This is a genomic window from Neptunomonas japonica JAMM 1380, assembly GCF_016592555.1.
Lineage (GTDB): Bacteria > Pseudomonadota > Gammaproteobacteria > Pseudomonadales > Balneatricaceae > Neptunomonas > Neptunomonas japonica_A.
In genome coordinates, this window is sequence record NZ_AP014546.1 from 345,103 (window position 1) to 402,499 (window position 57,397).

Consider the following 57,397-nt stretch of genomic DNA (forward strand, 5'->3'; position numbering starts at 1 on the left):
GCATAAAACTGATCATTACGCAGTGCGCCGCCATATTCGTGAAACACTTGCGCAGCTTGGCCATACGGCGCAGCAAGCCGGGCAGGTTATCACCCTGCCTGTCTATTACAGTGCTGAATCAGGCCCTGATCTTGAGGCGTTGGCGGAGAATGCAAAGCTGACGGTCGCCGAAGTAATCAGAATCCATAGTGAGATGGAATACCGCGTGTATGCTATCGGCTTTGCGCCAGGCTTTGCTTATTTAGGTGAGGTTGATCCTCGTATTGCTGCTGCTCGTTTAAGTACGCCTCGCCTTAAGGTGCCTCGTGGTGCTGTGGCTATTGCTGACCGCCAGACGGCGGTATACCCCGCCGTATCTCCGGGCGGCTGGAACCTTATTGGATTGTGCCCAACGCGCATGTTTAATCCTGAAGCGGATCCTACCATGCCTGTTCAGGTCGGAGATCGAGTACGCTTTTCGCCGATTGAGCGCGCTGAGTTTTTAGCATTGGGAGGTGAGCTATGAGTGGTTTTTTAGTTAAGCAACCTGGTTTACTAACCCTTATCCAAGATGCCGGACGTTATGGCCAGCATCGCATCGGCTTGACGACCGGCGGGCCGCTGGATGGTGAAGCATTTAATTGGGCTAACCGTTTGTGCGGTAATGAACTAGATGCATCAGGTTTAGAAGTTAGTATTGGTGGGCTTGTGCTAGAGGCACAAGTTGATACTGCTTTGGCTGTTACTGGCGCAGATATGCCTTTCAAGATTAATGGTCAAGATGTGGCCCGTTGGTGTACTCACAAGGTAAAAGCAGGCGACAAAATAGAATTGGGGTTTGCTACTTCGGGCTCGCGTGCTTATTTGACGGTAGCAGGTGGCTTTAATGTTGACCAGAGCTTTTCCAGTACGGCAACTGTTACACGTGAAGCGGTCGGTGGATTGAGTGGCGATAAGCTAAAACAGGGCGATCTACTGCCTTGTCAGGCGCATTCACCTACTGAGCTTTGGGCACTGCCTGAATCTGAGCAACCTGATTATAACGCTGATGTCACTTTGCGAGTGATTCTAGGCTATCAGCATCAAACATTTGACAGTGTGCAGCAGCGTTTATTCTTTTCCAGTGAGTATGCGTTATCTAGCCGCGCTGACCGCATGGGTTTTCGTTTAGAGGGGCAGCCGGTAAAGTCTCAGCTTAACGGTATTCTTTCTGAAGGGATTTGCCATGGTGCTATTCAAATTCCTGCAGATGGGCAGCCTATTGTCCTCTTAAATGATCGCCAGACGATTGGCGGTTACCCAAAAATTGGTTCCGTTATTTCGCGTGATACTGCTCATCTATCACAAAGAATGCCGGGAGCGAAGATCCGTTTTGAAGAGATTAGCCTGGAGAAGGCTCATAACATCAATTGCTTGGCTCAACGACGGTTTATCAACATGTCGTTACAACAAATAGCCTGAGCTTGACCCTAATTCCGGAGAATAATAAATGACTAATCAATGTAGATTAAATGAAGCGGCTTTGAGCTTGCAAATTGAAGATGCGCTAGTAGCAAGAAACTTACGTGGCATGAAAACGGTACAACCTGCTTTGCAGACGGGGTATTACTTGCGTGCTGCGCGTATCCTTAATAAATGCAAAGGGCATGTGTTGATTGGTACTGGCTTTCCGGTGATTGATACCTTTGAAACCGATGGCCCTGTGGGTGCAATTGCCCTTTACAATGCGTTAGAAACGTTGGGAGCAACCCCTGTTATTGTGTGTGGCCCTCCTGTCTCTCAGGCATTGATGAAAAATTATCGCGTCCATGAAATCCGTGTCGGTGAGCACCAAGAGCGCATGTTAGAAGCGTTTAAAGCCTTGTACCACTTTCAGCCCGATGCTGTGCTGTCTATTGAGCGACCTGGGCAAGCAGCAGATGGCGGCTATTACAACATGCGTGGCGAAAGCATCAGTGAACGTACGGCGTGCTTTGATACATTTATCAACAATGCGAAGTGTCCAACAATTGGCATTGGTGATGGCGGTAATGAAATTGGTATGGGGAATATTACCGATGCATTGAAAGATTTAGATATTGTCTCGGCTACGACGCAAGTTGATGAGTTGTTGATTGCAGACGTCTCTAACTGGGGAGCCTATGGCATTATGGCTATGTTAAGTGTGATGAATAACATCGACTTGTTAGCAGCAGTTAAACCACGTGACATTTTAGAATATCTTTCTAGCCTTGGCAGTGTCGATGGTGTGACACGGCAAAACGAATTAACGGAAGACGGGTTAGACCCATGTGAAGGTGAAGCGGTGTTACAGCAGCTTCGCCAGATCATTGGTATGCAGTAATACTGTTTGTTATAGCTCTGCTTATTTCCCCGCGCTAAGGTTTCTCGCTTGCGCTGGGAACTGCATAATAGCCCGGCTGCTATCTGCTAGTAAGCTGGGTAATGTGCGGTCATCATCTAGTCGCCAGCTGTAGCAAAAAGCTAATTCTGGTGGATCTGTTTCGGTACTTAATGCGATAAGCTCTTTGTTTTGTATTGATTGCTCCACTAAAGGTCTTGGCAGCAGAGCGATACCTACACCTTGGCGGATAAGGTTGAGCATATTAGCAACGGAGCTACAGGTGTGGATGACGGGTTGCTCATCTAATGTGTTAAACAACTCTTGTAAGTAATGCCAAGGGCGGCTGTCTCGGGGAAAACTCAATATTGGCGATGTTGCTAGAGCTTGCGTCGTACAACTTTCTTTATCAGTGAGAGGGCTTTCGGGTGTGGCGACCCAGCATTGTGGATAACTACAAAGTGGGTCGATGACTAGGTTGGGCGGGATGCTTTGTTCGGCAACCATCAATGCGAAATCAATCTGATGATTTTGTAACTGGCGAATCAGCGTAGGGGTCACGTCACTGGTCAGTTCGAATGAGATCAGAGGGTGTAATTCTTGCCAATGTTTTAGTAATGCTGATAACCACAAGTGCGCTAGCGTATCAGCAATACCAATGCGTAATGTGCCTTTTTGTGGTTTATCGTGGCTGACTTGAGCTTTCATCTCTTGGCTAATAGCGATAAGTTTTTCTGCATAAGGTAAAAGCTGGCTCCCCCATGCCGTAATTTTTGTGCCGCTTTTATCACGAATAAACAGCTGGACACCTAGCTCTTCTTCCAGTGCAATGATGCGTGCGGAAATAGCGGGCTGGCTGGCATGCAGCTGCTGTGAAGCGGCATGAAAACTTCCAAGACGAGCTACTTTAATAAATGTAGAAAGGTTGCGTAGGCGCATAGAGTTTTTAAACACTGCAAGAAGATGAGTGCTGTAGAGTATATTGCTACAACAAGCGGTTTAATAGTGCTGAGGCTTATGGAATGTTTGTCAAGGTTTTCAATTCAGCTCTCTTTCACTTACTAGGATATTCTTGTTAGGATGGAGAATATTCTCTAATGATAATGAGAGTATTACGACTTTGGAGTGAGTTGATGAGCGGGTTTATTCTCTGTTCATAAATCTTTTTTTAGGCTTAAAGTCTGTTTTTTATTGTTTTTAGGTGTTTTTTGTTTAATTGGTTGGGTGCTTGCAAAGAATCCACTTTTCGTAATATAAACCGTCTTCAATTTTATTAATCAGTGAAGCAGTCTTGCTTTCAAGAACGTCTTCAACAAATACTCTGCAGACTTGGCAACTCTCATATTGGAACTGCCTTTCGTTCGTCCGCAAGTACCCATAGTAAGTACAATAAGAGGTAACTACATATGAGCATCGCATACTTAAACGGTGAATATCTTCCGTTAGAAGAGGCACGCATTTCACCGCTAGATCGCGGATTCTTGTTTGGTGATGGTATCTATGAAGTAATCCCATATTACAATGGCAAGTCTGTTGGTTTGGTTCCTCATATTGAGCGTATGATTGATGGCTTAGCGTCTGTTGAAATCAAATGCAAAAAATCTGCTGATGAATGGAAAGTTCTACTGGACGATCTGATTGCTCGTAACGAAGGCGCTACTAACAACTTGGGCGTGTATGTACATGTATCACGCGGCACAGATGTTAAGCGTTTTCATGCATACCCTGAAAATGTAGAACCAACCATCTTTTGTTTTACATTCGCTATTAAAGATCCTGAACCAGTTGATCGTGAAAAGGTACATGCCTACACGGTAACGACTTCAGAAGATCTTCGCTGGAAGAGATGTCATATCAAATCTACAGCGTTGTTGGGTAATGTTATGCATTTTCAACAAGGCCATGCATCAGGTAATAGTGAGTGCTTGTTGTATAATGCTAATAATGAATTAACTGAAGGCAGTTCTGTCAATGCTTACATCGTCAAAGACGGTGTAGTGATTACGCCTATCCAAGACAATCAGATTCTGCCGGGTATTACGCGTCGGATTATCATTGATAGCTTGGTTGCTGATGGCTCAATCAAGGTTGAAGAGCGTAATGTGACTATGGATGAAGTATACAGCGCTGATGAAGTTTGGATCAGTAGCTCTTCTAAAGAGATCGCTCCAATTACTCAGATTGATGGTAAGCCAGTAGGTAATGGAAAAGTAGGTCCTGTTTGGGAAGCTGCTTTTCGTATCTACACTGATGCTAAATTCACTCATAGCTAAGCGCATGTGAATTAAAAATGTGAGTTAAAAAAGCCCTGGTACTTATTAAGTATCCGGGGCTTTTTTGTTTTTAGCTTATCTAAAAAATACAGTTATCCCGAAATGTAGCTAAGCGGTATTACGGTGCTCCAGAGGATGACAGTAGTAACCATTAAACCTACCAGTACACATAAGCCAACAGTCAGAACTGAAGATGCAAACAAAAATGCACGGTCTTCAGATATCTGCATAATGATAGGAACGCCAGTATAGAGGAGGTAAATACTATAGGTAAGCGCTGCTAATACCACCATGACGTTTAACCATAGCATAGGGTAAAGTCCTGCAAGACCAGATAGAAACATAGGTGTTGCAGTAAAGGTAGTTAATAGTAAGCAATCCTCATAAGAGGCTTCTCCACCATAAGTTTTTTCCATCCAGCGTACTCCATAGGCAATGAGGCCAACTGCAACCCACATGGCAAAGTAGAAGGCGACTGCGGCCATCATCGCGCTGGAGGTTTGTAATTTAACAAACTCACCCCCTGCTATGCTCCAGCCTATCTGTGTTGTACCAATAAATAATGATATCGCTGGTATAGCAGCTAATATGCTGATTTGCGCCATGAATACATGCGTTGCAGAATAGTGTTCGTTTTTAATCATTCCCCACTCAGTTTTTGGGTGGTATAGAATGCCCATCATATGTTGAATAAACATGTGTATTCTCCCTTTGGCGTTATCGCCCGCCCGGGTGATACGCCTATCAGTTGCGTTTTCTCAATTGCAGTTTCCTTTATTACTACTTCAGGAATTTTTGATCCTTAAAATTCTATTTTGTGCCCGTTATTATCATGAAAAAAATGCATAGTAATGATCAATAAGTAATATAACGAATAACAGCATGATGTAAGTGATGCTGTATTTGAACATGCCCATAGCGACTTTTTTGTCGTCGCTGTTGTACACCCACCAAGCCCATTGCATAAACCTAATATTCAGTGCGACTACGCCTATTAAATAAAGCTCTCCACTCATTTTTGTAAGATAAGGGAAGGCAGTGGTAGCGACCATCAAGAGGGTATAGAGAATAATTTGTAACTTAGTAAAGGCTTCGCCATGGGTGACGGGAAGCATGGGAATGCCTGCTTTTTGATAATCTGCTTTGCGTGCAATACATAAAGCCCAAAAATGAGGAGGTGTCCAAGCAAAGATAATAAGCATCAATAATAGGCTATTGGGCTCGAGTACTCCTGTCACAGCAACCCAGCCAAGCAGAGGAGGGGCAGCACCAGCTACACCCCCAATCACAATGTTTTGCGGCGTAGCACGTTTTAACCACATTGAATAAATGACGGCATACCCGATAAGTGACGCCAGCGTTAGCCATGCAGTAAGCGCATTTACAAATATGACGAGTGACGCTATCCCTACTACCCCAATAAAAGCAGCAAACAACAGGGCTTGCTGGTGGGTGACCTTTCCTTGAGGGAGGGGGCGGTGGCGTGTCCTTGTCATTTTTTCGTCGATACGACTATCCACCACGTGATTAACCGCAGCTGCAGAGCATGAGGCTAAACCTATACCAATAAGACCCCAGAATAGCGTACTAAAAGCGGGTAGTTCTGGGACGGCTAAGCACATGCCAACCACCGCTGTTAACAGCATTACAGCGACTACTTTTAGTTTACAAAGGCCTAAGTAGTCACGCCAATGTGAAGTTGCTTCACTGCTGGGAGACTGAGTAATATGGTTAACCTGCTCTACGTTAGAGTGCTGCATAAGTAACTCCACTTGATGAGAATCGGGTGCTACGTTGGTAAAGCCACAACATGGCAAGTAATAAGCCTACGGCTCCTGCATGATGTGCTGTTGCTAGTGGTAGTGGTACAGCCCAGATGACGTTGGCAATGCCTAAACCTGCTTGTGTTATCGTCAATAGCAATACCAGTTGAACGGGGCGTTTAAATACACCTGAAAGTTTGTGTAGGTTCCAGCTAAGCCATAGAAGATAAGCTATTAGCAGTAACGCCATACCGCGATGTGTCATTTGAATGGCAGCACGTGCTTCTAGTGATAGCAAGCCGCCTTCATAATTTGCTTCAATGTCAGTTGAAAGCTCAAAGCCACGTACAAAATCCAGTGTAGTGTCTGCATTATGGTTACAAAGGATCCAGTCAGAGCATGCCCAGCCAGCGTAGTTAGCACTGGTCCAACCACCGAGTGCTAGTTGGATAAAAAGAAGAATGACACCGATTAAAATTTTAAAGCGTGTGATTGAAAATACTCGCAATGAATGGCTAGGATCAGTTTTTTTAGAAACTGTGGAGCATACAGCAGCTCTAATTCTTCGCAGTTTGGCTTGTAGTATGAAGAGCAACGTTAAGGTGAGAAGTCCTCCCAGTAAATGCAGCGTCACAATGGGAGGTAAAAGTTTCAGAGTAACTGTCCACATGCCGAACAGTGCTTGTATAGTGACTAAAACGAGTAATGCTAGGGGTAAATAACCTAGAGATAATTCGGTATTACGGTTTTTATAATTTAAGAGTGCGATGCCGAGTATGAGCAAGCCCAGAGTTCCTGCTGCATAACGATGAGTCATTTCCAACCAGCCCTTATAGGTATCAATGGGTTGGTTTGGAAAAGCGCTTTGTAGTTGCTGCAGCTGTATGGGCTCGCTGGGTAGTATTAGTGATCCATAACAGCCCGGCCAGTCAGGACAACCTAACCCTGCGTAATTTATGCGCGTCCAGCCGCCAAGCAATACTACCACTAGGGCAAGTAGTAGGGCTGAGTTGACTAGAATCGATAAATTACGTTGCATCATCTATATTCCTATTTTTTAGCCGATACGTGAGACTTTTAATAAGCGTTTTAAGTCTTTTAATAGATCTTTGGGTGTTTGTTCTAATGAGTATTGCAATACTAAGTTGCCATTGGGGTCTGCTAACCAAATGGCACTTTTCTGTTGGGTTAATGGCTCATTGCTTACTTGGTTTTGTTGTGTGTTTCCAGCCACCAATGCCCAGATAACTCTGTCCCTATCTTTACCTAGAGCTTGGTTCACCTGTGGGAGCTGTTGTTGCCAATAGGCACAACGGTCAGTGCAGGGTGCTGTGCTGATAAGGAGTAGTTGCCATTGACCATTAGCGTCGTGTTTTTTGCCTGTAGGGTCTATCAGCGCCCAGTCGCTTAATGTCACACCGGGAGGTAGCAATTCACCTCGTTGGCTGCTATTTGAGGGAGAGAATCCACTAAAGTAAAGGAAAACAGCTAATAACATAGGGCCTGCACCAAATAGCCAAATGAGCCAGAAACTAAGACGATTCATGCCATATTCTCCTTGTTAGTGAGCGTCTTTTTAGCCAGAACAGCACTACAAATTAACCAGGCAGCTGCTAATCCATACCATTGAACGGCATAACCAGTATGGCGTTGTGGAGGTAATACAACAGGCTCCCAAGTAAGTGTAAGTTCGGGTATTACCTGCTTTGTCGGACGGTATAACCAGTCAGAAACAGGCGTATTGAGGGCAACTGATATTTTATTCAGATCAAGGTGCTGAATTCGTTTGGGCCATCCTTGGGTCCAGTGGTCTTCGCCAAGCAATAAAGGCGCTGAAGGTTTGTCAGCATAAGCGATGATGCTAGGTATGGCATTGGGAAGAGATAAAGCCGGAAGCGTGCGTCTATCGTCCCCTGCTGCTAACCAGCCTAAGCTGATGAGCTGGGCTTTTTGGTTATTGGCCATTAAGGCTACGATGACCTCATAGCCTACTTGCCCCTGCCAGGTGCGATTATCTAGTAGGAAGTAATGTTTATTGAGCATGCCGCTGAGCTCAACTTTATCAAATAAACGAATGTTGGTGTTGTTGGCTTGCTTGGTTTCCCCGTAGGAAAACTGCAGCAAAAGCTGTTCTTTCTCAGCAGCTCGCTGTAGTTGCCAGTTGCCTAAAAAAATGAGTAACGAGCAGATAAACACCGCCTGCAGAGTGAGAATCCACTTGAATAGATTTCTCTGCCGGTTTTTACTGTTAATGTATCTGCATTGGAGGTCACTCATGATTAAGTTCCTACTTCTGCTACTATTTATTGGGGCCGTTGTTAGTTTATTTGGCGGCCTGTTCTTCCTTATTCGGGATCGAGGTTCTTCCCGTCGTATTGTCTATTCCTTGTACCTACGTGTACTGTTTTGCGTGTTGTTGTTCGTACTGCTTCTATACGGATTTTTTAGTGGCCAATTGGTTTCTCATGCTCCTTGGCTTTAATGTGAATTTAGTTATTCAGATTATTAAAATACATAAACAAACAGAAACAAACCTACCCAAACCACATCAACAAAGTGCCAGTACCAGGCGACTGCTTCGTATCCAAAGTGACTATCCGGTGTGAAGTGGCCTTTGAGCACTCGCAACCAAATGATAATCAACATGAGTGTGCCTAACGTGACATGTAGTCCATGAAAACCGGTCAATATAAAGAAGGTGGCGCCGTAAATGCCTGAGTGTAGAGTGAGTCCAAGCTCTTGATAGGCTTCTATATATTCGGTGGCTTGGAAGAATAGAAAAATTATTCCTAAAATAATCGTTACGCCATGCCAGAGGATAAGCGCTGAGCGGCGTTGTGCTTTTAAAGCATGATGTGCCAGTGTAATAGTGAAGCTAGATGAGATAAGAATAGCGGTATTAAGGAGAGGCAAGTGCCAAGGGTCGATAACTGCGCTAGCCCCTGGGAACTGCTCCATATCAGGCGTGGTGAGTAATGGCCATTGTGCTTCAAACCCCTGCCACAGCATATTGCTGACGCCTTTCTCGCCTTCCCCTCCTAACCATGGAACAGCAAGTGTGCGTACATAAAAAAGGGCACCGAAAAAGGCGACAAAGAACATGATTTCAGAAAAGATAAACCAGCTCATGCCCCATCGAAAAGACAGGTCTGCCTGAGGGCTGAATTTTCCGTCGATACTTTCATTAATGACATGTCTAAACCAGCCGATGAGTATTAAGCTCATCATGAAAGCACCTGCTAAAAGCAAAAGTAAGCCCGTATCTCCTGTTTGCGTTTTCAGCCCATTAATCAAGGTGCCAGCACCATAAGCCAACAAGAATAGGGCAATTGAGGCCAGAATCGGCCAGCGACTTTGCGCGGGAACATAATAAGTCTCATGGCTCATAATGTGTGCCTCCCTGTACTATTAGGTAGAGATGGGTTAGACGGGATGTTGTTTGCAGCTATTTGTGTCGTGGTGATATCAAAGAGCGTGTAGGATAAAGTGACAGTGCTTATGTGGTCGGGAAGCTTTGGGTCGATGACAAATACCAGTGGCATCTCTTTTGTTTCTAAGCTGTTCAATGGTTGTCTATCAAAACAAAAGCAATTCACTTTATGCAGGTACTGCGCCGCTTCTGAAGGAGATACCGAAGGAATTGCCTGGGCTACCATCCTTTGTGTTGTGGGGTTATGTGCTAAATAAGCGGCATGTTTACTTTCACCCGGGTATACCTTCACAACAGGGGACAGCGCGCGAAAAGCCCACGGCATTGACTCATTATTAACCGCGATCATTTGTACGCGGACAATCCTGCTTTTATCACTACCTGCAGGTGCCACAGGGCCGGTACTCGTTACTTTGCCGTTCAGTCCAGTGATGCGACAAAAAACATCATAAAGTGGCACCAATGCAAAGCCAAAACCAAACATCAGAACGCAGCTAAATAGCAATGTGCGTACGATTGATCTGTTTTTTTGTTGAGTTGAGTTTATAGGCTTCATGAGAACACCTACTTCACTTCAGGTGGTGTTGTGAAAGTGTGATAAGGCGCTGGTGAAGGAATGGTCCATTCTAATCCCTCTGGTTCATCCCACACTTCAGGTGTGGCAGGGCTGCCACCTCGGATGGTTTTGATGATTAAAACAAGAAAAATAAGTTGTGAAAAACCAAAAATGAAAGCACCGATAGAAGCGACCATATTGAAGTCAGCAAACTGCAATGCGTAATCAGGTATACGACGTGGCATGCCAGCTAAGCCGATAAAGTGCATAGGGAAAAACGTCAGGTTTACACCGACAAAGCTACACCAGAAATGCACTTTACCCATAGTCTCGGGGTAGTAATGCCCAGTCCACTTAGGTAACCAGTAATACACACCCGCCATAATGGCAAATACTGCCCCGGGAACTAAAACGTAATGAAAATGTGCAACGACAAAGTAGGTGTCATGATATTGGAAATCGGCGGGAGCAATTGCCAGCATTAATCCAGAAAATCCACCGATAGTGAAAAGCACCACAAACGCGACAGCAAATAGCATGGGTGTTTCAAAGGTCATAGAACCCCTGAACATGGTGGCAACCCAGTTAAAAACTTTAACACCCGTCGGAACGGCAATGAGCATAGTGGCGTACATAAAGAATAGCTCTCCCATTAATGGCAGGCCGACCGTGAACATATGATGAGCCCACACGATAAAGGAAAGAAATGCGATAGATGATGTGGCATAAACCATGGAGCTATAACCAAATAGCCGCTTGCGAGCAAAGGTGGGGATAATCTCACTTACAATCCCAAAGGCCGGTAGGATCATGATGTAAACTTCGGGGTGCCCAAAGAACCAGAATACGTGCTGGAATAGCACGGGGTCACCACCACCGGCCGCATTGAAAAAGCTGGTGCCAAAATGAATATCCATCAACATCATGGTAACTACACCTGCCAATACAGGCATAACAGCGATCAGTAAAAAAGCAGTGATTAGCCATGTCCATACAAATAATGGAAGCTTCATCATTGTCATGCCAGGGGCACGCATATTTAAAATGGTCGCGATGATATTGATCGCACCCATAATGGAGCTAATTCCCATCATATGGACGGCGAAAATAAAGTAGGTAACGCTTGGAGGGGCGTAAGTTGTGGAAAGTGGAGCATAAAATGTCCAGCCAAAGTTAGGAGCACCACCGTCCATAAAGAGTGTGCTGAGCATCATGGCAAACGCAAATGGTAAGATCCAAAAACTCCAGTTGTTCATGCGAGGCAACGCCATATCGGGAGCCCCAACCATCATAGGTAGCATCCAATTAGCTAAGCCAACAAAGGCGGGCATAACAGCACCAAATACCATGATTAGCCCATGCATGGTGGTCATTTGGTTAAAAAAGTCGGGTTGTATCAACTGTAAGCCGGGTTGGAAGAGCTCTGCTCGAATCATCAGTGCCATACAGCCACCGGTCAGAAACATAGCAAAACTGAACCATAAATAGAGGGTGCCTATATCTTTATGGTTGGTAGTATAAAACCAGCGACTTATTCCTGCTGCTGGGCCGTGATGCTCTGTATGTTCAACCTTTGTCATGGTATTCATCATCAGCCTCCTATTGCTTCGCCGCTACTTTAAGTTTATCGATGGCGACAGGCTCTACCTTATCGCCCATATTGTTGCCCCATGCATTTCGCTCATAGGTTATGACCGCAGCTAGATCAACGGCACTTAGCTGCTCGCGGAACGCCTGCATAGCGGACCCCGTTTTTCCGTTTAGTACAATGTCGATGTGTTGATTGATATCGCCGGTGGCTATAGGGCTATTTTTTAGGCCTGGGAAAACATTAGGAATACCTTCACCGTTAGCTTGGTGACAAGCCGCGCAGCTTGTTTGATAGACGGCCTCACCTTTAGTCATCAGCTCTTCCATGCTGATACTTTGTTTCGCTGATGCGATCTCTTGTGCTTTGATATTTTTTTGTTGTGCTACCCAAAGCTCATATTCTGCTTGAGGGCGAACATCCACGACTACGGGCATAAAGCCATGATTTTTACCGCACAGTTCAGTGCACTGGCCGCGATAGATGCCAGGTTCGGGGACATTAGTCCAAGATTCATTTATAAAACCGGGGATCGCATCTTTTTTGACGGCAAAATCAGGTACCCACCAACTATGAATAACATCAACGGAGGTTATTAAAAAACGTACTTTTTTCCCGGCAGGAATAACCAGAGGATTATCAACTTCAAGAAGGTAGTTTTCTCCTTTCTCTTCCTCGTTGTTGATTTGTTCAAGTGGTGTTGTCGTATTCGAGAAAAAGTCGATATCTTCGCCAAGGTATTGGTAACGCCACTTCCACTGGTAGCCGGTAACCTGAATATCGATATCTGCATCAGAGGGGTCGTACATTTTGACTAGGGTTGCTGTCGCAGGAATTGCCATGGCGATGAGAATGGCAAAGGGGACGAGTGTCCATATAATTTCAACGAAAGTATTTTCATGAAAGTGGTGAGCTTTTGCGCCCCGGGATTGGCGATGGTGGAATATTGACCAGAACATTACGCCAAATACGACGACGCCGATGGCGACACAGATCCAGAAAATAATCATGTGCAAGTCGAAGACAGACTGACTGATTTCAGTCACGCCACGAGGCATATTGAGTGCCCACTCCGCGCGGGCATGTGAAACGCTACTCATTGATATAAGTAACGTTATAAGTCTGGTCACTTTCATCACAGGCTCCCCCTTATCGGGTATCGTCCTGTTCGAAATCTGTCCACTAGGGGCGCTGTAAAACAACGTTTAGGCGGTAAAATTTACATAGTCTCAGCCTTAGCGCTGTAACTTCTGCAACGTCTGTAGTGACGGGTTTCAATCAGGTTTGATGACCCGAGTTCCATCCCATCTTTTGTTATTATCCGTCCGTTTATGAGACTAAGTATAGCAGTGGAATATTGATATAAGTCAATATAATAAATGTTTAATTTTTTATATGTTGTAAATGTGCTTTTAAATGTGGATTAAAATCGTGAAAATGTTACTAAAATCTATTAAGCGCCAGCGAGAGATAAAGCCCACTGGGTGAGTAGCATAACTGCTACTATAAATACGATCAGAGAAATAATACCGAGTAGAACATAAGGCCATAAGCTTCCGCTGGTAAAATCTCGTTCTCTGTTTTGCTCTGATTGAACGCCAAACATGGCGGCAATTACGCTTAAAATCATTTGCCACAAGGTGGGTTGTTGGCCTGACATAGAAACCTCCATGTGCGAATAGGCGAGCCTATTCGCAGAGAGTTTTCTTTTAGATATTACGCTTTTTTTGAGTGGCAGCGTATCGATCTTAGAAAAATTTGAAGTGATATGTTTATTTGGGCAAGGAGTTTCGTCTTTTCTTTAACTCATAAAGTGCGGCTAATGAGTTAGAAAAAATAGCCGTTAAAATGATGGCTCCACCTATGAAGGTACGTTCAGGGGTTTCTTCTCCAACGGCAAGCCAGACCCAAACAGGCCCCAGAATCGTTTCAATTAATAGAAATAAGCTAACTTCCGCAGAGGGGATATAACGTGGTGCGCGCATTAATAGCCATGTAGCGAGAGGCATTTGAACCAGCCCCATAATGGATAACCATAAATAGCTTTGTATAGGCAACGACAATGGTGATGCGTGTGGAATGGCTAAGAGGCCCGCGACAATACCGGACACAGCAATGATGGGTAATAACGGCAGCTTAGAAAAGTGTCTCAGTAGTGTGAGTACTGCTCCCATCGAGATAGCTAAGCATAGTGCTGCAATATCGCCTTGCCAGTGGTTTCCGTTAAAAGAACCCGCAAAGATAGTGACAACCCCAGTAAAGGCGAGGACTATAGCGAACAATACGCGAAGCTTAATCGGCTCATAGAGGAACATTCGAGAGAAAATAGCGGCAAAAAGCGGCGAGCTAGCAAGAATAACAACCGTGTTGGCCGTGCTTGTGTGTCCTATGGAGTAAACAAAAAGTACGGTATTAACGCCGTATAGTACGGCAATAATAGCGGCAGCAATCCAGTTTTTTCGGCTGTCAGGCAAATGGCTTTTTTGCCGGTTGAACAGCATTAGTGCACTGAAGGCTAAACAGATTAACCAGCCACGCCAAAAAACAACATCCCAAGATGTGGCTTCAGTAAGCCTGATGAGCATAGCATCAAAACTGAGAACTAATGCGCCAATAGCGGCAATTTGAACGCCTGTTGTGTGAGGTGTCTGCGTCAAAATGTAACCCTAATACTATTACAAAAATAGGGAGAGTAGCTGAGTATGAATCTAGATACTAGCCATGAAAAAGCATCTATTGAGCGCTTGCTAGGGGCACAACGTTCAGATGTAGTACTGTATATTGAAAACACTCCGACGTTTCCAAAAGAGATGAGAGTTAATGGACCTATCTCTATTCCAGTGTTGGTGGACTTAAATGGCAATCATTGGCGTAAAATATTTACGATTTTTGCCAAGCTGACAGCTCCTGATGATAACTGGAGAGGATACCGAGATAGATGCTTGCTAACAAAAAATGAAGCAATCTGCTTCACTGGCCAGCGCCAAGAAAATGCTCAAGTACATATCGTGTCAGGTAAATCTTGTTGGGAAAGAATGGGGTTTGATATGGGTGAGTTTATGCCCTTAGATCCACTGCAGCGCTTATGGGTGAAAGATGATGTTTTATGTTCGCCTTATTTTGATTACCGGCAGTTCCCCAACGCATTGATTGTAATAGCGCGCGAGTGGATACAAGCGAGAAGGCTACTTATTAAAGACGGGCTAAGACAAGAAATGGACTGCGCTTTCATATGTAAAAAGCCACTTCCAGTTACTAGAAATAAGTAACTCAGAAGTGGCTTTTTGTAACTGAATATAATTATGCGTTCAGTTTTGCTTTTATTTCTAAACGACGGCGATGCAACACAGGCTCTGTGTATCCGCTGGGTTGAGCACAACCTTCGAATACCAATTCACACGCTGCTGCAAAGGCGATGCTGTTATCAAAATCAGCGGCCATCGCATCATAAGTAGGATCGCTAGCATTTTGCCCATCTACAATAGTGGCCATGCGTTTTAACGTTTCCAATACTTGCTCCTTAGAACAAATACCGTGATGCAACCAGTTAGCTATGTGCTGGCTAGAAATACGTAATGTAGCGCGATCTTCCATTAGGCCAACATTGTTAATATCTGGCACTTTTGAGCACCCTACGCCTTGATCAACCCAACGAACAACATAGCCAAGTAGCCCTTGTGCATTGTTGTCTAGTTCTTGCTGAATTTCTTCTGCAGACCAGTTTGGGTTTGCTTCAACGGGGATAGTCAAAATATCATCTAGGTTGGCACGAGTACGGTTCTTCAACTCCATTTGGCGAGCGAAAACATCAACCTCGTGATAGTGTATTGCGTGTAAGGTCGCAGCCGTTGGTGATGGAACCCATGCAGTGTTTGCGCCAGACATCGGATGGCCTATTTTAGCCTGTAACATGTTCGCCATTTGATCAGGAATAGCCCACATGCCTTTACCAATCTGAGCACGACCGCTTAGGCCACACAGTAGACCGTTATCAACATTCCAATCTTCGTATGCACTGATCCACTTAGACGATTTCATTTCGCCTTTACGGACCATTGGGCCTGCTTCCATTGAAGTATGGATTTCGTCTCCGGTACGGTCAAGGAAGCCTGTGTTGATGAACACTACGCGTTCTTTTGCCGCACGAATGCACTCTTTTAAGTTAACCGTAGTACGGCGTTCTTCATCCATGATACCCATTTTCAGAGTATAACGAGCTAGGCCTAGTGCATCTTCTACGCGGCCAAAGAGTTCGTTTGAGAAGGCAACTTCTTCAGGGCCGTGCATCTTAGGTTTTACGATATACATCGAACCTGTTGTGGTATTTCTATACTTACCGAGTTCTTTGACATCGTGTACCGAGATAAGCGAGGTAACCATCGCATCGAGAATCCCTTCAGGTACTTCGTTGCCATCTTTATCGATAATGGCGCTGTTAGTCATTAGATGACCAACATTTCGCACAAACATGAGGCTACGGCCTTTGAGTGCGATTGAGTCGCCATTGAGCGAAGTGTATTCGCGATCAGCGTTCATAGATCGAGTGAAGGTTTTACCACCTTTAGAGACCTCTTCTGTCAGGTCTCCTTTCATTAGGCCTAGCCAATTGCGATAGATAACAACTTTATCTTCGCTATCAACCGCGGCAACCGAGTCTTCACAGTCCATAATGGCAGTGAGTGCTGATTCCATAACGATATCTTTGATGCCAGCAGCGTCGTCTTTACCTATTTGGCTGTTACGGTCAATTTGGACTTCAAGGTGCAGACCGTTGTTTTTAAGTAATATGCTCGTAGGCGAGCCGGGATCACCTAAATAACCTATTAGCTTTTCTGGTTGTGCTAATGAAGCTTCTGAGCCGTCACGTAATACAGTGACGAGCTGGCCGTTTTGTATGCTATAGCCTGCAGAATCTTTGTGTGATCCATTTGCTAGAGGTGCGGCTTTATCAAGCACAGCACGAGCATATGCGATTGTTTTAGCACCACGAGCTGGATTGTAGCTGCTACCCGCTTCAGCTCCGCCTTCATCAGAAATAGCGTCTGTGCCGTACAAGCTGTCATAAAGGCTACCCCAGCGAGCGTTAGCCGCATTCAATGCAAAACGCGCATTCATGACCGGGACTACCAGCTGCGGGCCAGCCATGGTGGCCATTTCTGGATCAACATTGCTGGTTTGGGCGCTAAAGTCAGCGCCTTCAGGAACGAGGTAACCAATAGTTTTTAGGAATGTTTTGTATTCGCTAAAGTTAAAAGGCTGACCTTTACGGTTTATATGCCATTGGTCGATTTGCGTTTGAAAATCATCACGCTTTGCCAGTAGCTCTCGGTTACGCGGCGCTAGATCATGAATGACAGCGTCCATAGCAGACCAAAACTGATCATTGCTGATGCCGGTGCCAGGTAGCGCTTCGTTGTTAATAAAATTATAAAGACCTTCAGCAACCTGTAGGCTGCCAGTCTGTACCCTTTGACTCATAGTAGTAATGCCTCATTGTATATGACCCGGTTCGGTGCGAGGCAACCATGACCGGTCGTTATAAAATATGCACAATATTTAGACAATAATTGTGCAATGCAAAAATACATCAAAAATAGCTGGTTTGTCGCCCCTAGCACGCCTAAAGTATGAGATTACTAGCCACAAGAATTAGTTATCGATCTGAGCACGTATTGCAGTGGGTAAGGGAACAGATTTTCCGCTGTGATGGTCCATCCAGACAACTTTAGCATAGCCATTGCCGACAGCTTGGCTGCTATCATTGGTGTTGTAAATATCATAGAGCGTCATAAAACTAGAGCGTCCTGGCTCACTGACATAGCAATCGATGCGTAATGTAGCTGGATAAACGACGGGACGCATAAAAGTGCAACCTACATTAATAACAACCGGGTCGATGCCGTTGCCATCCATTGCAGCGCCCATTTTAGCGAGCAGTTGCACTCGTGCTTCTTCAAGGTAACGTATGTACATAGCGTTGTTGACGTGACCATAAGCGTCCATATCGCCCCAACGAACTGCTATTTCACAGCTATAAATCAGTTTTTTATTATCTGTGCTCATTAACATTATCCGTCAGTTATTGTTTTTATTTAGAAGAAATTGATGGCTCATAAGATAAGTTAAAATACTTATTATGTGAAGCGCTGGGCTATCAAGTCTTCTTGCTTCTATGTAAGTGAACATCCAGCTGAGGGAAAGCAATTTCTATATTGTGCTTTTTAAAGCTTTCATCAATTACTTGGTTTATTTCATGTGTGACCGGGAGCCTATCTGCCATGGTGCTTACAAACAGTCTCAACTCTAAATCGAGTGTGCTGGCACCAAAGGCAGTGAAATATGCGTTAGGCTCAGGGTCTTTAAGAACCTGAGGGTGTTGGGTGGCTGCATCTAACAAAAGCTTATGCGCAAGTTTTGTATCTGAGCCATAAGCAACACCAACATTGATAACAATGCGTGTAATAGGGTCGGTAAGAGACCAGTTTATAAGTTGGTCGGTGACAAAGTTTTTATTAGGAATGATAACTTCTTTACGATCCCAGTCGGCGATAGTGGTTGCTCGAATTTGAATGCGTGTAACAGTACCGGTAAAGCCGCCAATGGTGATGGTGTCGCCAATACGGATTGGCTTTTCAAAAAGAATAATAAGGCCTGAAACGAAGTTGGCAACGATCTCTTGCAAACCGAACCCTAGCCCAACCCCCATGGCTGCAATTAACCATTGTAACTTAGACCAGTCGAGCCCTAGCTGAGAGGTCCCTGTTAATATGCTAACAACTATTAAAATGTATTTAGTAATGGTTGTTACAGCATAAGTAGTCCCAGGGGATAGGTCTAAGTGGCGCAATACCAACAGTTCTAGTAGCCCCGGCAAGTTGTAGGCTGCCAGTATGCACAAGGTAATGAGAGCAACGCTGAATAGGACGTTTTTTAAGGTAATCGACTCAGGAATGATCCCGGTTGCCGTTGTAATCTCGTTGCTCCATAGCACCACATTATCGAGGATATCTAATGTAGGTAGGGCACTTTTCAGGAGAGACCACAGCAGGGCAACAAATACGATTATTGTCATCGTTTTAAGTAACGTACGCGCTTGATCAGAGATGGATTGTAGGTCGATATAGTTCTCCTCTAAGGGAGGGACTTCTTCATTTTTCTCGCGAGCTTCTAAAATTTCATTACGACGAGCTTTAGCTCTATCAAATGCTAAATGTCTTTCTTCAATTAACAACCAACGGTTACCCAGCTTGAAAAAGAGGAAGGTGGCATAAAAAATACCCGTAAGTACCAGTAATATCAGCATTATTATCGAGCCAGTGAATACATAGCCAAACAACGCCGCGCCAATAATGGCTAAGTGAACACCTACTAACCCGGTGAGCCATAATTGTGAGCGTTGCCACCAGTGCGTGCTGTTGGTTGTTTGGTCAATTTGTGGGGATACTTTACGAAGCGCTGCCCAAAAAATAGTGACTAGGATGGCTATAGACAGGAAAACTAAGCGGCCAATGCCGGATCTGAGTTCATTAGAGCCTGATTGATCGATGAGCATTAGTAAAACAATTAAGGGCATGCCCAACCAGTAAAGCGGGTGTATCAGCTTGTGGAGAGTGTTGCAGAGCTTTTGCGGAACAGAAAAGTGCCCTTGAAGTAGCCCGCTTGGTTTGCGTGCCCATGTTTGCAGTGTCAGGTAAGCCCAAGATAAAGCCGCTACGGTATAGCCAATAAGGTGGAATGATTCAAGGTTCCAAGCATCAATATTTAGCATATTACGCGTTAAGAGCAATAAGGCTGCAGGTATTGGTAATGTGATGATAAGAGGCATCCAGAATAAGCTAAAAGTGTGACTAAAACGGTCACGAACAACATTGCCTACTTGCTGAATCCATATTTCGGAATGTTTATTATAATGCCGATAGATGAGCACAGAGAGTAAAGAAAGTAGTACTAACAGAACAATTTTAGGGGCCCAATGCTTGATAGGCTGCCATAAAGAGGTATTCGGAATAGGGGTTATTAATTCAAAGAAAGGATTAACTCCCTGAGCAATCTCCATTAGCCAGTTATTGGATATGGGAAGAATACTGGGTATCCAAAGAAGGTGTTGTGATATTAGCTCTCGTCCTAAATTTATCTGTTTGTTAACTTGCTCTTGGATTGAAAGTAGTTGTGACAGCTCATTAATGCCCTGATTACTGGCTTCTCTGATACGAGTAGAGAGATTGCGTTTATCTTTAAGTAGTTGGTGTAATTGAGCGCTCTCTTTTTTGTTTAAGGGAAGTGTTTGAGTATCTTCTTGTGAGTCAATATTAAAGAGGGCGCGCGTTACCTCTAAGTTAAGCAGGCGTAATTTATTGATGCTCTCGCGTGTTTTGTTTGTGGATGTTGGTTGCGATAAGCGCCGTGTGTATTTTCGTAGTTCAACACCTAATGGCTGAGTACTGAGCTCTAACTGCTGTTGGACTGCTAGGTAGCTTTGGCTGACCATGGTTAATTGTGAATCTAATAAACGGCGCCGCTTTAATGTTGTTTCATTAGAGGCAAGTGTTGATCTTAACTTTTCACTCAATGCATGGTTTTCAACTATTTGCTCACTAATGATTGGGTGCTGGGCAGTATTTTCTTTATCAATGCCTAATGTTTGTAATGTCTGCTCTGTTTCAATACGGCGCTTGGACTGCAGCGTATCTTGTAAAGTATTGATGACATTCTGACTGTGTTTTAAATCTCTGTTGATCTTTTCCAGACTCAAACGATTGAGGTCGTTTTGCCCTGGTAAGCTTAGAACTTCTAGTTCTAGGGCTTGATTCTTTGCCGCCCTTAGGGAAAATTGCGCGTCATTCCACTCGTTATTATCTTGGCTGTCATGGTTAACGGCTGCTTGCTTAAGCTGTACTAACTGTTCACGTAAAAATATTAGTTTTTGATCACTTTGATTAATTTGTTGTTGCAGGTGTTCCCGGCTCTTTTCAAACTCAAGAAAAGAGGCCTTCTCAAGTGTGAGTAGCTGCTCTAGCTCAGGTACCGTTTTTTCAGCGAGAGACTTAAGCTGACTGTCATTGGCTTTTTCTTGAAGTGTTTTTTGTAAGCTTTTAATGGCATTAGGCTGTCTTTCAAGCATTGCTCTAAGCTGAAGAGATGTCTGCTCTAGTTGAACTGCTTCTTGGTAAGCTGAGAGAATCTGTTGGTACGTTTCTTTTTGCAGCTGAATTACGGGGTTGTTTTCATCAATGGGGAGCTGTTCTAGTTTTTGTTGGTACAGAGTGGCTGACTCTTGATTAGAGGCAAAGACGAGAAAGCTTATACAGAGGGCAAAGCAGAGAAATATCCAACGACTAATAAAAGTGGTCATACAGCCTCAGAAAATTGATAAGACATTGATGATGGATTATAAACAATAGTTATACAGACTTATTATTTTGGAAATAGTGCCATTGTACAAGAGTAGCAGTACGCAAGACTTAGATGTTGTAGCGCTTCGTCAATCATTATCAGACTTTCAGCACGCTGAGGCATTTCAGTCGAGTGAATTGTGGATACCTTATCTGAAAATGTACAAGCTCGCGCCATTGCTGGAACAGTATCGGCTACGCTTAGGTGTTGTGTCGTGTGAAGCATATGAGTTAGTGGTACAGCATTATATGCAAGCTACTGCGAGTCGTGGCACCGTCATTTTAGTTCATGGTTATATGGATCATGTTGGCTTATATAGTCAGTTAATAAGTGAGATGTTAGGGCAGGGTTGGAATGTACTTTGTTATGACCTGCCTGGCCATGGTCTCTCTAACGGTGATAGTTATGCGATTGATCATTTTTCACGTTACGCAGAGCAACTAGAGGGTATTTTACAGCAAAGTGTATTTGACAAGCCTTGTGTCATGGTCGGGCAAAGTACCGGCGGGGCTATTGTTCTTGCACATCAAAAGTTATTTGCGAGTAAGCAGGCAATAGATCCGATAACACAGCGAATTTTACTAGCCCCGCTTATTAGACCTGTTCAGTATCATGCTATTTATTGGAAGTACGCTGTATTGCGTTTTCTCTTAAAGCGTATCAGGCGTTTTCATTCTAAAAACTCTCATAGTGAGGATTTCCTGCGTTTTATTCGTTCTCAAGACCCTTTGCAGAAGCAGTGGGTGGCGGTTAATTGGGTTGGCGCTATGTTGGAATGGGTCGATTTAATAGAAAGCAGCGAGCCTCAATCAATAGCGATAACCCTGATACAAGGAACGGATGATGGCACTGTCGATTGGCAGCATAATCTAGCTGTATTGCAACGATTATTTCCTGATATAGACGTGGAGCTAGTTGAGGACGGACGACACCATTTGGCGAATGAAGGGTTGCCGTGGCGGCAGCAAGTGTTTGATAAAATCAGTGAAGTATTAATGCGTTTATGACAATAAAGAACATAATTAAGGGGTGCTATAAAAAACAGCTTCAAAAGAAGCTGTTTTTATTTAAATGATCATCGCGCGATGTTTGATGTTTAGAACAAACGACGGCAGCGAATAGTCCCTTCAATCTCAAGCAGCTTTTGTAGTGCGACAACTGAGCAATCAGCATCAACATCAATAACTACGTAGCCAACTTTATCGTTGGTTTGTAGGTACTGACCAGAGATGTTGATGTTGTTCTCAGAAAGAATGCTGTTGATGTTAGATAGTACGCCCGGCACATTGCGGTGAACGTGCAATAAGCGGTGAACATTTGGGTGCTCTGGTAGTGCTACTTCAGGGAAGTTAACAGAAGTAATAGAAGAGCCGTTATCACTGTACTTAACAAGCTTTTCAGCGACTTCGTAACCGATGTTTTCCTGTGCTTCCATCGTAGAGCCACCGACGTGAGGTGTCAGGATGACATTATCAAATTCGCGCAATGGAGAAATAAATTCATCATTGTTTGAGCGAGGCTCTACAGGGAACACATCAATAGCCGCTCCATGTAGTTTTCCGGCGCTTAGTGCGTCGCATAAATCATCAATGACCACAGTCGTACCGCGCGCCGCATTGATGAAGATTGAGCCGTTTTTCATCTGCTCAAACTGTGCTGCAGCCATCATATCTTTAGTCGATGCAGTCTCAGGCACATGTAAAGTAATAATGTCACACGTACGTAACAGCTCGTTTAGGTCTGCTGTTTGTTTCGCGTTCCCTAAGGCCAGTTTATTTACAACGTCATGGAAGTAAACTTCCATGCCTAGGCTTTCTGCTAAAACACTCAGCTGAGAACCAATACTGCCATAACCTACGATACCGAGTTTTTTGCCACGAATTTCGTAAGAGTTAACAGCAGATTTTTGCCAAATACCGCGGTGAGCTTTAGCGCTTTTTTCTGCCACGCCGCGAAGCAAGATGATCGCTTCAGCCAGCACCAACTCAGCAACTGAGCGAGTGTTAGAGTATGGCGCATTAAATACTGCAACCCCTTGGCGCGTTGCCGCTTCAAGGTTTACTTGGTTAGTACCAATACAGAAGCAGCCTACTGCGACTAGCTTTGATGCGGCTTCAAATACTTTTTCAGTGAGCTGCGTGCGCGAGCGCAGTCCGATAAAGTGAACATCCGCTACACGCTCTAATAATTCCTCTTCCGGTAAGGAGCCGGTGTGAAATTCAATGTTGGTGTAGCCTTGTGAATTAAGCGTGTCGATAGCGGACTGATGTACGCCTTCCAACAACAGAATTTTGATTTTGCTCTTATCCAGGGATGTAACTTTGCTCATCTTCTGCAACTCTTTTGTAGTGGTCAGAAAAAATGTCGATTGTCTCGACTGCGTGAAAGCCGGCTATATTACCACACAGACAGATGAAAGGGATTGCATCCAAAGAGTGAATTTAAGGAAATATATTCATTATGAGTTGAGCCAATTTGCTGCACAGGCACAAAACCTACGCAGCGAAAGCTAACAGGGTTAGCTATAGAAGCAAAGGTAGGCACTCGCTTGTGTAACTTTTAGTTGGAATTTTTGATTAGCATCGACATTAAATTCCGTACCGGCAGGGTAACTAACATAATCAGCAGAGCCGGGTAATTTAGCAATTAGTTCGCCGCTTACTACTTTCATCAACTCTTTCTGGCTGGTGCCAAACTCATATTCTCCAGGAGCCATCACTCCCGTCGATACTTGACCTTCACTGTTTTCAAAACCGATCGATTTTACGTTTCCATCGAAATATTCATTTACGTTCAGCATAAGGTTCTCCTTACAATTGTCAAAGCGCTGCATCATAGAGCTTGATTGGCCTTTTGGCTACTTTGATAATCTAGCACGAAGCCAACAAATGCTTGATTGGCTTTTGATAGATAGCGATCTTTACTCCAAGCAATTGAAAGGTCTAACCAAACGGGGTGATGAAATGGCAGTGCGACCAGGTTGTCATCTTCTTCAATCACCATGCCTAGCAAAGTCGATATGCCAAAGCCTTGTTTAACAATTGATTTTATTAATGGAATGAGGTTGGTTTCAAAGCCTATATTGGGTTGTGCGCCTACCTGTTTTGCAAGCCGGTCGACAACTTTACGATGAAAGTAATCTTCTTTAAACATGACCAGCTCTTCAGAAAAAAAGTCTTCGTAAGTGACAGATTGTTGCGTTGCAAAAGTGTGATCTTTATCCACAGTGACAAGCATCTGTTCTTGTAAGAATAGTTCGGTATGTAGTGTCTCAGGTACAAATTCAGAGACGATCACTCCTAAATCTAACTCACCATGTTCAACCATTTGTTGTAGTTGCCAAGTGCCTGCCTCGATCACTTCAAGATTGAGGTTTGGATGGCGATGTTTAAAAGCCATCAGAATAGGTGGGAAGTAGTAGGATCCCAGCATGCTGGGAATCCCTACACGTACACACCCTTGTGTGAGCCCTTTTAGTTCGTGCATTTCTAACTCGGCATCGGCAAAGTTTTTCAAAATGGTTTTAGCGTGAATCAGTAAGCGCTTACCTTCGTCGGTAAGCCTTATTTTTCGGTCACTTCGATGAAAAAGTTTGAGATCGAGTTCTTGTTCTAATTTTTGGATAGACATACTGATAGCGGGTTGAGCCACATGTAAAACTTCAGCGGCTTTAGAAAAGCTTTGTTGATTGGCGACTTCGGTAAAATAGTGCAGCTGTTTGTTATTCATATCAATATTATTTATCAGTTATATAAAATCTATATATTTTACTGATTTTCAAGTGTTGCGTATTGTTATTCAGTAATTAGTTTTTGTGCCGTGTTAGATATTGTCCTTCTAGGGCTGGGAGTAAATAGTGATTGATGCAGGAACAGCTTCGTTTTGGCGAGCCACGATAGCGCTTTGTCTTGGATCATTTATGATTTTTGCCAATGTTTATGTGACTCAGCCGCTTCTGCCGTTACTGATGGAGAGTTTTCAATTGTCTGAGCTTGAGGCAAGTTGGAGCTTCACCATCACGACGCTGACTCTAGGGTTTTCTTTATTAGTTTATGGGCCCTTATCTGACGCGTTGGGACGAAAAAATATTATGTTGGCCAGTATGGCTGGTGTGGTATTGATGACTTATCTTCTATCACAAACGCAGAGCTATTCAATGCTACTGTTATTTCGCGGCTTGCAGGGGGTGTTTTTAGGAGGTTTGCCTGCTATTGCTATAGCCTACATGAGTGATGAGTTTAAGCATAAAGCAATGATTTTAGCGGTAGGCTTCTATATCAGCGGTAATTCGATCGGAGGTATCGGCGGACGTTTAATCGGAGGGTTCGTCGGTGAGTGGTTAGGGTGGTCTGAGGTATTTTGGGTTATGACACTTATCAGCTTTATCCTGTTGGCTTTGTTTGCGGTGCTATTGCCCGCTTCAAATTATTTTATTGCTAAGAGTCTAAAGCCGCACAGCATGCTGGAGCAGTCACTAGCTCACATAAAGAACCCGTTATTGTTGTTAGCTTATTTAATTGGTGGACTTAATTTCTTTATTTTTATTAATCAGTACAGCTTTATTACTTTTTTGTTGTCTGATGCTCCGTACAATTTGCCGCCTTCGTGGTTAGGACTGCTATTTCTGACCTATTTGAGTGGTACCGTAGGGTCTGCTTTATCTGGGCGTATAGCGCAGTGGGTGCCGCAGCCTGTTTGTATGATTATTGGCATAGTGCTTTTAATGTGTGGTTCTCTTGTGACCTTGGTGCCTAGTATTTGGGCAATAATTTTGGGTTTTTTAGTGAGTGCCTTTGGGTTTTTCTTTGCGCATTCGACCGCTAGTAGCTGGGTTAGTCATCATGCTCGTGAGGCTAAAGCCAGTGCCTCGTCTCTGTATCTACTGTTTTACTATCTAGGCGCAAGCACGGGAGGTTTTTACCTTCAACCGTTTTGGCAGTGGAGCGGTTGGTCAGGTGTGGTGCTCGGTTCAATCTTAGTACTTACAGCAACATTATTAACGGCGGTGGCTTTGTATAAAATAAGCTATCACAAGACACTAGAGCTTGCCGTTTGAGGCCGCTTCCAAATCTAATAGGTAACGCTTCATATCAAGGCCTCCTGCAAACCCGGTTAGGTTTCCGTTTTTTCCAACGACGCGATGGCAGGGAATGATAATAATGAGAGGGTTTTTTCCTATCGCAGCGGCGACTGCTCTCGTCGATTTTGGCTGTCCTAAGCTGTTGGCCAGTTGTTGGTAGTAGCGTGTTTGGCCGGCAGGAATTTGTAGCAAGGCTTGCCATACGCTTTGTTGAAATGCGGTTCCCTTCGGCTGTAAAGCTAAGTCGAATGGAATATTGGCGTTTACTGCAAAGCGTTCCAACTGCTGTTTAAGTTGAACAAAGATAGCCTCATCAGAGGCTTCGTTCCATTGTGCGCTAATCTCAGGCTGGTATTTTTGTCCTATTTTATAACAGCCAGTAAGTTGCTGTTTTTCTGCGGTTGCTAACATCTCACCGAAGGGGCTTGTCCATGTGCAGTAGGTAATCATGCTTTTAACTCCTAGGTAAGCGTTGTTTTTTGGCAGCACGCTGCTGAGTTCTGGATCGGTTTATTTTTCTTGTTTTAAAGATTCCCATAAATGCATGACGGCGTAAGCACGCCAAGGGCGCCACTTCTCAGCGAGTAGCAACGTCTGTTTGGGACGTTTTTCTTTTAATGCTTTCATCACGCCTAAATCAGTATGAGGGAAGGCGTCTGGCCAGTGCAGTGCGCGCATGGCAATATAATGTGCCGTCCAAGGACCAATACCCGCAAGCTTTTCTAATGCTGCTATCGTTTGCTCTGGATGTGCGGTGGGTTGTAGTGATATTTCATCTTTGCAGATGCTTTGCGCCAGAGAAATAATAGTCTGAGCGCGTTTGCTGATAATACCAAGGGAAGCAATTTGATCAATACTTAACCCTGCGACTCGCTGTGGACTTGGAAACAGCGTTGTGAGGCTTGTTAAGGGTGTCTTAATCGGTTTTCCAAAAGCTTGAGCAAAACGCTTGGCTAACGTGTGAGCAGCTTTTACTGTAATTTGTTGACCGAGTATTGCTCTGACGGACATTTCAAAGCCATCAAAACTACCGGGAAGTCGAATCCCAGGGTTGTTTCTTGCGAGAAAATTCAGCTGATTAGATATTAGAGAGGGCTCTGCATGCAGGTCGAACTGATGCTCTAGTTTTCTTAATAAAATAGGAATGATAGCGGCAAGCGATTCTGATAACTCAACAGTGAGAGTGTTGTCTTTGTTCTTATGGGGTTGTATTTGTAACCAGCCATTATATGACTCGCCTTTGACCGATAGGCTTACTGTTCGAATATAAGACTGGCCTTCAATATGTTCTACGCCTTGAATGCTTCGGTGTTGCAAAAAATCAATTAATTGTAGCCAGTCGTAGGGTGGGCGGTATTGTAACAGTAGTTGAATGGTTATTTCAGGGCTGTTATCGGCAGCGCGATTTTGTGTGCTTGGTGGTTTGCGTAGTGCAGATGGCGTTAAGCGGTAACGGCTTTTAAAGTGGGTGTTAAATGAGCGTAAGCTGCCAAAACCACTGATAAGTGCAATATGAGCAATTGAAAGTGGTGTCTCAGTGAGTAGTTTTTTTGCTCGAAGCAGCCTTCTGGTAAGAATGAAGTTACTGGGTGTTGTGCCCAGTTGCTCTAGAGTAATTCTACGTAAATGGCGCTCAGTAATATTGAGCTTTTTTGCCAAAGCCGAAATACTAAAATCGATCTCTCCTTGGTCTTCTAATTGAATAATAGAAGAGATAATTGTGTCTTTTTGGAATGTATTGTCTAACGTTTGTGGTGAGAGTTCGGGACGACATTTTAGACAAGGTCTAAAGCCCGCCGTTTCTGCTTGGGCTGGCGTCGTATAAAACGTGCAGTTTTCACGTTTTGGTGTGCGCACTCGGCAAATGGGGCGACAGTAGACACCGGTACTAGAAACGCCGATATAAAAGTGCCCATCGAAGCGATCATCATGAGAAACCATCGCTTGATACAAATGTTCATGCTGCATATTCATGAAGTTACTATAAGCCTAATTAAATCTTGTTGCTCGCAGCATTCGGACATCTCCTTATTAAAAGCGGTATCTCGATATATGTACGTTTAAATCATCGAGTTAGAGGGTATTTTTATGCCTATTATTCATTGCTTGACTACACTAATGGAGACGTAAGGGTTAAGAGAAAGGATTATTGTGTGGCGTTTAGAATATTAGTTTTGTTGTTACCCGCGACGCTGTTGTTGATTGGGGCACTTATATCGTTAGCTCCCGTTTCAACGTTACCTGTTGCTGATCAAAATACTTTTACGCTTGTGCCTTACCTGCTAGTGATTGTCGCCGTGTTTCTTGGCTATAGCTTTAAGCGTAGCCGGGTATTATTAGTGGCACTAAATTTGGGGGCTGCTTATTTTTTAATTCAAAATGGTCTCCAAACAAGTTTGGCAAGGCCCGATAACTATGTGCTTTATAGTGCTGTTTCGTTATTGCTACCTATTAATATCGCATTGATCTCTATTTACGAAGAGCGCGGCATCTTCACGCCAATAGGGCTTGCTAGAATCATGCTGGTGAGTATTGGCTACATAGTATTATTTGTTTTGAAGGAGCTGGGCGAGTTAGCTTACTGGATTTCAGAGCTGCCTGTGAGCTTGATAGAGATGGCTATTAATAGTACTTACTTAAGCAATGCCGCAGCTGTTGTTTTCGTGGTGTGTTTAATTCCAGTATTGGTCTCTTTGGCTATTCGAAAAACCCACACTGATGCAGGTTTGTTAGCTTCCCTTATCTCAGCATTAATTACACTACTCTGGTTTGACCGCCCTTTGATATCGCCATTATTCATATCTGCTGCCCTCATTGCGCTGTCTATCTCAGTGCTGCAGAACAGCTACAACATGGCGTTTGTTGATGAACTAACAGGAATTCTTGGGCGCCGTGCGTTACGCGATAAGTTTTCGACACTGGGGCGCACCTATACCGTTGCCATGATGGATATAGATCATTTCAAAAAGTTTAATGATACTTACGGTCATGATATTGGAGACCAAGTATTACGGATGGTGGCGGCAAAAATTAATAATGTAAAAGGGGGCGGTAAGGCTTTTCGTTATGGTGGAGAAGAGTTTGCTGTTGTTTTTGCAGGAAAGTCCGAATCTGAAGCGCTGCCATATCTTGAAGAAGTACGTGAAATTATAGCCAATTACCCTATGACTATTCGTAGTGAAGAGCGTCCTTGTGATAGTGATACCGGTAAGAAGCTACGTTCTAGTCAGAAAGGATCTGAAAATGTGCAGGTTACGATTAGCGTAGGCGTCTCAGAGAAAGACGCTTCTCATGCAAACCCTGATATTGTACTTAAAGCGGCGGATAAAGCCCTATATACTGCGAAAAAAGCAGGTCGGAATTGCACAATAGCTTCACACCAACCACCGCCTGCGCCAAAGAAAACTAAGCCTAGACGGTCTAAGTTTGATTATGCGCAGCAGTGAGGGAGCTGTCTTAACGTGAGAAGAGCTGTTGTGACAGCTCTTCTCATGATAATGACTACGAGCGGCTAGTGATTTCTAGCAGGTGGTAACCAAACTGTGTTTTTACTGGGCCGTGTACCTTATTCAATTCACCGCTGAAAACCACTTCATCAAATTCACGAACCATCTGGCCAGGGCCAAATGAGCCTAGGTCTCCACCTTGACGGCCAGAAGGACAAGAAGAGTGCTGTTTAGCCACTTCAGCAAAGTCTGTACCTGCTTCAATTTGCTGTTTTAGTGTTTCGCATTGAGCTTCAGTATCAACGAGAATATGACGTGCGCTTGCTTTGGCCATGGGTAAAACCTCATATAATTTCTAGGTAGCGTTATAATTAGATTAATCTTGTCGGTATAGGATACCTGTTATTATCGACGAACCAAATCATAAGGGATGAAATATGGCGTACCAACATCGTTTTTTGAATGGACAGGCGTGTGAGCTAACACTGGGAAAGATTGTTTGCGTCGGTAGAAACTATGCCGAGCATGCAAAAGAGCTGAATAACCCAATCCCTAGCGAGCCGATGCTGTTTATAAAGCCTGCCACCGCTGCCTCGGAATTAGAGAGTCCCTTTGAGATTCCTACAGCATTAGGCAGTGTACATTTTGAAACGGAAATGTCAGTGCTGATTGGTACAACGCTATGTAAGGCTGATGACGCCTTGGTGAAGGCTGCCATTGTCGGTATTGGTGTCGGCTTGGACTTGACGCTACGTGACTTACAAGATGGGCTTAAAGCTAAAGGCCATCCTTGGGAAAAAGCTAAATCTTTTGATGGTGCATGCCCACTGTCAGCATTTGTAACACCGGACCAAGTAGATGATTTACAAGATGTTAAAATGCGTCTGGTCGTCAATGGCGAAGTAAAGCAAGATGGCAATAGTGCTTATATGTTAAATAAGATACTCCCGTTAATTAGCTATATTAGTCAGTTTTTTACGTTGGAACCCGGTGATGTTGTCATGACCGGCACACCTGCGGGAGTAGGGCCTATTCAGCAGGGAGATAGCATTATTGCTGAATTATCTGGCTTGTTATCCGTACACACCTCTGTGATGGTTAAATAATGAGTCGCTTCCTGCTGGTGTTCATAGGTTTAGTGCTGGTGGGAAATATGGCTATCGCTCAAGAGCGCTGGCAAAAACCTGAATATATCATGCATAGTTTTACTGAAGTCGCTTTGGGCAGTGAGTTTGGTCAAGGAAAGCAAGTCGTACGTAAATGGACTAAGCCCGTTAAAGTTTATGTTACGCACCAGGTTGGTGATACAGCACTGCATGAAAAATTGCTAGATGCCCATATTGAGCATCTCGTAGCGATCACGGGTCTAGACATCACGCGAGTTAAGAGCGCCAAACAAGCAAATGTACAGTTGTTTTTTACACGTGAAAGCAAGTTAATTCCGTTGATACGCAAATATTCAGGTGCTAAATCGGTTAAGCATGAACGTGGGGCAGTCTGTTTGGCGAGTATTCGAACGAACAGCGCTGATGAAATTGTTGCGGGTGTTATCTATATACCTGTGGACAGAGCACGACGCCATGCAAAATTGTTAGCCTGCATTGTTGAAGAGTTGACCCAAGTACTGGGCTTGCCGCGTGATTCTGATGCCGTTTACCCTTCTATCTTTAATGATAAAACCGCTAGCTTTTTGCTCACAGGGCTCGACGATATTCTGTTGAGAATACTATATGACCCACGCATGAATCCGGGCTCTAATCGTAAAAAAATAAAACGAATCGGTCCTGCTATTTTATCTGATTTAGATAAAAAAGGATTGATTCAAAACGCCGCATCTCGTGTACGTAAAGAAGGTGCTTTGTATCAGCTGTTTTAATAGAAATATAGAATACTTTAAGGAAACAACATGCTCTGGATAAAAATGTTCCACATTCTCGCTATGACGAGCTGGATGGCAGGTATCTTTTATTTACCACGAATATTTGTACATTTTGTAGAAGGGCAAGAAGCAGGACAGGATGTAGAGCGCTTAAAAATTATGGGGCGTAAGCTCTATGGTTTTATGAGTATTATGGCCGTGTTTACCCTAGGTTTAGGTCTATGGTTGTGGCTAGGTTACGGTTTTTCGGGTGGCTGGTTGCACGCTAAATTGATGTTTGTCGGCCTATTAATAGGTTACCACTTTTGGTGCCGACAATATTTGAAGAAGATGCAGGCAGATTTGCTGGATCGAAGCGGTCGCTACTTTCGCTTATTTAACGAATTACCTTTGCTGATCTTTATTCCGATTTTGATTTTTGTAGTCGTGAAACCATTTTAAGTAGCACTACTTATAGTTTCTTCTGTAAGGCGTTGATTCGGGCTGCAAGGCGTTCTGTGCGCTCTTTTAGTTGATCTACGTCTTCCATAAATGCACAGGCCTCAGGGCGTGTTGGGAGTAGCTGTGCTTCTTCTTGAATGTACTCGTGAATATTTTCACTAAAGCTATGGCTGATACGCTGAAAATGACTTAACTGGCTCTTGGTTAGCTCGCTAAGCTGGTGGGCGGGTAGGTCGCCAATACCGTTTGCTAGTAGTGCTTCCCAATCGATACGTGTGTTAGCGAGTAAGCTCTGAAACTGGTTAGCTAAAGACGTCTCGCCTATCACGCTAATGCCGTTACCAAAAAAATGCTCTGCTTTATTTTCACTGGTGAGTAGCTGTATAAGGCGGCTAGATAAACCGCTTAAGGTCACGTCTGCAGTGCCTTCAATATGTGCTTGTAGCTGAACGCCGGCGTTAAAGGGGATGATATAGATAGACTGGTTAAGATCAGTTGCTTCGACCTGAATAACTCTACCTGTTAGCCGCTGTAGTGCCTGACAAGTAATAGGATCGCTTTGCAGTATTGTATTGATGGCCGACTCAAGTGGAGTGAGTATTGCGGCGTAAAGTATGTCAGCGGCCATCGGTGTTTTCTCCGTTACGGTTTAATACCCGTATGTAGGGCGACGATACCGCCCGTCATATTTTGAAATTTACAATTTGCCAAACCTGCGTCTTGCATCATGCTTTTTAATGTTTCTTGGTCAGGGTGCATGCGAATTGACTCGGCTAAGTATTTATAGCTCTCAGAGTCTCCCGCGATTAGCTGGCCTATTTTTGGCAAAATATTAAAAGAATAGAAGTCGTACATTTTGGTTAGTGCTGGATTATCTGTTTTTGAGAATTCCAGAATCATCACTTTACCACCTGGTTTTAAAACGCGAGCCATTGAGCGAATGGCAGCATCTTTATCCGTGACGTTACGCAGGCCAAAAGCGATAGTAATGACATCGAAAGTGTTGTCTGGGAATGGTAGGCACTCAGCATTGGCTTGTACAAATTCAACGTTGCCGGCAACACCGCGGTCCATTAACCGATCACGACCGACTTTCAGCATAGAGTCATTAATATCAGCAAGGACTACCTTGCCTTCGGTACCAACGATTCGCGAAAAGCGCATGGTAAGGTCACCCGTGCCTCCCGCAATATCCAAAATTTTATTACCACGGCGAGCACCGCTTTGTTCGATCGTTAGCTTTTTCCAAAGACGATGGACACCTCCAGACATGAGGTCATTCATCAAATCATATTTGCCGGCGACTGAGTGGAAAACGTCAGCTACTTTTTTGACTTTGTCTTCAACAGGTACTTCACGAAAGCCAAAGTCTGTGGTGGATTTTTTGTTCTGTTCGCTCATATTCTTTTTGCTCGGCGGGTGCGTTTGACGCATTGTACCTACGCTGTAAACGTTTGTCCTGTTTAGAACTTGCCAATCAATCCCTGATCACGTGATTCGCCTGCCTCGGCAAGGCTTTGTAAATACTTATCCCAGTACTTGTCGTGCTGTACTGCTAGGTCGTGTAAGTATTCCCAAGTGAATAACCCACTATCGTGGCCATCATCAAAGATTATTTTTAGCGCATAGTTTCCAGTGGCTTCAACCCCTTTAATAGCAACGAATTTTTTACCTGTTTGCAGAGTGCCGTTACCGATACCGTGACCGCGAACCTCTGCTGAGGGAGAGTGAACACGTAAAAATTCTGCACTGAGCTCATAACTATCTTGCTCATAAATAAGTTCTAGTGTCTTAGATTTTTTATGCAACTTTATGTTTGAGGGGATCGACGTAGAAGTCATGGAAGTCTCTTGGTAGGTATGCAGTGAGCCTGCTGTCGCAAGCCCACTTATAAAGAAGTAAGAATTAGAGTATGTAGTGACTCAAATCCTCATCCTGGCTGAGTTCACTCAACTGCTTATTTACATACTCTTCATCAATAGTGATAATTTTGCCCGAATCATCTGAAGCATGAAACGAGAGCTCTTCAAGTAAACGCTCCATCATCGTATGAAGCCTGCGAGCACCAATATTTTCGGTTTTCTCGTTAACCTGAAAAGCGAGCTCTGCAACGCGAGCAATGCCTTCATCAGTGAAGGTGACATCTACTCCTTCTGTCTTCAGTAGCGCAATGTATTGTGCTGTTAAAGACGCAGTAGGTTCTGTCAAAATACGACGAAAATCATCAGGCGTTAGCGCGTTTAACTCAACACGAATAGGTAGTCGACCTTGCAACTCAGGAATAAGATCTGAAGGTTTTGCTAAGTGGAAGGCACCCGAGGCAATAAATAAGATATGGTCAGTTTTTACCATGCCGTATTTTGTGTTGACGGTACAGCCTTCAATGAGTGGTAATAAATCACGTTGAACACCTTCGCGTGATACATCGCCGCCACCCGATCCTGAACTAGCGCGCTTGCAAACTTTGTCAATTTCATCAAGAAAAACAATACCGTTTTGCTCGACCATTTCGACAGCGCTTTGTTTAATGTCTTCCTCTTTCACCAAGTTAGCGGCTTCTTCTTCAATAAGCAGTTTCATTGCTTCTTTGACAGGCATTCGCTTGCTTTGCTTATTGGCTGCGCCCATATTAGAGAACATGCTTTGCAGCTGGTTTGTCATATCTTCCATGCCAGGAGGCGCCATGATCTCTACATTGGCTTTTGACTGAGCAACATCAATGTCGATCTCTTTGTCATCTAGCTCGCCTTCACGTAGTTTTTTGCGAAAAATCTGCCGTGTCGCGTTGTCGGTCTTGCTATCTGCTGAAGTGTTGTTGTCGCTATCTGTAGGTCTTGCTTGTGGAAGCAGGGCATCTAGAATGCGATCTTCGGCTGCATCTTCAGCACGAAAACGAACTTTTTCTGTTTCTTGCTCGCGAATCATTTTGACAGCCATGTCGATCAGATCACGTACAATCGTTTCAACATCGCGGCCAACGTAACCCACTTCTGTAAACTTAGTGGCTTCAATCTTAATAAAAGGAGCGTTAGCGAGCTTGGCTAAGCGGCGAGCGATTTCTGTTTTACCGACGCCTGTAGGGCCGATCATCAGAATGTTTTTTGGTGTGACTTCAACGCGTAACTCTTCAGGTAGCTGCATTCGACGCCAGCGATTACGTAGCGCAATAGCAACTGAGCGTTTAGCATCCTGTTGGCCGATAATATGGCGGTCTAATTCGTGAACAATTTCACGGGGTGTCATGTTAGACATGTTAGGGCTCCTAAATGCTTTTAGTCTTTTGCTGGCAAAGTTTCGATAGTTAGATTGTGGTTGGTAAACACACAAATGTCGGCCGCTATGTTAAGGCTTTTCTCAACAACTTCTTTCGCGCAAAAATCAGTATTAGCTACCAATGCCTTAGCTGCAGCTAGGGCGTAGTTGCCACCGGAACCTATGGCGATAACACCATCTTCTGGTTCGATTACATCGCCAGTACCAGATAATAGGTAAGTTTTTTCATCGTTGGCGACGAGCATTAGTGCTTCAAGGCGGCGTAAAACACGGTCACTACGCCACTCTCTAGCAAGATGGATAACGGCATTGACGATATTGCCGTGATGTTTATCAAGTTGCTGTTCAAATAGATCTCGCAGTGTAATGGCGTCGGCTGTACTGCCTGCAAACCCGGTAATAACGTTGTGTTTAGGTAAAAGGTTTACTTTCTTAGCGGTACCTTTCATGACAGTGTTGCCAAGAGATACTTGTCCATCGCCACCGACGACGACTTGATCACCGCGGCGTACTGAAACAATTGTTGTCATGGGAGCTTGACCTTATTGGGTTCGGGTTACTCCAGATATGGGATTTCCCCAGAAGAATTTCAAGGGGAGAGGTGTAAAATGATGTTTAATCGACTCGGATAGTCATCGCATTAATATTTAGGCGGGCTAGTTTGTCATGGGCTTTATTCATGACTGAGCGATTATCAAAAGGGCCTATCCTGACTCGGTACCATAGGCCATTGGCACCGTTTGATGGGTTTGTGTGTACATTTTTGAGGCCTGAGAGTAGCAGTTGCGCTCTCATTTTTTCAGCATCTGCTGCATTTCGAAATGAGCCTGCTTGAAGTACATACGTCTTATCAAGTTTTGCGCTGCGTGGTGTCGATTTGTATTCTTTTACTGCTGCTGGTGTGATTTCATCTTTTGGAAGCAGCTCATAAAACTCATATTTATTCTGCTTTGGTGCCGCTTTAGCTTCTACGGATTTTTCTACAACTTTGGGTCCTGAAGCAGGTTTTTTTATTACTGTAGGTTTGGCTGCAACGGCTTTTTTCTCCGTACGTTTTACCGCAGGAGCTGGTTTTTTAACGGGAGCTGACGCTTGTTTTTTTGTAGTGGCTGTTTGGGGGGCCTGTATTGAATCAACGTTTAGTAATTGGTTCAATAAAAAAACGAGACCTGCAAGAGCGACTAAGCTAAATAGAGCGAGTTTCCATGGCTTGCGCTTAGGGGCAGGTGTTGCCTTTGCACGTGGTTTTGCTGCTGCCGACCGGTTAGGGCTGGCAGGAGACTGCTTTCGTGAGCGCTGAACAAAATCCTTACGCGAAGCCATGGGTGTCCTTTATTTACATCTGTTCAGGTGAGCTAACACCTAACAGGGTCAGGCCATTGTTAAGGATCTGACGGGTTGCTTCGCTAAGTGTGATACGAGCATTTCGTAGTTCTGCATCATCAATTAGCATTTTGTTAGCGTTATAGTACGAGTGGAAGTTATTCGCCAGTTCTCGAAGGTAATTGGCAAGTAAGTGTGGCTCGTAATTAACCGCTGCATGAGTAAGCACTTCTGGATATTTAGACAATCTAGTAATCAAGTCTTTTTCATGTTCTGTATCGAGCTTGTCTAAGTTTGCTAAGCCTGACTCTTGATCCCAAACCCACTCGTTTTCAGCTAGCTTGCGATGCACCGAGCAAACGCGCGCATGAGCATACTGAATATAGTAAATAGGGTTATCTTTTGACTGTGTTTTGGCTAGCTCTAGGTCAAAATCCATATGTTGGTCCGCTTTACGGGTAACATAGAAGAAACGGCACGCATCTTTACCTACTTCATCACGTAGCTCGCGTAATGTTACGAATGAACCAGAACGCGTAGACATTTGTACACGTTCTTCACCGCGGTAAAGTATAGCGAATTGGACCAAGCGAACTAATAATCGCTCTGGGTCATAACCTAAAGCCTGACAAGCCGCTTTCATACGAGCAATGTAACCATGGTGGTCTGCTCCCCAGATATAAAGCACCTTATCAAAGCCGCGTTCAAACTTGTTTTTTAGATACGCAATATCTGACGCAAAATAAGTTGTTAAGCCATTTGCGCGACGAACAACACGGTCTTTGTCGTCACCGAATGCTGTTGAACGAAACCATAAGTTTCCTTCTTCTTCAAACAGGTAACCATTTTCCTGAAGAGTGTTGAGTGCGCTTTCTACATCGCCATTGGCTGTTAAGCTAAGCTCTGAAAACCATTTTTGGTATTGGACACCAAAATCTGACAAGTCATCGCGAATATCTGACAGGATTGAGTCCAATGCTGCATTAAAGAAAACGGCATAGCCATCGGCTGTTAAAAGTTCTTGGGCCCTTTCTATTAATGCATCAATGTGTGTTTCTTTATTGCCGCCTTGAGGTTCGTCTGCTGGGATGTTGCACATAACTTCATCAAGAGGGCGGTTGTATAGGTCGGCATGCTCATCAATAACGGATAAAGCTATGTCATGAATATAGTCGCCCTTATAACCATTACTTGGAAAAGTAACAGTAGCGCCAAGCTTTTCTAGGTAACGTAGCCACAAGCTAGTCGCCAAGATGTTCATTTGTCGGCCAGCGTCATTGACGTAGTATTCGCGTTCAACAGGAACCCCAGCGGCTTCTAACAGGTCGGCAACTGATGCGCCGTATGCTGCGCCACGGCCGTGACCTACATGCAGCGGCCCCGTTGGGTTGGCTGACACAAACTCCACTTGTGTGCGTTCAGTGCTGCTGGCAAGGCCGCGACCAAATTCGGTTTTTTGGGCAATAATCTGGCCAATAACAGCCGTTGTGGTTTCTTGAGTTACAAAGAAGTTGATAAAGCCAGGTCCGGCAATTTCAGTCTTATCCAAATTCTCAGACGCTGGTAGAGCATCAATAATCAGTTGGGCTAACTCACGAGGGTTGCGTCGAGCTGGTTTGGCTAAGGCTAGGGCGATATTTGAAGCAAAATCACCATGTGATTTATCGCGTGTGTTTTCAACCATGATAGAAGGTTGGACATCAGCGGCGAAAATGCCGTTGTCGCTCAGTGTTTTTAGTGCTGCACTGATCAGATCTGCAATATGCTGTTTCATTTGCCTGTAGATACCAGTTCGATTTGAATATTTTAGGAAGTAAAAGCTCGAGAGTTAAACGGCCCAGAACGAACCGGCTATTATCCCCTGTTGGCGCTGGGATGTTAACCCCTCGCCAGCAGAAGATTGGATGTTTTATACTCAGATGGTGAAACGGCGAATTAACTCACGTTGTATTTGAGCAATTTTGAGCAATGTGGTGCTGCTCTCTGATGCCGTATGGGCGCCTTGTGCTGTTTCCGTCGCCGCTGCGTTAATGCTAACTAATGTTCGGCTGACTTCCTGAACTGCGCTATTTTGTTGTGATGCCGCTTCTACAATGTGAGTGTTCATATCACGAATAGTTTCGATAGCTGTTTGCATAGCAAGTAATGCGTCGCTGGATGATTGTGCGTGCTGCACGCATTCCCCAGCCTTGTCGTGGCTGTTTCGCATCCCACTTGCAACACTACGTATACGCATTTGCATGCTGTTGACCATCGCTTGAATTTCTTCAGTAGAGTTTTGTGTCCTACTAGCCAGTTGTCGGACTTCATCAGCCACTACAGCAAAGCCTCTCCCATTATCGCCTGCACGCGCAGCTTCAATAGCGGCATTGAGCGCTAAAAGATTGGTTTGTTCTGCAATAGTGTTGATAGTGACCAAAATTGAGTCAATTTTTTTGCTGTCCATTTCAAGCTCTGTTGACGCATGAACGGCTTCTTCGATAACGGATGCTTGGGAGGATATGCTGGTACGAGTCAGTTCCATTTTTTGATCTACATCTAGGCTTAACTCTTCGCAGTGCTGTACTGCTGATAAGGTTGAATCGGCATGGTGAGAGACTTCGGACACTGTGTTCTTCATCTCGGCTGATGCTGTGGATGTTAGTTCTAGTTGTTGGCTTTGAGCGGACATGGCAGATGTCGTTTCTGTACTTATTTGAGCATTATCTTCAGCTACTTGGGATAGCTGTTTTGAGTTGCTTATCACTTGTTGCAAGATTTCTTGGAGGCCTGTTACTACAGTGTTTAAACTAACAGCAAGTTCGCCAAATTCATCGCTACGTTTATCGTTAAAACGTATAGTTAAATCGCCTTCCCCCACGGCTGTAAGTTGTTGGCGTATGCTGTTGAGAGGAACGCGTATAGTGTGCATGATGATCCAGCCGACGAGGCAGGCAATAATTAAACCGGCAGCACTGAGTCCGTAGATTAATAGCTGGCTGGTTTTTATAGTGTGTGTTGCTTGGGTTCTGGCACCATCTGTTTGTTCTAATGCGATGCTCAGTACTTTTTGTAAGGCTGTTTCTGTTAGTGATAACTGCATTTCTGCATTTTTTAATTGGCTATCCAAAAGCTGGGATGCATTATCTTGTTGGATATAAGCCCCTAGAAGACCAACGCTCTCTTCTAAAGAAGATTTTAAGCCGTCAATGATACCTGCTATTCGCTCACCATCTTTATCAAGCGCAACAAAGTTTTTAAAACCCTTTGTTACTTTGGCTCTTAGTTTCAGCAACGATGCTTTTAGCTTGGTAATGTCATAAGTTTTTTGGTAGATACGCATAGCTGTTTTGACTTGGTTTACTGTCCTTAGTAATACTTGAATACTTGAACGGGCTTCTTCTGAGGGATTTTTTGTTAAATACCTTTGCCCCCAGTTAGACATGGAGTCGATCTGGGCTTGGAACATCTGTATTTCAGTAACTACCTTGCGTGACAGTATGGTTCGATGAGCATGTGTTTTTTGTACTTCTTTGGCGGCTTTTGCATAGTTGTTAGCCGCCGTTTCGGATTCAATTAATGCGCTGTAGAGCGTGCTGCCTACTTGTTGTTGGCTTTTTAGTTGTGTTAACCCTTGGTTGAAATCTGAGAAGTGTCGATCAAAAGCTTTTAGGTGTGTTTGAAATTTTTCTTCGCGGCTATTTAAAAATTTGAGAAGTGATTGGTTAGCTTGATTTAGCGCGAGAGTTTGTTGGTAGCTACTGGTCAGATGTGGAACCGATTCATCTGAGATCAAGTGTAGTTGTTTATTGATGTCGTTTATTCCAAAAATGCCTCCTGTACCAATAACCAGAATAGTAATAGCTAGTACACCAAAACCCATGAGTATTTTTTTGGATATGTTCATCTGCTTGTATTTCTTCTTTATTATTAGACTTTTTATGTAAGTGTAGACACTTATAATGGCATATCCAGCACAAACATTAATAAAAGCTTAATACATATCGTAAGGGTCGATATCTATGGACCAGCGTATTTTACTGGCCATGGGGTGCGTCTCAATATTGGCGCAGAGATAACTCAGAGAGTGCTGGAGAAGGGGGCGTGACAGGCTAGAAATAAGCAACTGAGAGCGAAAAACACCGGCGCGCTTTTCCATAGGGGAGGGGAATGGGCCTGACCACTGAACGTGGGGGAATGCTTGGCTTTGTTGATCTCTTATCGACTGTAAAAAGCCTTCCGCTCTGCCGGTATACGCCGCTTCTGCTCGAATGATCGCAATATGTTGATAGGGTGGAAGTTGGAATTGGTGTCGCTGTTTAAGCTCTTCTTTGGCAAATGTTTCATAGCCTTTAGTTGCTAATAGTTCTAACAGTGGATGCTCAGCATGATGTGTCTGTAGAACTACTTTCCCGGGGTGCTCAGCTCGTCCAGCTCGCCCAGCTACTTGTACTATCATTTGTGCCGTGCGCTCCATGCCGCGAAAATCGGTACTGAATAGTCCTGCATCAGCATCTAAAATCGCCACGAGTGTTACTTTAGGAAAGTGGTGGCCTTTCGCAAGCATTTGTGTGCCCACTAAAATACAAGAAGCTCCTTCTTGGACTTGCTCCATTATCTTTGCCATTGATCCTTTGCGAGAGGTGCTGTCCCGGTCAACTCGGAAGATGGGTGTTTTAGGAAATAGTTCGTTGAGCGTTTGTTCGGTGCGCTCTGTACCGGCACCGACAGGCTTTAGTGCACGACTGCCGCAATGGTCACATTGTGATGGTATAGGGCGCTGGCTGTCACAATGATGGCAATGTAGGTGAGCCGGTTTTTGGTGGAGTGTCATTCTAGCGTCACAGCGTCGACATTCGGCTAGCCAGCCACAGTCATGACATATAAGGCTGGGAGCAAAGCCTCTGCGGTTAATGAAAACCAGTACTTGAGTGCCCTTTTCTAAGTGTTGCTGGATTTGTGTGACGAGCGTAGAAGACAGTCCGTTATTAAGTGGGAGTCTCTTTATATCTAATAATTGAAATTCAGGTGTTTTCGCGTTGCCTGCTCTAACGCGAAGCATTAAGTGTTGGTATCTATTAAGAACGCAATTATGTAACGACTCTAGAGAGGGGGTTGCGCTGCCTAGGACGATAGGGACTTGTTCGGCGTGGGCTCTGACTACAGCAAGGTCGCGTGCGGAATAGCGAAACCCTTCTTGCTGCTTGAATGAGCTGTCGTGTTCTTCATCAATGATGATGATACCTGGAGATTTTAGTGGTGTGAAAATAGCAGATCGAGTACCGATAACAATGGGTGCCTCTCCTTTAGATGCATGCATCCAAGCATCGAAGCGTTGCTTGTCAGTTAGATTGGAGTGTAAAACGGCAACAGGAACACGAAAGCGGCTTTTGAAACGTTGGACGGTTTGTGGGGTTAGGCCAATTTCAGGTACTAATATCAGGGCCTGCCGTCCTTTTTTTAGTGTTTCGTGTATGGCTTGCAGGTATACCTCTGTTTTGCCTGATCCAGTAATGCCGTCGAGTAGAAAAGCATTGAAACCCTCGTCTTTTGTTATCGATTGGAAGGCGTTCTGTTGCTCTGTATTTAGCACTAAAGGTGCTTCTTTAAGTAGGTGTGAAGCCTCAGGCAGCGAATGTTCTTGAGTGACTTTTTTGATGAGCTTTTTGCTTTCGAGTGTGGCGAGCAATGTTATTTGGCCACCCTCTGCCCTTATTGCTTCCTTGCTAATGCCTTGTGGGTGCTCTGCAATAAGTTGATATAACGCCTGCTGTTGATGAGCTCTTGCGGAAATACCCTCTGCAGAGGCATTGTGCGTGGCTTGCCAAAGGTAAGTGTGTGTTGCTACTCCTTCGCCACCTTTGCGTAGGTAAACTGGAAGTGATTGGAATAAAGCATCACCAATGGGGTGTTGATAATAATCTGCGGCCCATAGCGCTAAATCTCGAATATATTGTGGCTGCAAAGGTGTGTTATCTAAGATATCAATAACAGGCTTTAGTTTGCTTGTAGGGACATCCGTTTCTGTAACGACTTCGAGTAATATCCCGATGAGTTCTCGTCTACCAAAAGGGACTTTTACGCGCACGCCTGCTTGGAAAGAATGGGTGTTCGCATGTTCCGGAGGCAAGTAATCAAAATGCCGTCTGAGAGGAGAAGGGATAGCCACGCGAAGAAAAATCATGAATTTATGCTTTACTGAGTTTTGGTTGCTTAAGTGTAAGGGCTTTTGGTAGAGGTTTAAATGGTCTATGTGCTTGCAGCTAATGGTATCTGTCCGTATAATTTGCCGCCTATCATTATAGGCTGGCTATATGCCAGTGTATTTTTATTTGTACGGTGCCTGACAACGAATGATCAGGTGGCGGTGCAGAAACAACTCTGAGGTTTTTACTATGAAAGCGGACATCCATCCTAAATACGAAGCCGTGACTATCACGTGTTCTTGCGGTAACGAAATGAAAACAAGCTCTACAATGTGCCATGATATGCACGTGGATGTTTGCAGCCAGTGTCACCCTTTCTACACAGGTAAGCAGAAAGAAGCAACTTCTGGTGGCCGTATCGACCGCTTTAACAAGCGTTTTGGTTCTATCGGCACTAAAAAGGCTGCTGAATAATCATACAGTTTTTCAAAAAGGCACTCCTAATGAGTGCCTTTTTTGTGTCTGCTATTTCAGTTGTACAAGCATCTGATAGCTGTATGTCGAGCATTAAGAAAGTAAAAGTGTCGGTGCGCTATGTTTATGATGGAGATACGCTACAGCTGTCGGATCGTCGTCGAGTTAGGCTGGTTGGTATTAACACGCCAGAACTGAAAAGTGGGCCTAGTTGGTCGAGAGTGATCGCGCAACAAGCCGCTGCCGTATTGAAGCATTGGGTTTCGCTCCATAAAGAAGAGATATATCTACAAGTAGAGAGAGAAGCGCATGACAGCTATGGTCGTGTTCTCGGTTATATTGTGGGCTCTAATGGCGCAGGTCCTGATATTGAGTTGCTCGAAAAAGGCCTCGCTTATTCTGTTGCGGTAGCGCCGAATGTGCAAAAGCAAAAGTGTCACTGGTTAATAGAAAAAAAAGCGCGTTCGGCTGGTGTAGGTGTGTGGGCGCATGAGCCTGTGCGTGCAAGTAAGTTTGGTAAAAAGCATCTTGGTTTTGCCGTGCTTCAAGGCAAGGTAACTAGACAGTTTCGCTTTAAAACAGCGGACGCCTTAGTGCTTGATGACAAAGTGGTTGTTATGTTGCGAAATACATCGCGTTTGGTCTCATTATCCGGTCGCAATGTTCAGGTAAGGGGATGGGCTCAGGCAAAAGCTTTTAAACGTGATGGGTTTAACGCTGCATTTACCGTGTATTTGAATCATGCATCGAATATCGAAGTGCTCTAATTATGTTTGTTATTTCTTGCATGCTTAGTATTAGAAGGTTAGTTCCTTAGTTGGAGGGGAGTTGTCCCTTTAATCTCTTTTCTATATGATTCTTGACTCGTCTTTTGTTATAAAAAATTGGAACAGCAATCATGTCTGAAGATCTGAAACAAGCGGCACTGGATTACCATGAATTCCCTCGTCCAGGCAAAATCAGTGTTGAGCTGACTACATCAGCAGCAACGGCCCGTGATCTTGCTTTGGCTTACAGCCCGGGTGTAGCGGAGCCTGTCCGTGAAATCGCGCGCGACCCTGAAAATGTCTTCCGTTATACAGCTAAAGGTAATTTAGTCGCAGTTATTACAAACGGTAGTGCAATTCTTGGTTTAGGTGATCTTGGTCCATTGGCTTCAAAACCAGTCATGGAAGGTAAATCCCTACTATTTAAGAAATTTGCTGGTATAGATTCAATCGATATTGAAGTAGATGCAGAGAGCCCACAGGCGTTTATTGACACTGTTGCGCGTATTGCTGAAACTTTTGGTGGTATCAATCTTGAAGATATCAAAGCGCCTGAGTGCTTTGAAATTGAGCGTGTTCTTATTGATCGCTGTAATATTCCAGTGTTCCATGATGACCAGCACGGTACTGCTATTGTAACTGCAGCAGGCATGATCAATGCTTTAGATATTGCCGGTAAGAAGCTAGATGAAGCTAAAATTGTGACCTTGGGTGCTGGTGCTGCCGCTTCTGCTTGTATGAAGCTGTTGATCAATATGGGCGCAAAAGTAGAAAATATCTACATGCTTGACCGTAAAGGTGTGATTCATTCTGGTCGTGAAGATCTAACACCAGAGAAAGCAATTTTTGCTACTGAAACTGATAAGCGTACACTTGATGATGCTATCGATGGCGCTGATGTATTTGTTGGGTTGTCTGGCCCTAACTTGCTGTCTGCTGATCAGTTGAAGAAAATGGCTGCGACACCTGTTGTGTTTGCATGTGCTAACCCAGATCCTGAAATTCTACCTTCAGTTGCACATGCGGCTCGTAACGACGTTATTATGGCGACAGGTCGCTCTGATTTCCCAAATCAGGTTAATAATGTTCTTGGCTTCCCGTTCATTTTCCGTGGTGCGTTAGATGTTCGTGCTTCTGCGATCAATGAAGAGATGAAAGAAGCCGCAGTACGTGCTTTGGTTGATTTGGCTAAAGAGCCAGTGCCACAGGATGTATTGGATGCATATGGTTTAGAGTCTCTGGAATTTGGTCCTGAGTATATTATTCCAAAACCAACAGATACCCGTTTGTTTGGTGCTTTATCAATGGCTGTAGCTCAAGCTGCAATCGATACAGGCGTAGCGCGTTTGCCTTTGCCAGCTCATTATCCGCTAACGACATTGGCTGATATTGTATAAAGTATAGTTAATGTGCTTTTAGCAGAGTGAAAAAAAACCGGCATTGCCGGTTTTTTTTCGTCTTGAGTTTGGCGTGATTTTTTGGCCCGTTTTATTCGATGACGCCTTAGAAAAGGTCTTCAGTGGACTGTCCGTTGGACGATGCGTTCTCGGCCACACCTTGGTGTGGTGTTTGCTCGGCTTTAAAGTATTCGTATAGGGTGTTGCTTTGTTTTGAACTGGCACGTAACCCTGTGCTTGAGTGAATCCGTACTTGGACTATGCCATTAGGTCTTGGTATCGGTGCTTCAGGCGTGTCAGCTAAGGCTTCTCGCATGAAGTCGACCCATATGGGTAGTGCGGCAGTGCCGCCAAACTCGGAGCGTCCTAGGGGGGCTGGTTGGTCATAGCCGACCCATGAAGTGGTTACCAGTTTGTTATTGAATCCCGTGAACCATGCGTCTTTCTGTTCGTTAGTTGTGCCTGTTTTTCCTGCTAGGTCTGACCTGTTGAGCACTTTAGCGCGTGTGCCTGTACCACGTCGAATAACATCTTGCATGATGCTATAAAGTAGAAAGTTTGTACGTTTATCCATAATGCGCGAAGCAATATTAGTTGTTGACGCGGCTGTCGGGTCAGCGGCTTTATTTTCATTGGTATGTGCGGAGCAGTCGTGACAAACGATAGGTGTATTAGTGGTAAAAATAGTTTGGCCGTATTGGTCGTTAATACGATCAATGAAGTAAGGTTCAACTTTATAACCACCGTTTGCTAAGGCTGCGTAGCCAGTCACTAGTTCTAGTGGAGTCACATCGGCGCTTCCCAGCGCAAGTGATAAGTTCGCTGGTAGTTTTTTAGGGTCAAAACCAAAGCGAGATAAGTATTCTATTCCTTTATTAAAGCCAAGAGAGCGTAACAGACGAATGGAAACTAGGTTGCGTGACTTGTATAAGCCGACCCTTAGGCGTGTTGGCCCTGAAAACTTTTTACTGGAGTTTTGAGGGCGCCAGTTACCATCAAGGCCTTTGTCTTGTAAAACCACAGGAGCATCGTTAATTATAGAGGCGGGTGTGAAGCCATTTTCCATAGCCGCGGCGTAAATAAAAGGTTTAAAGTTTGAGCCTGGCTGGCGGTGAGCTTGAGTCGCGCGATTAAATTTGTTGTGAGTAAAGCTAAATCCACCGACAAGTGAGCGAATCGCTCCAGATTGCGGTGTCATAGAGATTAATGCGCCTTGTGCTTTGGGTACTTGGCTCAGTTCCCAATACTCGCCTGTATTAAGTATGCGCACAAGGTCGCCTGTTTGAACAATCTTAGCTGCGTTTTTAGGCATTGGTCCCGCGTAGTTGACAGTTTTAAACTTCTTTGCCCACTTCAACCCTTCCCATGGGAGAGTAACTACTTCTCCATTTTTTCGTTGTGCGGTAGCACTTTTTTTATCGACATTGAGGATGATGGCCGGTTCAAGCTGAGCAAAGGAGGTTTCTTTTTTTAGTAACGTTGTTACCTCTTCAGGTGACAGATCTGCAATGTTATGTTGCTTTTCAGGGCCCCGGTATCCATGGCGTTTCACATAATTGACAAGCCCATTGCGTACGGCGGTGTTGGCTGCTGACTGCATTTTACTATTAAGAGTGGTGTATACAGTGAAGCCGTCGGTGTAAAGCTCATCACCATACTGCCCGTATAGCTCGCTTCGCACCATTTCTGCAATATAAGGAGCGTATAACTCTATTTCTGTAGTGTGGTATTTAGCGGTGACGGGGGCTTGTTGAGCTTCTTTAGATTCTTCTAGGGATATATAAGATAAGCTGTGCATGCGGCCTAGAATCCAATTCCTGCGCTCAATTGCTCTTGTAGGATTGGTGATAGGGTTGAACGTTGAAGGGGCCTTGGGGAGGCCTGCAATCATCGCCAGTTGAGGCAAAGACAGCTCATCAATGTTTTTTCCATAATATACATTGGCCGCAGCTTGGATCCCATATGAGCGGTGTCCTAGGTATATTTTATTGACATATAGTTCAAAGATTTCTTGTTTGGAAAGTGATTGTTCGATCTTTAAAGCAAGAAATATCTCGCTAAATTTTCGCTCAAAAGTTCGCTCTCTTGTTAGAAAAAAATTCTTGGCAACCTGCATGGTGATGGTTGAACCGCCGCTTTTAATTTTTCCGGTCGAAACTAGCTGGTAGGCTGCGCGTGAAAGCCCAATTAAATCTATTCCATAATGTTCGAAAAAACGGCTATCTTCCGCTGACTGAAGAGCTTGAACAAATGTTTCAGGAATTTTTTCATAGGTGATGGGTGTACGCTTTTTTTCACCAAATTCAGCAATTAATTTACCATCTGACGATAAAACTTTTAGCGGAGTTTGAAATTTTATATCTCGTAAAGTTTCTACGTTTGGCAGTGTCGGTGCAAAATGCTGGTAGAGGCCAATGACGGCTGCAGCCCCCAGTATTAGGCCAATAAAAGCTAGAATTAAAGCGAAGCGGAAGAAGGATTTAAGCACGCGTATACTTACCTTGAAATAGTTTTTATTCAATAAAATACATTATATCGGCGCTAATATACTCTCTCTAGCTTAATTAAAGTTTAATTTTTCATTATTTCAGCTAAAGTCATTAGGTAGAAGGTAAATTTATATATTTAAAGGAACTTATTAAGTGGTCAGCTTTTTCGGGAAGAAAACGGCCAGCTGGGTCGGTGTTGATATTGGTTCGTCGTCGGTTAAGTTGGTTGTCTTATCCAGACGCGGAAATCTGGTCGGGCTAGATGCCTATGCTATTGTGTCATTGCCTCCAACGGCAGTTGTTGATGGAAATATTCAAGAAGTACAGCCTGTTACTGAGGCGATAGAGCGAGCTATTAAAATTTGTGCTCTAAAGCAGGGTAATGCAATTGCTGCAGTCCCCTCTTCTGCGGTTATTATTAAACGAATGGAACTGAGTAAAACGTTCTCTGAAATGGAACTTGAAGATCAAGTTAAAGTTGAAGCTGATCAGTTTATTCCTTACCCCTTAGATGAGGTTGCGCTTGACTTTGAAGTTTTAGGCGAATCAAGAACTCACCCTGAATTGAATGATTTGTTGTTGGTTGCATGTCGTCGCGATGACGTTGATCAGCGCGAAGATGCGATTAATGCTGCAGGCCTGAAATGCGCGATTGTTGACGTAGATACATATGCGATTGAACGCGCCTTTCCAATGCTTATCACTGAAGATCTTAAAAGTGACGATATGGTCGCGATTGTGGATGTTGGCGCTGCTACGCTAACGCTCAATGTTATTCGAGATCATAAAATTATTTACAATCGAGAACAGTCTTTTGGTGGGAATGATCTAACTACAAATATCCATCACCAATACGGTATGGCTATAGATGAAGTTGAGCAGGCTTTAAGGTTGGGAGAGATTGGTGACGAGGTAAAAGAGGCTGTTATTCAGCCTTTCCGTTTAACTGTTTCTCAGCAAGTGTCTCGTGCATTACAGTTTTTTTACTCCTCTGGCGTTCAGCACCAGCTTACAAAAATATACTTGTGTGGAGGCGTCGCTTCCATTGATGGTTTGACAGATATTTTGACAGATGAACTGGATATTCCGGTAAATATAGCTAACCCATTTGAACAAATGGATGTGAGCGCTAAGGTTAATAAAGAGCGCTTGGTGAAAGATACGCCTGCATTGGTGAAGGCTTGTGGGTTAGCGCTTAGATCGTTTGATCAATAGGGAATAGTAATGGCAAAAATTAATTTACGACCATGGCGAGAGGAGCGCACAGCGGCAAGGCAGAAAGACTTTGTTACTAACCTCGTTGCTTCCGCTATATGTGCTGCCGCTCTTGTTCTTATGATGGGCTATTATTACGACGTACAGATGGATCGTCAAAATGCCCGCAACGATTTTATGAAAGCAAACATCTCTAAGCTTGATGAGAGAATTAAAGAGATAGAAGAGCTTAAGAGGCAACGTGAAAGGCTGTTGGAGAGACTGAATGCCATTCAGGAGTTGCAAGGTAATCGGCCTATTATTGTAAGAAATTTCGATGAATTAGTTAGAGTATTACCTGATGGTTTGCATTACGACTTCCTGGAAAGAAAAGAAGCCGGTTTCTCGGGAGCCCTAAATAAGGACGCAATCAACATTAAAGGCTTGGCTCTTCAAAACAAGGATGTATCCGAGCTGATGAGGCGCCTTAATTCATCTATTTGGTTTGGTGAGCCTAATTTGTCACAAGTAGGCGCTTTAGGCGCAGGGGCTGGGGCCGCTAGAAAGTCCTTGGCTTTGGCTGATATAAGGGCATTTGATCTTTCAGTTATTTTGACTAAACCTAAAGCTGAGGATGCGAAATGAAAAGTCAGTCTTTGAAAAATGCATTCCAAGGGTTTGATCCAAATAATATGGATATAAACACTGCTGGTAATTGGCCAGTGGGTGTCAAAGCAATTGTCTATTTAATTATTATGGCACTCGTGGTTTATGCAGGTATTCACTTTTATGTGAGTGAGCAGCATGTGCAGTTGGAACGAGAAATCCAGAAAGAGAGTCAGCTTAAACAAGAATTTGAGAAAAAGTCGTTCCAAGTCGCAAATTTAACAGCGCTAAGAAAGCAGATGGAAGACGTTGAAGGTAAGTTTTCTGAGCTATTAGGGCAGCTTCCCACTGATAAAGAAGTGCCGGGTCTACTTGAAGATATTAGTGATATTGGGCGCGCCGCAGGCTTGCAGATTGAGCAAATTGCTTTAGAAGGTGAGAGAAAGGAAAAGTTTTATATTGAGCTGCCGATAAATATAGAGGTAGAAGGGACGTACCATCAAATGGGGCAGTTTGTCAGTGGGGTAGCAGCAATTAAACGCATAGTTACGTTACATGACTATACGCTAGTGCCAACGGATGATGGTCTGTTGAAAATGGGAATCAGTGCGAAGACTTATCGTTATGATGATACTGAGTAGACTTTCTTATAGGGGGCTCCGTGCCTTGGCTGCCGGAGTGGTGATTAGTTTAGCAACGGGTTGTATCTGGGTTGAAGATACCGCTGATCTGTCTAAATTCATTACTGATATACAGGCTAAGCCGAAAGGAAAAATTAAGCCATTACCAACCTTTGAGCCTTATCACAGCTTTGTTTATCAAGGAGCAAGCCTGAGAGACCCGTTTGTGCCATTGGTGCGTGTAGTATCAACACTGTCTAATTTTGAATTAGAAGATGGCGACGGTCTTCAGCCAGATCAAGATCGTTCTAGAAGCTATCTTGAACAGTTTTCTGTGGATCAACTTTCTATGGTTGGCACTATCGGTAAAGCTGAGAATGATTTCTTTTGGGCGCTTGTGCTTGATGATAATAGCGAAATACATCGTGTGAAAATTGGAGACTATTTAGGTTTGGATTTTGGTCGCGTTATTGCTGTTTCAGATCAGCAACTTGATGTGATGGAAATTATATCGAATGGACGGGGTGGATGGATGCAGCGTCCAAGAACTATTGAGTTAGCCGAGCAGAAATGAGCGAAGGATAGAAACATGAATAACAACAATGCTTATCTACAATCCCATGGCGCGGGGCTTCTCAAAGGCGTTTTCATTGCAGCGCTCTTGTTGTTGAGTGCAGTTTCTCAACCAGTTTCAGCTCAACAGGAGGTGGCGTTAAATAAGTCTTCTTTTGTGGCGCTGCCGGGTAATAAAATTGAGGTTAAGCTTGATTTTGATGCCGTACCTCCAGTACCTAAGGCCTATACAATTGATAGTCCTCCTCGGTTAGTTCTGGATTTCTGGGGTGTAAAGAATGACCTAGGTGCGAAATCTGTTGATGTAAAGGCCGGCGTGGTTGAATCTCTTAATTTTGCACAAGGTAACGGCCGCTTACGAATAGTAACAAACCTACATGGTATGACTGATTATCGTACCTTTACTGAAGGACAAAGTTTATTCGTTGTCTTTGGTGAGAAACCAAGTAAGTCTGCGTCTGTAGCGAAAGCGGCACCTACACATACCTCTAAACCGAAAAAAATGTCCGCTACACGCTCTGTTTTAGATGCCTATAATGACAAGACGCGTGTTCAGGGTATTGATTTTGAACGTGTTTCTGGGGGGGTGGGGCGCATAGTTATCACGCTTTCAGATGATCAAGCGGGACTTAATATTGAAGAGGAAGGAAACAACGTAGCTGTAAATTTCTCAGGAGCAAGTTTATCTCCTTCATTGCAGCAGCGTGTCAATGTGCAAGACTTTGCAACGCCAGTTATGTTTGTTGATGCTATGGCGAGTGGAAAGAATACAACGGTACTGATTAAGCCGGGTGCTGAGCCATATGACTACATGGCATATCAAACAGGCAACAAACTTATTTTAGATTTTAAACCACTGTCGCGTGCTGAAAAGGATGAGTTGAAGAAGAATGACTTTCCTTATAGTGGAGAAAAAATAGATCTCAACTTTCAAAATGTTAGTGTGCGGTCAGTGTTGCAGATATTAGCTGAGGTCGCACAGCTCAATTTAGTGGTTGATGATGCGGTTGAAGGTGAGATTACGTTGCGATTGAAGCATGTTCCATGGGATCAAGCTCTCGATATTGTTATGAAGACGCGTGGTTTAGATAAGCGACAGGTTGGTAACGTATTATTGGTAGCTCCTGCTGAAGATATAGCAGAACGTGAGCGAGTGGAGCTTGAGAGTCAGAAGCAAGTAGAAGAGTTGTCACCACTGAAAACTGACTTTATACAGGTGGATTACCGTAAAGCCTCTGAGATGCGATCGCGTATCTATGAAGCGAAGTTGGTTTCAGAGCGTGGGTTCATTGTTGCAGATGATCAAACCAATGTATTAATGGTAAGAGAAACCGTCAGTACCTTACAGGAGATTCGTCGTACGCTACGTAAATTTGATACTGAAGTAGCTCAAATTATGGTGGAAGCGCGACTCGTAACGGCCTCAACTGACTTTACTCGTGACTTGGGTGTGAAGTGGGGATTTGGTTTGTTGCAAGGTAACTTTATTGCCGGTGGTGGTGGTGGTACTGCTCCGTATTTTAGAGATAATTTTCCTGCTGATGGTGGTAAAACTCAGCTGGGTGTTGATTTGGGTGTGAGTCCACAGTCTTCTATTCGTTTAGGTTATGCTACTAGTAATTTCCTTATATCTACTGAGCTTTCAGCACTGCAAAGTGAAGGTAAGGCAGAGATTATTTCTCAGCCTAAGATTATTACAACTAATGGTAAGGCTGCACGTATTCAATCAGGTCAAGAAATCCCATATCAGACAGTTGAAGATGGTGAAGTGAAAATTGAATTTAAGGATGTAGTGTTGAGTTTAGATGTGACTCCGCAGCTTAATCCTGGTGATAGAATCACGTTAGATTTGAAAATTAATCAAGATTCTTTGGGCGAAGTTCTACCTAATGGTGAAATAAGTATCGTTAATAATGAACTTGAAACTTCTGTTGTTGTTAAAGATGGTGATACGATTGTCCTTGGCGGTGTTTATAGAAACGAAGTGGTTGATGCTGTTGCTAAGACTCCTTTCTTAGGTGATTTGCCAGGAATCGGAGCTCTGTTTCGTAAATCAGAAGTGCAAGACAAAAAAGTCGAGCTGTTGATATTTATTACACCTAAGTTAATTCGAGAGTCTTTATCGGCAAAGTAGTCGGAGTTGTTCCAGCTTGAATATTTTTCTTATCGGTCCTATGGGGGCTGGAAAAAGCACCATAGGGCGCATGCTATCTCAAGAACTTAATCTTCTGTTTGTGGATGTTGACCGGGAGATTGAAGAGCGCGCAGGCGCTAATATTCCTTGGATATTTGATGTAGAAGGTGAAGCGGGTTTTCGTGATCGTGAGGAGTCCGTAGTAGATGAGCTAACGCAGATGGATGAGCAGGTACTGGCTACCGGCGGTGGGGCTGTGCTTCGGTCCATCAATCGTGCTAATTTACAGAGTAGAGGGTTTGTTGTTTATTTGGATACATCTATAGAGCAGCAATTAGAAAGAACAGCGAAAGATAAAAACCGTCCTCTATTAAATGCTGAAAACCCTCAGGCAATACTTGAAAAGCTAATGCTTGAACGAGATCCTTTGTATACGCAGACCTGCGACCTTATTATTAAAACGGATCGTAGACATCCTCGTGGCGTGGTTACTGATATTGTTAAACAACTGGTGCGCCAAGGTATTATTTCTGGCGGCTAACAATAATTTGGAGATTGTGTGCAGTCCTTAACGGTTGAATTGGGTGAACGTTCGTACCCCATCTATATTGGTCAAAATATTCTTTCTGAAGCATTAATTACTCCCTTTATCAAAGGTAATCAAGTTATGGTGGTCACGAATGACACGATAGCGCCTTTGTATCTTGATACCTTATTAAAATGCTTACCTGGGCTCACAGTTGATGTCACCGTATTGCCTGACGGCGAGTCTTTTAAAGATTTAACTCACCTTAATTTGATATTCGATAAGTTGCTTGAATGTAGGCATAACCGAACTACAACACTGATTGCTTTGGGCGGTGGTGTTGTTGGCGATATGACTGGTTTTGCCGCTGCGAGTTACCAGCGTGGTGTTGATTTTATTCAAATCCCTACGACGGTACTGTCTCAGGTTGACTCTTCTGTGGGTGGTAAAACAGGTGTAAACCATCCATTGGGTAAAAATATGATTGGGGCGTTTTATCAGCCCCAGTTAGTTCTTGCTGACATTTCTGTTTTTACTACCTTACCTGATCGTGAGCTTTCAGCAGGTTTGGCTGAAGTGATAAAGTATGGTTTGATTTATGATTACACATTCTTTTGTTGGCTTGAAGAGAATATAGATGGATTAGTTGCACGTGATCCGGACATTCTTATGCAGGCGATCTTGCGTTCTTGTGAAATTAAGGCTGAAGTTGTTGCCCAAGATGAAAAAGAGGGCGGTATTCGCGCTTGGTTAAATTTAGGGCATACTTTTGGACACGCAATTGAAACGCACCAAGGATATGGTCGCTGGTTGCACGGAGAAGCTGTTGCTGCCGGTACAATGATGGCGATGGCTCTCTCTCTAAGTATGGGATGGTTGTCACCTGAGGATGTAGATCGTGCACGTACTTTATTTGAGAAGACTAACTTACCTATTCTGCCACCTGATAACATGGGTGAAGATGATTTTCTTGAGCTAATGTCAGTAGACAAGAAAGTGCTAAATGGTGAATTACGTTTGGTTCTGTTGGAAACTCTTGGGAAAGCTGTTGTGACAGCTGACTATTCTAAAGAAAAACTGATGCGTGTCTTAAGCGCTTAGTCCAAGCGTTAAGTAGGTGTACCAATGAGTCAAAATTTCTACTTCGAGCCTCCTAGTCGAATTCAGCTAGTGGATAAAATGGCTCATTTGCTTCGCTATTCTGATTTTTTGATTGTTATTGCTGGCCCCAAAGGGAGCGGGAAAAGCTCTGTGTCAAAGCGCTTAGCTTTGGTGACGAAGACGAGTGATATAAGTCAGATTCTTGTCACGCTTGAAGGTGAGACGGGAGCCATGTCACTTGCCCTGCAGTGTGCAAAATTGGTTTCTGATGATTATGCCGAAGGCATGGACCCTTTGACTATTCTGCATGAAAAAAGCAGGTCGCTGCATGATGTTGGGCAACATCTGCTGATTCTTATTGATAATGCAGAATGGCTTAATGATGAAGCTATTGAGTTGCTGGCAGGTCTACTAGTATCGGGGGTTGGTAAACCTAAAGTTGTACTTTCTGGTGAAGAGTCATTGGTGAATCGTTTACATTCATTGAGTCTTTATGAGTTACTAGAAGGTCGTTTGCACCTTGAGACTTTACAGCCGTTTAGTGAAGATGAAGCAAAAGAGTTCCTTGCATTACGATTTTCTTCGCAGCAAACATTGAGTAAGCGTGAACTGAAAAGTATTTACGAAAGTTCTAATGGGTACCCTGGGAGGATTACTTCTGCGGCCTCGGATATATATCGCTCAGGCAAAATCACGAGTAAGTCTAGTAGGTTCTTCCCTTTGCCTATGCCGCATATGGTCGGTATAGGTATTGTGCTTTTAGGGGTATTGTTGGTATCTGCTTGGCAGGCTTCACAGGATACTAACCTAGCTGTTGAGCCGCAGATTGTTGCGGGACGTGTCTCAGTACCGCTCAATGTTTCTGTCAAGGATCCTTCGGTAGCTGATGACTCTATTACTCAGATGCAAAGTGAGTTGTCTAAGCTGTTAGCTGAACAAGAAAAGTTATTAAAACAAGAAACGGCTTTGCTAAAGACTCCTCCCATAATAAAGGAGAATACGCTAAAGACGCCTGCAGTAGCTGAGCCTAAGTCTATACCAGTAACTACGATTATAGAGAAAGCGAAAGAACAGATAGGTGAGTCTAGTCTTGTTGAGAAAGAAGTTAAGCCGAGTAAAAAATTAATTGAGACACGCGTTTCTCCCGTTGTGGTTAAGGCATTAGCTCCAGCTGTAGTTGCCTCTAAGCCCGTTAACGCGCCAGTTGCTGCTAAGCCTGTAGTAATCGCTAAACAGAGTGTTGTGTCCAAGCCTGCTGTCGTTGTAGCGCCTAATGTCGTCGTGCCTAAGCCTGATATCGTCCCTGTTAAGGTTGTGCCTCAGCCTACAGTGATTGTCTCTGAAAAAGGTACGGCTGCACCTAGAAGCGTAACACCTAAAAGTGTTGCATCTGAGGTTGTGTATTCAGGCAAAGGAAATAAAAGTTCAACTGTCCCAAAAGCAAGTACAGCTAAATGGCTTAAAGAAGAGCAATTGTTATCCTGGCCTTCTTCAGGTTATACCTTGCAGGTATTAGGCGCGCGCTCTCAATCTAGCGTTGTGCAGTTTATGGAGTCTTTAGATAGTCGAGACCGATTATATTACTTCACAACGGTGTTCAAAAAAGCGCCTTGGCACGTGGTTGTGTATGGACAATATGCCAATCGAGCTGCTGCAAATCGGGCGGTCAGCTCATTACCACAAGAGCTTAAAAAGCTTAAGCCTTGGGCTCGAAGCATTAAAGGGGTGCAGCAAGATATCAAGAAAAAATAATTTTTTCTTTAGTTTTTTCAGTAAATTGTTTTTAAAAAACGGCTTTTTGCCGTTTTTTTTATGCTTAATCGAATGAATATCTGCTTAAAATTTGTCCCCGAAGGGCTCAATGTGTAAAATATCCTCCCTTTTTGCCTGCCAAATAAAAGTCCAGTCGAAAAGGTATTTAGTTAAACCTTTGTTTTTTTAAGAACTTTTTAAGTGAGTATGACTTATGAGCACAGGTCTATATCGCCCCGGTGAATTTAAGGATAACTGTGGTTTTGGTCTGATGGCGCACCTGGAAGGTACGGCCAGTCATGATCTTTTGCTAAAAGCGATCGGCGCACTTGCCTGTATGACCCATCGAGGTGGTATTGCCGCCGATGGTAAAACAGGCGATGGTTGCGGATTACTAATGCAGAAGCCCGATGGTTTTCTGCGTGAAGTAGTAAAAAGTGATCTCAGTGTTGAGCTAGCAGAGCAATATGCTGTAGGTATGATCTTTTTATCACAAGAGCCCGCGTTGGCTGATGCATCGCGCACCACGTTAAACCAGGAGCTAGAAGCTCAAGGGCTTGTTGTGAAAGGCTGGCGCGTCGTGCCAACAGACGAGAGCTGTCTTGGACCTATAGCTAAAGACACCTTGCCAAAAATTGAGCAAGTGTTTGTCGAAGCGGCTGGTAAGTCAGAGCGTGATTTTGGTGTCAGCTTGTTTGTTGCTCGCCGTAAGGCAGAAATTGCTTTAAGTACGGACAATGATTTTTATATTTGTAGTCTCTCCGATAAGGTTCTTTCATATAAAGGGCTAACATTACCGGTCGACTTGCCAGTATTTTATAAAGACTTGGCAGATGAGCGTCTTGAAACAGCGGTGTGTACTTATCATCAGCGC

Annotated in this window: 55 protein-coding genes (2 of these 55 running past the window's edge); 24 read left to right on the top strand and 31 right to left on the bottom strand. The window is 43.9% G+C overall.

Annotated features, from left to right (window positions below; translation table 11 throughout):
* The 3 genes in view from pxpB to NEJAP_RS01590 are tightly spaced (at most 28 nt apart) and all read left to right on the top strand, a layout consistent with a single transcriptional unit that may run on beyond the window.
* Positions 1-505, top strand: the 3' portion of a protein-coding gene (gene pxpB / locus NEJAP_RS01580) for a 5-oxoprolinase subunit PxpB (protein WP_201348988.1). The gene continues 173 nt to the left of window position 1, outside the view; 505 of the gene's 678 nt are visible here — the last part of the coding sequence; its start codon lies off the left edge, out of view; the stop codon is at positions 503-505.
* Complete coding sequence (locus NEJAP_RS01585; RefSeq protein WP_201348989.1) at positions 502-1,440, top strand: biotin-dependent carboxyltransferase family protein; 939 nt, start codon at positions 502-504, stop codon at positions 1,438-1,440. The genes pxpB and NEJAP_RS01585 overlap by 4 nt, the downstream gene beginning before the upstream one ends.
* Before the next feature lie 28 nt (positions 1,441-1,468).
* Positions 1,469-2,323: a DUF4392 domain-containing protein gene (locus tag NEJAP_RS01590; protein ID WP_201348990.1), complete on the top strand. Its 855-nt coding sequence runs from the start codon at positions 1,469-1,471 to the stop codon at positions 2,321-2,323.
* Positions 2,324-2,344: 21 nt separating this feature from the next.
* On the opposite strand, the gene NEJAP_RS01595 is transcribed toward NEJAP_RS01590, so the two are convergent.
* Complete coding sequence (locus NEJAP_RS01595) at positions 2,345-3,259, bottom strand: LysR family transcriptional regulator (protein ID WP_201348991.1); 915 nt, start codon at positions 3,257-3,259, stop codon at positions 2,345-2,347.
* Between the two features lie 467 nt (positions 3,260-3,726).
* Here NEJAP_RS01595 and NEJAP_RS01600 point away from each other — a divergent pair, with 467 nt between their 5' ends.
* Complete coding sequence (locus NEJAP_RS01600) at positions 3,727-4,593, top strand: aminotransferase class IV (protein WP_201348992.1); 867 nt, start codon at positions 3,727-3,729, stop codon at positions 4,591-4,593.
* Positions 4,594-4,685: 92 nt separating this feature from the next.
* Here the strand turns inward: NEJAP_RS01600 and NEJAP_RS01605 are convergent, their stop codons facing one another.
* The 5 genes from NEJAP_RS01605 to NEJAP_RS01625 all read right to left on the bottom strand — a co-directional run bounded on the left by NEJAP_RS01605 (position 4,686) and on the right by NEJAP_RS01625 (position 8,633).
* Positions 4,686-5,291 (bottom strand): Yip1 family protein, encoded by a 606-nt coding sequence (locus NEJAP_RS01605; RefSeq protein WP_201348993.1) that lies wholly within the window; start codon positions 5,289-5,291, stop codon positions 4,686-4,688.
* Between the two features lie 132 nt (positions 5,292-5,423).
* The gene (gene cyoE / locus NEJAP_RS01610; RefSeq protein WP_201348994.1) at positions 5,424-6,353 is read right to left on the bottom strand and encodes a heme o synthase; all 930 of its coding nucleotides are present in this window, start codon (positions 6,351-6,353) and stop codon (positions 5,424-5,426) included.
* A complete protein-coding gene (locus tag NEJAP_RS01615; RefSeq protein WP_236591024.1) occupies positions 6,340-7,398 on the bottom strand; it encodes a COX15/CtaA family protein in 1,059 nt (352 codons plus the stop codon). Before NEJAP_RS01615 ends, cyoE begins: the two co-directional genes overlap by 14 nt.
* Before the next feature lie 15 nt (positions 7,399-7,413).
* Positions 7,414-7,902, bottom strand: a complete 489-nt coding sequence (locus NEJAP_RS01620; protein WP_201348995.1) for a hypothetical protein — start codon at positions 7,900-7,902, stop codon at positions 7,414-7,416.
* Positions 7,899-8,633 (bottom strand): SURF1 family protein, encoded by a 735-nt coding sequence (locus NEJAP_RS01625; RefSeq protein WP_201348996.1) that lies wholly within the window; start codon positions 8,631-8,633, stop codon positions 7,899-7,901. The genes NEJAP_RS01620 and NEJAP_RS01625 overlap by 4 nt, the downstream gene beginning before the upstream one ends.
* On the opposite strand from NEJAP_RS01625, the gene NEJAP_RS01630 reads away from it, so the two are divergent.
* Entirely contained in the window at positions 8,632-8,838 is a 207-nt protein-coding gene (locus NEJAP_RS01630) for a DUF2909 family protein (protein WP_236591025.1), read from the top strand. The two genes, NEJAP_RS01625 and NEJAP_RS01630, sit on opposite strands and share 2 nt — an antisense overlap.
* 23 nt (positions 8,839-8,861) lie before the next feature.
* On the opposite strand, the gene NEJAP_RS01635 is transcribed toward NEJAP_RS01630, so the two are convergent.
* The 6 genes from NEJAP_RS01635 to NEJAP_RS01660 form a co-directional block, all read right to left on the bottom strand.
* Entirely contained in the window at positions 8,862-9,743 is an 882-nt protein-coding gene (locus NEJAP_RS01635) for a cytochrome c oxidase subunit 3 (protein ID WP_236591026.1), read from the bottom strand.
* Positions 9,740-10,342, bottom strand: coding sequence for a cytochrome c oxidase assembly protein (locus NEJAP_RS01640; protein ID WP_201348998.1), 603 nt, complete (start codon positions 10,340-10,342; stop codon positions 9,740-9,742). Before NEJAP_RS01640 ends, NEJAP_RS01635 begins: the two co-directional genes overlap by 4 nt.
* Before the next feature lie 8 nt (positions 10,343-10,350).
* The gene (gene ctaD / locus NEJAP_RS01645; RefSeq protein WP_028467865.1) at positions 10,351-11,931 is read right to left on the bottom strand and encodes a cytochrome c oxidase subunit I; all 1,581 of its coding nucleotides are present in this window, start codon (positions 11,929-11,931) and stop codon (positions 10,351-10,353) included.
* 10 nt (positions 11,932-11,941) lie between these two features.
* Positions 11,942-13,066, bottom strand: a complete 1,125-nt coding sequence (gene coxB, locus NEJAP_RS01650; protein ID WP_201349000.1) for a cytochrome c oxidase subunit II — start codon at positions 13,064-13,066, stop codon at positions 11,942-11,944.
* A 317-nt stretch (positions 13,067-13,383) separates the two neighbouring features.
* A complete protein-coding gene (locus NEJAP_RS01655) occupies positions 13,384-13,590 on the bottom strand; it encodes a DUF2970 domain-containing protein (RefSeq protein WP_201349001.1) in 207 nt (68 codons plus the stop codon).
* A 112-nt stretch (positions 13,591-13,702) separates the two neighbouring features.
* Complete coding sequence (locus NEJAP_RS01660; protein WP_236591027.1) at positions 13,703-14,587, bottom strand: DMT family transporter; 885 nt, start codon at positions 14,585-14,587, stop codon at positions 13,703-13,705.
* 45 nt (positions 14,588-14,632) lie between these two features.
* Between NEJAP_RS01660 and NEJAP_RS01665 the strand changes: the two genes are divergently transcribed.
* The gene (locus NEJAP_RS01665; protein ID WP_201349002.1) at positions 14,633-15,199 is read left to right on the top strand and encodes a DUF6942 family protein; all 567 of its coding nucleotides are present in this window, start codon (positions 14,633-14,635) and stop codon (positions 15,197-15,199) included.
* A gap of 31 nt (positions 15,200-15,230) precedes the next feature.
* Here the strand turns inward: NEJAP_RS01665 and NEJAP_RS01670 are convergent, their stop codons facing one another.
* From NEJAP_RS01670 to NEJAP_RS01680, 3 genes are all read right to left on the bottom strand, one after another.
* Positions 15,231-17,408, bottom strand: a complete 2,178-nt coding sequence (locus NEJAP_RS01670) for a malate synthase G (protein WP_201349003.1) — start codon at positions 17,406-17,408, stop codon at positions 15,231-15,233.
* A gap of 171 nt (positions 17,409-17,579) precedes the next feature.
* Positions 17,580-17,993: an acyl-CoA thioesterase gene (locus NEJAP_RS01675; protein ID WP_201349004.1), complete on the bottom strand. Its 414-nt coding sequence runs from the start codon at positions 17,991-17,993 to the stop codon at positions 17,580-17,582.
* A 91-nt stretch (positions 17,994-18,084) separates the two neighbouring features.
* Entirely contained in the window at positions 18,085-21,282 is a 3,198-nt protein-coding gene (locus tag NEJAP_RS01680) for a mechanosensitive ion channel domain-containing protein (protein ID WP_201349005.1), read from the bottom strand.
* Between the two features lie 82 nt (positions 21,283-21,364).
* Between NEJAP_RS01680 and NEJAP_RS01685 the strand changes: the two genes are divergently transcribed.
* A complete protein-coding gene (locus NEJAP_RS01685; protein ID WP_236591028.1) occupies positions 21,365-22,330 on the top strand; it encodes an alpha/beta hydrolase in 966 nt (321 codons plus the stop codon).
* A gap of 89 nt (positions 22,331-22,419) precedes the next feature.
* Here NEJAP_RS01685 and serA read toward each other — a convergent pair whose 3' ends face one another.
* The 3 genes from serA to NEJAP_RS01700 form a co-directional block, all read right to left on the bottom strand.
* Positions 22,420-23,652 (bottom strand): phosphoglycerate dehydrogenase, encoded by a 1,233-nt coding sequence (gene serA, locus NEJAP_RS01690; protein ID WP_201349007.1) that lies wholly within the window; start codon positions 23,650-23,652, stop codon positions 22,420-22,422.
* A 189-nt stretch (positions 23,653-23,841) separates the two neighbouring features.
* Positions 23,842-24,123, bottom strand: a complete 282-nt coding sequence (locus NEJAP_RS01695) for a pyrimidine/purine nucleoside phosphorylase (protein ID WP_201349008.1) — start codon at positions 24,121-24,123, stop codon at positions 23,842-23,844.
* Between the two features lie 32 nt (positions 24,124-24,155).
* On the bottom strand, positions 24,156-25,052 hold the full coding sequence (locus tag NEJAP_RS01700; protein WP_201349009.1) for a LysR family transcriptional regulator: 897 nt from the start codon (positions 25,050-25,052) through the stop codon (positions 24,156-24,158).
* 127 nt (positions 25,053-25,179) lie between these two features.
* Between NEJAP_RS01700 and NEJAP_RS01705 the strand changes: the two genes are divergently transcribed.
* A complete protein-coding gene (locus tag NEJAP_RS01705; RefSeq protein ID WP_201349010.1) occupies positions 25,180-26,379 on the top strand; it encodes an MFS transporter in 1,200 nt (399 codons plus the stop codon).
* On the opposite strand, the gene NEJAP_RS01710 is transcribed toward NEJAP_RS01705, so the two are convergent.
* Positions 26,362-26,853, bottom strand: a complete 492-nt coding sequence (locus NEJAP_RS01710) for a methylated-DNA--[protein]-cysteine S-methyltransferase (protein WP_201349011.1) — start codon at positions 26,851-26,853, stop codon at positions 26,362-26,364. The genes NEJAP_RS01705 and NEJAP_RS01710 overlap by 18 nt on opposite strands.
* Before the next feature lie 60 nt (positions 26,854-26,913).
* Positions 26,914-28,377: a DNA-3-methyladenine glycosylase 2 family protein gene (locus NEJAP_RS01715; protein ID WP_201349012.1), complete on the bottom strand. Its 1,464-nt coding sequence runs from the start codon at positions 28,375-28,377 to the stop codon at positions 26,914-26,916.
* A 179-nt stretch (positions 28,378-28,556) separates the two neighbouring features.
* Between NEJAP_RS01715 and NEJAP_RS01720 the strand changes: the two genes are divergently transcribed.
* Entirely contained in the window at positions 28,557-29,849 is a 1,293-nt protein-coding gene (locus NEJAP_RS01720) for a sensor domain-containing diguanylate cyclase (protein WP_201349013.1), read from the top strand.
* A gap of 55 nt (positions 29,850-29,904) precedes the next feature.
* On the opposite strand, the gene NEJAP_RS01725 is transcribed toward NEJAP_RS01720, so the two are convergent.
* Positions 29,905-30,183 carry a peptidylprolyl isomerase gene (locus NEJAP_RS01725; RefSeq protein WP_028467878.1) on the bottom strand — a complete coding sequence of 93 codons (279 nt, stop codon included), beginning with the start codon at positions 30,181-30,183 and terminating at the stop codon, positions 29,905-29,907.
* A 103-nt stretch (positions 30,184-30,286) separates the two neighbouring features.
* On the opposite strand from NEJAP_RS01725, the gene NEJAP_RS01730 reads away from it, so the two are divergent.
* Genes NEJAP_RS01730 through NEJAP_RS01740 form a run of 3 tightly spaced genes read left to right on the top strand, consistent with a single transcriptional unit; the run spans position 30,287 to position 32,169 of the window.
* Complete coding sequence (locus tag NEJAP_RS01730; protein WP_201349014.1) at positions 30,287-30,955, top strand: fumarylacetoacetate hydrolase family protein; 669 nt, start codon at positions 30,287-30,289, stop codon at positions 30,953-30,955.
* Positions 30,955-31,725, top strand: coding sequence for a DUF2927 domain-containing protein (locus NEJAP_RS01735; RefSeq protein ID WP_201349015.1), 771 nt, complete (start codon positions 30,955-30,957; stop codon positions 31,723-31,725). The genes NEJAP_RS01730 and NEJAP_RS01735 overlap by 1 nt, the downstream gene beginning before the upstream one ends.
* Positions 31,726-31,755: 30 nt before the next feature.
* Entirely contained in the window at positions 31,756-32,169 is a 414-nt protein-coding gene (locus tag NEJAP_RS01740) for a CopD family protein (RefSeq protein ID WP_201349016.1), read from the top strand.
* 10 nt (positions 32,170-32,179) lie between these two features.
* On the opposite strand, the gene NEJAP_RS01745 is transcribed toward NEJAP_RS01740, so the two are convergent.
* The 9 genes from NEJAP_RS01745 to NEJAP_RS01785 form a co-directional block, all read right to left on the bottom strand.
* A complete protein-coding gene (locus NEJAP_RS01745) occupies positions 32,180-32,797 on the bottom strand; it encodes a ubiquinone biosynthesis accessory factor UbiJ (RefSeq protein ID WP_201349017.1) in 618 nt (205 codons plus the stop codon).
* A 14-nt stretch (positions 32,798-32,811) separates the two neighbouring features.
* Positions 32,812-33,570: a bifunctional demethylmenaquinone methyltransferase/2-methoxy-6-polyprenyl-1,4-benzoquinol methylase UbiE gene (gene ubiE, locus NEJAP_RS01750; protein WP_201349018.1), complete on the bottom strand. Its 759-nt coding sequence runs from the start codon at positions 33,568-33,570 to the stop codon at positions 32,812-32,814.
* Positions 33,571-33,632: 62 nt separating this feature from the next.
* Positions 33,633-34,010 carry a gamma-butyrobetaine hydroxylase-like domain-containing protein gene (locus NEJAP_RS01755; RefSeq protein ID WP_201349019.1) on the bottom strand — a complete coding sequence of 126 codons (378 nt, stop codon included), beginning with the start codon at positions 34,008-34,010 and terminating at the stop codon, positions 33,633-33,635.
* A gap of 64 nt (positions 34,011-34,074) precedes the next feature.
* On the bottom strand, positions 34,075-35,421 hold the full coding sequence (gene hslU / locus NEJAP_RS01760) for an ATP-dependent protease ATPase subunit HslU (protein ID WP_201349020.1): 1,347 nt from the start codon (positions 35,419-35,421) through the stop codon (positions 34,075-34,077).
* Between the two features lie 20 nt (positions 35,422-35,441).
* Positions 35,442-35,972, bottom strand: a complete 531-nt coding sequence (gene hslV / locus NEJAP_RS01765) for an ATP-dependent protease subunit HslV (RefSeq protein WP_028467886.1) — start codon at positions 35,970-35,972, stop codon at positions 35,442-35,444.
* Positions 35,973-36,057: 85 nt separating this feature from the next.
* Entirely contained in the window at positions 36,058-36,765 is a 708-nt protein-coding gene (locus NEJAP_RS01770) for an SPOR domain-containing protein (protein ID WP_201349021.1), read from the bottom strand.
* Between the two features lie 13 nt (positions 36,766-36,778).
* Positions 36,779-38,539 carry an arginine--tRNA ligase gene (gene argS, locus NEJAP_RS01775; protein WP_201349022.1) on the bottom strand — a complete coding sequence of 587 codons (1,761 nt, stop codon included), beginning with the start codon at positions 38,537-38,539 and terminating at the stop codon, positions 36,779-36,781.
* 141 nt (positions 38,540-38,680) lie between these two features.
* Positions 38,681-40,651 (bottom strand): methyl-accepting chemotaxis protein, encoded by a 1,971-nt coding sequence (locus NEJAP_RS01780; RefSeq protein ID WP_201349023.1) that lies wholly within the window; start codon positions 40,649-40,651, stop codon positions 38,681-38,683.
* An 87-nt stretch (positions 40,652-40,738) separates the two neighbouring features.
* A complete protein-coding gene (locus NEJAP_RS01785; protein ID WP_201349024.1) occupies positions 40,739-42,928 on the bottom strand; it encodes a primosomal protein N' in 2,190 nt (729 codons plus the stop codon).
* Between the two features lie 211 nt (positions 42,929-43,139).
* Between NEJAP_RS01785 and rpmE the strand changes: the two genes are divergently transcribed.
* The 3 genes from rpmE to NEJAP_RS01800 all read left to right on the top strand — a co-directional run bounded on the left by rpmE (position 43,140) and on the right by NEJAP_RS01800 (position 45,528).
* Complete coding sequence (gene rpmE / locus NEJAP_RS01790; protein ID WP_201349025.1) at positions 43,140-43,364, top strand: 50S ribosomal protein L31; 225 nt, start codon at positions 43,140-43,142, stop codon at positions 43,362-43,364.
* 29 nt (positions 43,365-43,393) lie between these two features.
* Positions 43,394-44,131: a thermonuclease family protein gene (locus tag NEJAP_RS01795; protein WP_201349026.1), complete on the top strand. Its 738-nt coding sequence runs from the start codon at positions 43,394-43,396 to the stop codon at positions 44,129-44,131.
* A gap of 131 nt (positions 44,132-44,262) precedes the next feature.
* On the top strand, positions 44,263-45,528 hold the full coding sequence (locus NEJAP_RS01800; protein WP_201349027.1) for a malic enzyme-like NAD(P)-binding protein: 1,266 nt from the start codon (positions 44,263-44,265) through the stop codon (positions 45,526-45,528).
* A 106-nt stretch (positions 45,529-45,634) separates the two neighbouring features.
* Here NEJAP_RS01800 and NEJAP_RS01805 read toward each other — a convergent pair whose 3' ends face one another.
* Positions 45,635-48,016 carry a penicillin-binding protein 1A gene (locus NEJAP_RS01805; protein WP_236591029.1) on the bottom strand — a complete coding sequence of 794 codons (2,382 nt, stop codon included), beginning with the start codon at positions 48,014-48,016 and terminating at the stop codon, positions 45,635-45,637.
* 154 nt (positions 48,017-48,170) lie between these two features.
* On the opposite strand from NEJAP_RS01805, the gene pilM reads away from it, so the two are divergent.
* From pilM to gltB, 9 genes are all read left to right on the top strand, one after another.
* Entirely contained in the window at positions 48,171-49,232 is a 1,062-nt protein-coding gene (pilM, locus tag NEJAP_RS01810) for a type IV pilus assembly protein PilM (protein WP_201349028.1), read from the top strand.
* A 9-nt stretch (positions 49,233-49,241) separates the two neighbouring features.
* A complete protein-coding gene (locus tag NEJAP_RS01815) occupies positions 49,242-49,856 on the top strand; it encodes a PilN domain-containing protein (RefSeq protein ID WP_201349029.1) in 615 nt (204 codons plus the stop codon).
* Positions 49,853-50,458 carry a type 4a pilus biogenesis protein PilO gene (locus tag NEJAP_RS01820; RefSeq protein ID WP_201349030.1) on the top strand — a complete coding sequence of 202 codons (606 nt, stop codon included), beginning with the start codon at positions 49,853-49,855 and terminating at the stop codon, positions 50,456-50,458. The genes NEJAP_RS01815 and NEJAP_RS01820 overlap by 4 nt, the downstream gene beginning before the upstream one ends.
* Positions 50,442-51,011 (top strand): pilus assembly protein PilP, encoded by a 570-nt coding sequence (locus NEJAP_RS01825; RefSeq protein WP_236591030.1) that lies wholly within the window; start codon positions 50,442-50,444, stop codon positions 51,009-51,011. Before NEJAP_RS01820 ends, NEJAP_RS01825 begins: the two co-directional genes overlap by 17 nt.
* Before the next feature lie 15 nt (positions 51,012-51,026).
* Complete coding sequence (pilQ, locus tag NEJAP_RS01830) at positions 51,027-53,144, top strand: type IV pilus secretin PilQ (RefSeq protein WP_201349031.1); 2,118 nt, start codon at positions 51,027-51,029, stop codon at positions 53,142-53,144.
* A 16-nt stretch (positions 53,145-53,160) separates the two neighbouring features.
* Positions 53,161-53,685, top strand: coding sequence for a shikimate kinase AroK (aroK, locus tag NEJAP_RS01835; RefSeq protein WP_268927823.1), 525 nt, complete (start codon positions 53,161-53,163; stop codon positions 53,683-53,685).
* An 18-nt stretch (positions 53,686-53,703) separates the two neighbouring features.
* Positions 53,704-54,771, top strand: coding sequence for a 3-dehydroquinate synthase (gene aroB, locus NEJAP_RS01840; protein ID WP_201349032.1), 1,068 nt, complete (start codon positions 53,704-53,706; stop codon positions 54,769-54,771).
* Between the two features lie 24 nt (positions 54,772-54,795).
* A complete protein-coding gene (locus tag NEJAP_RS01845) occupies positions 54,796-56,523 on the top strand; it encodes an AAA family ATPase (RefSeq protein WP_201349033.1) in 1,728 nt (575 codons plus the stop codon).
* Between the two features lie 214 nt (positions 56,524-56,737).
* Positions 56,738-57,397 carry the start of a glutamate synthase large subunit gene (gene gltB / locus NEJAP_RS01850; RefSeq protein ID WP_201349034.1) on the top strand. Its footprint extends 3,798 nt past the window's final position, so 660 of the gene's 4,458 nt are visible here — the first part of the coding sequence; its start codon is at positions 56,738-56,740; the stop codon falls past the right edge of the window.

What these genes read in the sequence shown, in the direction of transcription:
- NEJAP_RS01585 (WP_201348989.1), top strand. Translation starts at nt 502, where the DNA reads ATGAGTGGTTTTTTAGTTAAGCAACCTGGTTTACTAACCCTTATCCAA.
- NEJAP_RS01590 (WP_201348990.1), top strand. Translation starts at nt 1,469, where the DNA reads ATGACTAATCAATGTAGATTAAATGAAGCGGCTTTGAGCTTGCAAATT.
- NEJAP_RS01595 (WP_201348991.1), bottom strand. Translation starts at nt 3,259, where the DNA reads ATGCGCCTACGCAACCTTTCTACATTTATTAAAGTAGCTCGTCTTGGA.
- NEJAP_RS01600 (WP_201348992.1), top strand. Translation starts at nt 3,727, where the DNA reads ATGAGCATCGCATACTTAAACGGTGAATATCTTCCGTTAGAAGAGGCA.
- NEJAP_RS01605 (WP_201348993.1), bottom strand. Translation starts at nt 5,291, where the DNA reads ATGTTTATTCAACATATGATGGGCATTCTATACCACCCAAAAACTGAG.
- cyoE (WP_201348994.1), bottom strand. Translation starts at nt 6,353, where the DNA reads ATGCAGCACTCTAACGTAGAGCAGGTTAACCATATTACTCAGTCTCCC.
- NEJAP_RS01615 (WP_236591024.1), bottom strand. Translation starts at nt 7,398, where the DNA reads ATGATGCAACGTAATTTATCGATTCTAGTCAACTCAGCCCTACTACTT.
- NEJAP_RS01620 (WP_201348995.1), bottom strand. Translation starts at nt 7,902, where the DNA reads ATGAATCGTCTTAGTTTCTGGCTCATTTGGCTATTTGGTGCAGGCCCT.
- NEJAP_RS01630 (WP_236591025.1), top strand. Translation starts at nt 8,632, where the DNA reads ATGATTAAGTTCCTACTTCTGCTACTATTTATTGGGGCCGTTGTTAGT.
- NEJAP_RS01625 (WP_201348996.1), bottom strand. Translation starts at nt 8,633, where the DNA reads ATGAGTGACCTCCAATGCAGATACATTAACAGTAAAAACCGGCAGAGA.
- NEJAP_RS01635 (WP_236591026.1), bottom strand. Translation starts at nt 9,743, where the DNA reads ATGAGCCATGAGACTTATTATGTTCCCGCGCAAAGTCGCTGGCCGATT.
- NEJAP_RS01640 (WP_201348998.1), bottom strand. Translation starts at nt 10,342, where the DNA reads ATGAAGCCTATAAACTCAACTCAACAAAAAAACAGATCAATCGTACGC.
- ctaD (WP_028467865.1), bottom strand. Translation starts at nt 11,931, where the DNA reads ATGAATACCATGACAAAGGTTGAACATACAGAGCATCACGGCCCAGCA.
- coxB (WP_201349000.1), bottom strand. Translation starts at nt 13,066, where the DNA reads ATGAAAGTGACCAGACTTATAACGTTACTTATATCAATGAGTAGCGTT.
- NEJAP_RS01655 (WP_201349001.1), bottom strand. Translation starts at nt 13,590, where the DNA reads ATGTCAGGCCAACAACCCACCTTGTGGCAAATGATTTTAAGCGTAATT.
- NEJAP_RS01665 (WP_201349002.1), top strand. Translation starts at nt 14,633, where the DNA reads ATGAATCTAGATACTAGCCATGAAAAAGCATCTATTGAGCGCTTGCTA.
- NEJAP_RS01670 (WP_201349003.1), bottom strand. Translation starts at nt 17,408, where the DNA reads ATGAGTCAAAGGGTACAGACTGGCAGCCTACAGGTTGCTGAAGGTCTT.
- NEJAP_RS01675 (WP_201349004.1), bottom strand. Translation starts at nt 17,993, where the DNA reads ATGAGCACAGATAATAAAAAACTGATTTATAGCTGTGAAATAGCAGTT.
- NEJAP_RS01680 (WP_201349005.1), bottom strand. Translation starts at nt 21,282, where the DNA reads ATGACCACTTTTATTAGTCGTTGGATATTTCTCTGCTTTGCCCTCTGT.
- serA (WP_201349007.1), bottom strand. Translation starts at nt 23,652, where the DNA reads ATGAGCAAAGTTACATCCCTGGATAAGAGCAAAATCAAAATTCTGTTG.
- NEJAP_RS01695 (WP_201349008.1), bottom strand. Translation starts at nt 24,123, where the DNA reads ATGCTGAACGTAAATGAATATTTCGATGGAAACGTAAAATCGATCGGT.
- NEJAP_RS01700 (WP_201349009.1), bottom strand. Translation starts at nt 25,052, where the DNA reads ATGAATAACAAACAGCTGCACTATTTTACCGAAGTCGCCAATCAACAA.
- NEJAP_RS01710 (WP_201349011.1), bottom strand. Translation starts at nt 26,853, where the DNA reads ATGATTACCTACTGCACATGGACAAGCCCCTTCGGTGAGATGTTAGCA.
- NEJAP_RS01715 (WP_201349012.1), bottom strand. Translation starts at nt 28,377, where the DNA reads ATGAATATGCAGCATGAACATTTGTATCAAGCGATGGTTTCTCATGAT.
- NEJAP_RS01725 (WP_028467878.1), bottom strand. Translation starts at nt 30,183, where the DNA reads ATGGCCAAAGCAAGCGCACGTCATATTCTCGTTGATACTGAAGCTCAA.
- NEJAP_RS01730 (WP_201349014.1), top strand. Translation starts at nt 30,287, where the DNA reads ATGGCGTACCAACATCGTTTTTTGAATGGACAGGCGTGTGAGCTAACA.
- NEJAP_RS01735 (WP_201349015.1), top strand. Translation starts at nt 30,955, where the DNA reads ATGAGTCGCTTCCTGCTGGTGTTCATAGGTTTAGTGCTGGTGGGAAAT.
- NEJAP_RS01740 (WP_201349016.1), top strand. Translation starts at nt 31,756, where the DNA reads ATGCTCTGGATAAAAATGTTCCACATTCTCGCTATGACGAGCTGGATG.
- NEJAP_RS01745 (WP_201349017.1), bottom strand. Translation starts at nt 32,797, where the DNA reads ATGGCCGCTGACATACTTTACGCCGCAATACTCACTCCACTTGAGTCG.
- ubiE (WP_201349018.1), bottom strand. Translation starts at nt 33,570, where the DNA reads ATGAGCGAACAGAACAAAAAATCCACCACAGACTTTGGCTTTCGTGAA.
- NEJAP_RS01755 (WP_201349019.1), bottom strand. Translation starts at nt 34,010, where the DNA reads ATGACTTCTACGTCGATCCCCTCAAACATAAAGTTGCATAAAAAATCT.
- hslU (WP_201349020.1), bottom strand. Translation starts at nt 35,421, where the DNA reads ATGTCTAACATGACACCCCGTGAAATTGTTCACGAATTAGACCGCCAT.
- hslV (WP_028467886.1), bottom strand. Translation starts at nt 35,972, where the DNA reads ATGACAACAATTGTTTCAGTACGCCGCGGTGATCAAGTCGTCGTCGGT.
- NEJAP_RS01770 (WP_201349021.1), bottom strand. Translation starts at nt 36,765, where the DNA reads ATGGCTTCGCGTAAGGATTTTGTTCAGCGCTCACGAAAGCAGTCTCCT.
- argS (WP_201349022.1), bottom strand. Translation starts at nt 38,539, where the DNA reads ATGAAACAGCATATTGCAGATCTGATCAGTGCAGCACTAAAAACACTG.
- NEJAP_RS01780 (WP_201349023.1), bottom strand. Translation starts at nt 40,651, where the DNA reads ATGAACATATCCAAAAAAATACTCATGGGTTTTGGTGTACTAGCTATT.
- NEJAP_RS01785 (WP_201349024.1), bottom strand. Translation starts at nt 42,928, where the DNA reads ATGATTTTTCTTCGCGTGGCTATCCCTTCTCCTCTCAGACGGCATTTT.
- rpmE (WP_201349025.1), top strand. Translation starts at nt 43,140, where the DNA reads ATGAAAGCGGACATCCATCCTAAATACGAAGCCGTGACTATCACGTGT.
- NEJAP_RS01795 (WP_201349026.1), top strand. Translation starts at nt 43,394, where the DNA reads ATGAGTGCCTTTTTTGTGTCTGCTATTTCAGTTGTACAAGCATCTGAT.
- NEJAP_RS01800 (WP_201349027.1), top strand. Translation starts at nt 44,263, where the DNA reads ATGTCTGAAGATCTGAAACAAGCGGCACTGGATTACCATGAATTCCCT.
- NEJAP_RS01815 (WP_201349029.1), top strand. Translation starts at nt 49,242, where the DNA reads ATGGCAAAAATTAATTTACGACCATGGCGAGAGGAGCGCACAGCGGCA.
- NEJAP_RS01820 (WP_201349030.1), top strand. Translation starts at nt 49,853, where the DNA reads ATGAAAAGTCAGTCTTTGAAAAATGCATTCCAAGGGTTTGATCCAAAT.
- NEJAP_RS01825 (WP_236591030.1), top strand. Translation starts at nt 50,442, where the DNA reads ATGATGATACTGAGTAGACTTTCTTATAGGGGGCTCCGTGCCTTGGCT.
- pilQ (WP_201349031.1), top strand. Translation starts at nt 51,027, where the DNA reads ATGAATAACAACAATGCTTATCTACAATCCCATGGCGCGGGGCTTCTC.
- NEJAP_RS01845 (WP_201349033.1), top strand. Translation starts at nt 54,796, where the DNA reads ATGAGTCAAAATTTCTACTTCGAGCCTCCTAGTCGAATTCAGCTAGTG.